General features: G+C 64.5%; 56 protein-coding genes, 1 tRNA gene and 1 pseudogene (2 of these 58 only partly in view). 17 read left to right on the top strand and 41 right to left on the bottom strand.

The annotated features are described in order from the left end of the window. The 15 genes from B7G52_RS07880 to B7G52_RS07810 form a co-directional block, all read right to left on the bottom strand. Positions 1-541, bottom strand: partial view of a hypothetical protein gene (locus tag B7G52_RS07880; protein WP_096697063.1) — the 5' portion only. 554 nt of this gene lie to the left of the window's left edge; 541 of the gene's 1,095 nt are visible here — the first part of the coding sequence; its start codon is at positions 539-541; its stop codon lies beyond the left edge, outside the window. Positions 542-581: 40 nt separating this feature from the next. Further along, positions 582-1,190, bottom strand: a complete 609-nt coding sequence (locus B7G52_RS07875; RefSeq protein ID WP_096697062.1) for a hypothetical protein — start codon at positions 1,188-1,190, stop codon at positions 582-584. Then, positions 1,187-4,036, bottom strand: coding sequence for a VIT domain-containing protein (locus B7G52_RS07870; RefSeq protein ID WP_170954712.1), 2,850 nt, complete (start codon positions 4,034-4,036; stop codon positions 1,187-1,189). The genes B7G52_RS07875 and B7G52_RS07870 overlap by 4 nt, the downstream gene beginning before the upstream one ends. A 162-nt stretch (positions 4,037-4,198) precedes the next feature. Continuing rightward, on the bottom strand, positions 4,199-5,431 hold the full coding sequence (locus B7G52_RS07865; protein WP_096697060.1) for a tetratricopeptide repeat protein: 1,233 nt from the start codon (positions 5,429-5,431) through the stop codon (positions 4,199-4,201). Further along, on the bottom strand, positions 5,421-6,068 hold the full coding sequence (locus B7G52_RS07860; protein WP_096697059.1) for a hypothetical protein: 648 nt from the start codon (positions 6,066-6,068) through the stop codon (positions 5,421-5,423). Before B7G52_RS07860 ends, B7G52_RS07865 begins: the two co-directional genes overlap by 11 nt. Then, positions 6,069-6,674 (bottom strand): RNA polymerase sigma factor, encoded by a 606-nt coding sequence (locus tag B7G52_RS07855; protein ID WP_096697058.1) that lies wholly within the window; start codon positions 6,672-6,674, stop codon positions 6,069-6,071. It abuts the gene before it with no gap. Positions 6,675-6,731: 57 nt separating this feature from the next. Next, a complete protein-coding gene (locus tag B7G52_RS07850; protein ID WP_170954711.1) occupies positions 6,732-8,915 on the bottom strand; it encodes a caspase family protein in 2,184 nt (727 codons plus the stop codon). Between the two features lie 92 nt (positions 8,916-9,007). After that, positions 9,008-9,709: a hypothetical protein gene (locus tag B7G52_RS07845; protein WP_141397403.1), complete on the bottom strand. Its 702-nt coding sequence runs from the start codon at positions 9,707-9,709 to the stop codon at positions 9,008-9,010. Between the two features lie 678 nt (positions 9,710-10,387). Continuing rightward, positions 10,388-10,463: transfer RNA gene (locus B7G52_RS07840), tRNA-Lys, on the bottom strand. Between the two features lie 79 nt (positions 10,464-10,542). Continuing rightward, a complete protein-coding gene (locus tag B7G52_RS07835) occupies positions 10,543-11,367 on the bottom strand; it encodes a ThiF family adenylyltransferase (RefSeq protein ID WP_096697055.1) in 825 nt (274 codons plus the stop codon). Positions 11,368-11,451: 84 nt separating this feature from the next. Continuing rightward, positions 11,452-12,567 (bottom strand): YeeE/YedE family protein, encoded by a 1,116-nt coding sequence (locus tag B7G52_RS07830; protein ID WP_096697054.1) that lies wholly within the window; start codon positions 12,565-12,567, stop codon positions 11,452-11,454. Between the two features lie 55 nt (positions 12,568-12,622). Continuing rightward, the gene (gene ybgF, locus B7G52_RS07825; RefSeq protein WP_096697053.1) at positions 12,623-13,390 is read right to left on the bottom strand and encodes a tol-pal system protein YbgF; all 768 of its coding nucleotides are present in this window, start codon (positions 13,388-13,390) and stop codon (positions 12,623-12,625) included. Between the two features lie 9 nt (positions 13,391-13,399). Continuing rightward, entirely contained in the window at positions 13,400-13,942 is a 543-nt protein-coding gene (gene pal / locus B7G52_RS07820) for a peptidoglycan-associated lipoprotein Pal (protein ID WP_096697052.1), read from the bottom strand. Positions 13,943-13,993: 51 nt separating this feature from the next. Beyond that, positions 13,994-15,316, bottom strand: a complete 1,323-nt coding sequence (gene tolB / locus B7G52_RS07815; protein ID WP_096697051.1) for a Tol-Pal system beta propeller repeat protein TolB — start codon at positions 15,314-15,316, stop codon at positions 13,994-13,996. Then, a complete protein-coding gene (locus tag B7G52_RS07810; RefSeq protein ID WP_096697050.1) occupies positions 15,297-16,061 on the bottom strand; it encodes a glycosyltransferase family 2 protein in 765 nt (254 codons plus the stop codon). Before B7G52_RS07810 ends, tolB begins: the two co-directional genes overlap by 20 nt. Positions 16,062-16,361: 300 nt before the next feature. Here B7G52_RS07810 and msbA point away from each other — a divergent pair, with 300 nt between their 5' ends. Further along, entirely contained in the window at positions 16,362-18,179 is a 1,818-nt protein-coding gene (msbA, locus tag B7G52_RS07805; RefSeq protein WP_096697049.1) for a lipid A export permease/ATP-binding protein MsbA, read from the top strand. Continuing rightward, entirely contained in the window at positions 18,176-19,048 is an 873-nt protein-coding gene (locus tag B7G52_RS07800) for a glycosyltransferase (protein WP_096697048.1), read from the top strand. Before msbA ends, B7G52_RS07800 begins: the two co-directional genes overlap by 4 nt. Before the next feature lie 18 nt (positions 19,049-19,066). On the opposite strand, the gene B7G52_RS07795 is transcribed toward B7G52_RS07800, so the two are convergent. The 11 genes from B7G52_RS07795 to B7G52_RS07745 form a co-directional block, all read right to left on the bottom strand. Next, positions 19,067-20,251: a glycosyltransferase family 4 protein gene (locus B7G52_RS07795; protein WP_096697047.1), complete on the bottom strand. Its 1,185-nt coding sequence runs from the start codon at positions 20,249-20,251 to the stop codon at positions 19,067-19,069. Beyond that, entirely contained in the window at positions 20,248-21,006 is a 759-nt protein-coding gene (locus B7G52_RS07790; RefSeq protein WP_096697046.1) for a polysaccharide deacetylase family protein, read from the bottom strand. Before B7G52_RS07790 ends, B7G52_RS07795 begins: the two co-directional genes overlap by 4 nt. A 20-nt stretch (positions 21,007-21,026) precedes the next feature. Beyond that, complete coding sequence (rng, locus tag B7G52_RS07785) at positions 21,027-22,508, bottom strand: ribonuclease G (protein ID WP_096697045.1); 1,482 nt, start codon at positions 22,506-22,508, stop codon at positions 21,027-21,029. Positions 22,509-22,532: 24 nt separating this feature from the next. After that, on the bottom strand, positions 22,533-23,135 hold the full coding sequence (locus B7G52_RS07780) for a nucleoside triphosphate pyrophosphatase (protein WP_096697044.1): 603 nt from the start codon (positions 23,133-23,135) through the stop codon (positions 22,533-22,535). 133 nt (positions 23,136-23,268) lie between these two features. Continuing rightward, positions 23,269-23,736: a 23S rRNA (pseudouridine(1915)-N(3))-methyltransferase RlmH gene (gene rlmH / locus B7G52_RS07775; RefSeq protein WP_096697043.1), complete on the bottom strand. Its 468-nt coding sequence runs from the start codon at positions 23,734-23,736 to the stop codon at positions 23,269-23,271. Further along, on the bottom strand, positions 23,733-24,524 hold the full coding sequence (rsfS, locus tag B7G52_RS07770) for a ribosome silencing factor (protein ID WP_096697042.1): 792 nt from the start codon (positions 24,522-24,524) through the stop codon (positions 23,733-23,735). Before rsfS ends, rlmH begins: the two co-directional genes overlap by 4 nt. 36 nt (positions 24,525-24,560) lie before the next feature. Then, complete coding sequence (gene nadD, locus B7G52_RS07765; protein ID WP_240523362.1) at positions 24,561-25,160, bottom strand: nicotinate (nicotinamide) nucleotide adenylyltransferase; 600 nt, start codon at positions 25,158-25,160, stop codon at positions 24,561-24,563. Positions 25,161-25,213: 53 nt separating this feature from the next. Then, on the bottom strand, positions 25,214-26,125 hold the full coding sequence (gene hemF / locus B7G52_RS07760) for an oxygen-dependent coproporphyrinogen oxidase (RefSeq protein ID WP_096697073.1): 912 nt from the start codon (positions 26,123-26,125) through the stop codon (positions 25,214-25,216). Between the two features lie 5 nt (positions 26,126-26,130). Further along, positions 26,131-26,775: a 1-acyl-sn-glycerol-3-phosphate acyltransferase gene (locus B7G52_RS07755; protein ID WP_096697041.1), complete on the bottom strand. Its 645-nt coding sequence runs from the start codon at positions 26,773-26,775 to the stop codon at positions 26,131-26,133. After that, positions 26,775-28,094: a phosphoribosylamine--glycine ligase gene (gene purD, locus B7G52_RS07750; protein WP_096697040.1), complete on the bottom strand. Its 1,320-nt coding sequence runs from the start codon at positions 28,092-28,094 to the stop codon at positions 26,775-26,777. Before purD ends, B7G52_RS07755 begins: the two co-directional genes overlap by 1 nt. A gap of 24 nt (positions 28,095-28,118) precedes the next feature. Further along, positions 28,119-28,844, bottom strand: coding sequence for a YebC/PmpR family DNA-binding transcriptional regulator (locus tag B7G52_RS07745; protein ID WP_096697039.1), 726 nt, complete (start codon positions 28,842-28,844; stop codon positions 28,119-28,121). Positions 28,845-28,909: 65 nt separating this feature from the next. On the opposite strand from B7G52_RS07745, the gene B7G52_RS07740 reads away from it, so the two are divergent. The 4 genes from B7G52_RS07740 to B7G52_RS07725 are packed head-to-tail and all read left to right on the top strand — an operon-like array spanning position 28,910 to position 33,436. Continuing rightward, entirely contained in the window at positions 28,910-30,424 is a 1,515-nt protein-coding gene (locus B7G52_RS07740) for a helicase HerA-like C-terminal domain-containing protein (RefSeq protein WP_096697038.1), read from the top strand. 48 nt (positions 30,425-30,472) lie between these two features. Further along, positions 30,473-31,102 (top strand): uracil phosphoribosyltransferase, encoded by a 630-nt coding sequence (upp, locus tag B7G52_RS07735; protein ID WP_096697037.1) that lies wholly within the window; start codon positions 30,473-30,475, stop codon positions 31,100-31,102. Positions 31,103-31,106: 4 nt separating this feature from the next. After that, on the top strand, positions 31,107-32,303 hold the full coding sequence (locus tag B7G52_RS07730; protein WP_240523361.1) for a hypothetical protein: 1,197 nt from the start codon (positions 31,107-31,109) through the stop codon (positions 32,301-32,303). Then, positions 32,300-33,436, top strand: a complete 1,137-nt coding sequence (locus B7G52_RS07725) for a HupE/UreJ family protein (RefSeq protein WP_096697036.1) — start codon at positions 32,300-32,302, stop codon at positions 33,434-33,436. Before B7G52_RS07730 ends, B7G52_RS07725 begins: the two co-directional genes overlap by 4 nt. A gap of 97 nt (positions 33,437-33,533) precedes the next feature. On the opposite strand, the gene B7G52_RS07720 is transcribed toward B7G52_RS07725, so the two are convergent. Then, positions 33,534-34,109 carry a hypothetical protein gene (locus tag B7G52_RS07720; protein WP_141397401.1) on the bottom strand — a complete coding sequence of 192 codons (576 nt, stop codon included), beginning with the start codon at positions 34,107-34,109 and terminating at the stop codon, positions 33,534-33,536. A 333-nt stretch (positions 34,110-34,442) separates the two neighbouring features. Here B7G52_RS07720 and phbB point away from each other — a divergent pair, with 333 nt between their 5' ends. Further along, positions 34,443-35,162, top strand: a complete 720-nt coding sequence (phbB, locus tag B7G52_RS07715; protein ID WP_096697034.1) for an acetoacetyl-CoA reductase — start codon at positions 34,443-34,445, stop codon at positions 35,160-35,162. A 303-nt stretch (positions 35,163-35,465) separates the two neighbouring features. Here phbB and B7G52_RS07710 read toward each other — a convergent pair whose 3' ends face one another. The 4 genes from B7G52_RS07710 to B7G52_RS07695 are packed head-to-tail and all read right to left on the bottom strand — an operon-like array spanning position 35,466 to position 38,336. Further along, complete coding sequence (locus B7G52_RS07710) at positions 35,466-36,797, bottom strand: ATP-binding protein (RefSeq protein ID WP_096697033.1); 1,332 nt, start codon at positions 36,795-36,797, stop codon at positions 35,466-35,468. Beyond that, on the bottom strand, positions 36,794-37,465 hold the full coding sequence (locus B7G52_RS07705; protein WP_096697032.1) for a response regulator transcription factor: 672 nt from the start codon (positions 37,463-37,465) through the stop codon (positions 36,794-36,796). The genes B7G52_RS07710 and B7G52_RS07705 overlap by 4 nt, the downstream gene beginning before the upstream one ends. 20 nt (positions 37,466-37,485) lie before the next feature. Then, a complete protein-coding gene (locus B7G52_RS07700; RefSeq protein ID WP_096697031.1) occupies positions 37,486-37,722 on the bottom strand; it encodes a PepSY domain-containing protein in 237 nt (78 codons plus the stop codon). Beyond that, the gene (locus tag B7G52_RS07695) at positions 37,719-38,336 is read right to left on the bottom strand and encodes a glycine zipper 2TM domain-containing protein (protein WP_096697030.1); all 618 of its coding nucleotides are present in this window, start codon (positions 38,334-38,336) and stop codon (positions 37,719-37,721) included. Before B7G52_RS07695 ends, B7G52_RS07700 begins: the two co-directional genes overlap by 4 nt. Positions 38,337-38,419: 83 nt before the next feature. Between B7G52_RS07695 and B7G52_RS07690 the strand changes: the two are divergent. Both B7G52_RS07690 and B7G52_RS07685 read left to right on the top strand, forming a co-directional pair. Then, positions 38,420-38,647: pseudogene (locus B7G52_RS07690) on the top strand (amidohydrolase family protein); the annotation flags it as partial. Positions 38,648-38,872: 225 nt separating this feature from the next. Next, positions 38,873-39,781, top strand: coding sequence for a hypothetical protein (locus B7G52_RS07685; RefSeq protein WP_096697029.1), 909 nt, complete (start codon positions 38,873-38,875; stop codon positions 39,779-39,781). Between the two features lie 144 nt (positions 39,782-39,925). Here B7G52_RS07685 and B7G52_RS07680 read toward each other — a convergent pair whose 3' ends face one another. The 3 genes from B7G52_RS07680 to B7G52_RS07670 all read right to left on the bottom strand — a co-directional run bounded on the left by B7G52_RS07680 (position 39,926) and on the right by B7G52_RS07670 (position 41,138). After that, positions 39,926-40,219: a hypothetical protein gene (locus B7G52_RS07680; RefSeq protein ID WP_096697028.1), complete on the bottom strand. Its 294-nt coding sequence runs from the start codon at positions 40,217-40,219 to the stop codon at positions 39,926-39,928. Positions 40,220-40,276: 57 nt separating this feature from the next. Further along, entirely contained in the window at positions 40,277-40,483 is a 207-nt protein-coding gene (locus B7G52_RS07675; protein ID WP_096697027.1) for a hypothetical protein, read from the bottom strand. A 199-nt stretch (positions 40,484-40,682) separates the two neighbouring features. Further along, positions 40,683-41,138, bottom strand: coding sequence for a CHRD domain-containing protein (locus tag B7G52_RS07670; RefSeq protein ID WP_170954713.1), 456 nt, complete (start codon positions 41,136-41,138; stop codon positions 40,683-40,685). 372 nt (positions 41,139-41,510) lie between these two features. On the opposite strand from B7G52_RS07670, the gene B7G52_RS24320 reads away from it, so the two are divergent. From B7G52_RS24320 to B7G52_RS07660, 4 genes are all read left to right on the top strand, one after another. Continuing rightward, positions 41,511-41,636 (top strand): hypothetical protein, encoded by a 126-nt coding sequence (locus tag B7G52_RS24320; RefSeq protein ID WP_256387720.1) that lies wholly within the window; start codon positions 41,511-41,513, stop codon positions 41,634-41,636. A 169-nt stretch (positions 41,637-41,805) separates the two neighbouring features. Beyond that, positions 41,806-41,964, top strand: a complete 159-nt coding sequence (locus tag B7G52_RS23560) for a hypothetical protein (protein WP_170954709.1) — start codon at positions 41,806-41,808, stop codon at positions 41,962-41,964. Continuing rightward, positions 41,954-42,298 (top strand): hypothetical protein, encoded by a 345-nt coding sequence (locus tag B7G52_RS07665; RefSeq protein WP_096697026.1) that lies wholly within the window; start codon positions 41,954-41,956, stop codon positions 42,296-42,298. Before B7G52_RS23560 ends, B7G52_RS07665 begins: the two co-directional genes overlap by 11 nt. A 178-nt stretch (positions 42,299-42,476) precedes the next feature. Then, the gene (locus B7G52_RS07660) at positions 42,477-42,902 is read left to right on the top strand and encodes a YXWGXW repeat-containing protein (RefSeq protein WP_096697025.1); all 426 of its coding nucleotides are present in this window, start codon (positions 42,477-42,479) and stop codon (positions 42,900-42,902) included. A 76-nt stretch (positions 42,903-42,978) separates the two neighbouring features. Here the strand turns inward: B7G52_RS07660 and B7G52_RS07655 are convergent, their stop codons facing one another. The 4 genes from B7G52_RS07655 to B7G52_RS07640 form a co-directional block, all read right to left on the bottom strand. Then, positions 42,979-43,932, bottom strand: coding sequence for a PA2169 family four-helix-bundle protein (locus tag B7G52_RS07655; RefSeq protein ID WP_096697024.1), 954 nt, complete (start codon positions 43,930-43,932; stop codon positions 42,979-42,981). Positions 43,933-44,166: 234 nt separating this feature from the next. Further along, complete coding sequence (locus B7G52_RS07650; RefSeq protein ID WP_096697070.1) at positions 44,167-44,895, bottom strand: glutathione S-transferase; 729 nt, start codon at positions 44,893-44,895, stop codon at positions 44,167-44,169. Positions 44,896-44,968: 73 nt separating this feature from the next. After that, a complete protein-coding gene (locus tag B7G52_RS07645; RefSeq protein ID WP_096697023.1) occupies positions 44,969-46,168 on the bottom strand; it encodes a class I SAM-dependent methyltransferase in 1,200 nt (399 codons plus the stop codon). Between the two features lie 299 nt (positions 46,169-46,467). Next, the gene (locus B7G52_RS07640; protein WP_240523360.1) at positions 46,468-46,983 is read right to left on the bottom strand and encodes a hypothetical protein; all 516 of its coding nucleotides are present in this window, start codon (positions 46,981-46,983) and stop codon (positions 46,468-46,470) included. 428 nt (positions 46,984-47,411) lie between these two features. Between B7G52_RS07640 and B7G52_RS23555 the strand changes: the two genes are divergently transcribed. Together B7G52_RS23555 and B7G52_RS07630 are read left to right on the top strand one after the other, a co-directional pair. Further along, the gene (locus B7G52_RS23555; RefSeq protein ID WP_170954708.1) at positions 47,412-47,582 is read left to right on the top strand and encodes a hypothetical protein; all 171 of its coding nucleotides are present in this window, start codon (positions 47,412-47,414) and stop codon (positions 47,580-47,582) included. A gap of 307 nt (positions 47,583-47,889) precedes the next feature. Continuing rightward, positions 47,890-48,918 (top strand): OmpA family protein, encoded by a 1,029-nt coding sequence (locus tag B7G52_RS07630; protein WP_096697020.1) that lies wholly within the window; start codon positions 47,890-47,892, stop codon positions 48,916-48,918. 69 nt (positions 48,919-48,987) lie between these two features. Here the strand turns inward: B7G52_RS07630 and B7G52_RS07625 are convergent, their stop codons facing one another. Continuing rightward, complete coding sequence (locus B7G52_RS07625; protein WP_096662492.1) at positions 48,988-50,157, bottom strand: acyl-CoA dehydrogenase family protein; 1,170 nt, start codon at positions 50,155-50,157, stop codon at positions 48,988-48,990. A gap of 149 nt (positions 50,158-50,306) precedes the next feature. Between B7G52_RS07625 and B7G52_RS07620 the strand changes: the two genes are divergently transcribed. Beyond that, positions 50,307-51,512: an acetyl-CoA C-acetyltransferase gene (locus B7G52_RS07620; protein ID WP_096697019.1), complete on the top strand. Its 1,206-nt coding sequence runs from the start codon at positions 50,307-50,309 to the stop codon at positions 51,510-51,512. An 82-nt stretch (positions 51,513-51,594) separates the two neighbouring features. Then, on the top strand, positions 51,595-53,796 hold the full coding sequence (locus tag B7G52_RS07615; protein WP_096697018.1) for a 3-hydroxyacyl-CoA dehydrogenase NAD-binding domain-containing protein: 2,202 nt from the start codon (positions 51,595-51,597) through the stop codon (positions 53,794-53,796). Here the strand turns inward: B7G52_RS07615 and B7G52_RS07610 are convergent. Beyond that, positions 53,790-55,262: a class I adenylate-forming enzyme family protein gene (locus tag B7G52_RS07610; RefSeq protein ID WP_096697017.1), complete on the bottom strand. Its 1,473-nt coding sequence runs from the start codon at positions 55,260-55,262 to the stop codon at positions 53,790-53,792. The genes B7G52_RS07615 and B7G52_RS07610 overlap by 7 nt on opposite strands. Positions 55,263-55,274: 12 nt before the next feature. Further along, positions 55,275-55,900: the 3' end of an acyl-CoA dehydrogenase family protein gene (locus B7G52_RS07605; RefSeq protein WP_096697016.1), read on the bottom strand. The gene runs 661 nt beyond the window's last position; the window shows 626 of its 1,287 coding nt (coding positions 662-1,287); its start codon lies beyond the right edge, outside the window; its stop codon occupies positions 55,275-55,277.

Genomic DNA, 55,900 nt, shown 5'->3' with positions numbered 1-55,900 from the left:
CGCGCACCAATGCCGGCTGACTGGCCAGTAATTCACCCGCCTGCACGTCGCGATCATCAAACCAGAAAAGCAGTCTGCCCGTGTTGAAGAGGGCACAGTCGACCCCGGGTGGAAGTGCTGGCGCTTCAGCAGGCGCAGGCGCATTGCCACCGGGCATCACCAGCAGCAAGGTGGCCGCGCGCGCGTCCCAAAGCCAGACCGCCCCGGGCAAGAGGCGCGCGGAATGCGACTCCAGCAGAACACCTTGCGGCACCATGCCGATAAAACCGCGCACGTTCGCGCGGGCACCCAGCATGGCAGACCACCGTGGAGTCCCTGCCTTCAGGTCTTCACGCCAGCGCTGTGCCGCGGCTTCATTGAGCTTGAGCAGGACCTGCCCCCGTGCGCCGGGGCTCTGGACCTCCACCTGAACCTCGCAGCGGCCAAGCGTCAGCGGCTCTTTACCTTCCACGCCGCTTGCCTCCAGCAGCGCAGGACAGGCCGCCTCAGCAACGCTGCAGGCGAGCAGAGCGAAAGACAGACCGATCGATTTAAATGTCATGGAGATCCTCTCAATTCATGGTTTTCGAGATGGCAGAGGACTACCCCACGCGCCGCAGGCAAAGGCTGTCCTGCGAGAATTCAACGACGCCCTGATGCAGGCCCCACCAGGCCACCCATTCAGCCGCCGGCGACGTCACCAGCACGGCCTGAAGGTTCCTCTCGGGCTTGAGCTTGCCGGTGAGCTCACCGGCCGACACCGCTGCGGCAAAAGCCGCGGAAGCCGGCACTTGCAAGCACACGCGGGTGGCATTGTCGAAGCGGTATTGCAACAGCAGGAAACCGTTCATCTCGCCGCGCTCGCTCTTGCCGTAATCCCAGGCGGCCACGTCCAGAACCAGCCAGTCGTTTCCGGCAAGGCGCGCCGTGCGACCACTGAGCGGCGGCAACGGCGGCTCGGCGGCCTCTCCAGCCCTGATGTTGAATATCTCGAGCCGCAGGGTATTGTTCCCAGTCTGGACAATCCGCACACGGCTGCCCTCGTCCTTGCCTTCCTTGGCCCAAAGACCGGCGGCTGAGGCTGGCACGGTAATGCCGTAGCTCACGGCAGGCGCCTCACCGAACATCGGTGGCGGTGCACAAGCCGAGAGCACCAGAGCTACCCCAAGCAGCACCAGCACACGCCAGGTGGGTTGCGGGAGGCCGGTCATGGCTTGACCTTCACGCCAACGACAAAGGTTCCCACGGTCACTTCCTCTTTTTTACCGGCCAGCCGCAGGATAATGTTTTCATCTTTCTGGGCCGGTGTGCCGAAACCGGTGGACAGACGCAGCATCAGCGTGGTGGCGGGCGCCACGATCTGCTGGTTGTGACCGTAGAACTCCGCTTTGACCGTGTAGGTGCCGGGCTTGGCATCGCGCAATATGAATTCCTCGGGTCCGTAGCCACCTGTGAAATCGTTCGACATGCGGCCGCCTTGGTAGGTCACCTGGCGGCCGTAGTAGGCGCGTTCACCGTTGGGGTCGATCACCCACAGGTCGATGTCGGTATTGTCCGCATCCCAGGACAGCACCGCGCGCACATCAAGCGGCAGGTTGCGCAGAAGACGCGTGTCCATGGCGCTGGTGTCCAGCGCGGGCTGGCCGGCGGCGGCAACACCCGCGTTGATCGCGTTGAGTTCGCCCAGGGCAATGAGCTCGATGTCGGGAAAACGGTTGTTCCACGGCCTGGCCACCACTTCCCAAAGCTGGTTGACGGCAGCCTGGGACTGGCCGTCTTCAGCCAGCGCCAGCCCCAAGTCGCGCAAGGACTGCGGCTCGTCCGGGCTCAGGACCAGCACTTTCTGCAGCACCGGCAGTGCCAGCTTCACCTGTCCGGCCTGCGTCAGGCGGTAGGCCAGGATGCGCAGGATCTGGCGGTTCTCCAGGTTCATCTCCGCCAGATTGGATAACACCCGCAGACCCAGTGCGGTCTGGCCACGCTCCAGGAGAATGTCCGCAGCATCGAGGAAAAATGCCGTACTCGATAGGTAGGAGGGCCGTTCATCCAGGTACACCGCGTACATGTCCTCGACTCGGGCTTCACGCAGGCGCCTGGCGTAAGGCGCGTCGGGCAGCCATTTCTTGAGTTGAATACTGGCCGAGGCAGGCCCTGCTGCCGCAACCGCTGTCGGTGTAGGCGGCGCTGCCATGCGTGCGCTGACGGACGGCACCGGCATCGGGGCAGGTGCGGGCACAGGCCGCGGTGCCATGGCCATGGGTGCGGGCGCCGAAGGCATGGCCATGCCCGCACCAGGACCCCATGCCGGCGTGCCCGGCCTGGGCTTGGGCTGAGGCGGCTCGTCCTTGGGGAACTCTCTGTCCCACCAGGCCTGCTTGGACACAAAACGTGCAGCAATACGGTCCAGATGCGTGGCACGTTCATTCAGGTTGCGGTCCCGCTTCTGGGCAATCAGCCGTTCGTAGGCGGGACGCAGCGACTCAGGGGGCTCGATCTCGTAACGCGCATAGTCGGCAACGGCGTCGAGCACGATCAAGGAGGTTTCGGCAGTCAGCAGACCAAACCTTGTCCCGAGGCGGCGAATGGCGCTGCGGTTGCGCTCGCGGTCGGCTTCAAGCGCGGCCAGCTTCAGGGTGGCCCAGCGATATGCCGCCAACGGTATTTTTGCAGCCTCCGGGACAGAGGCCCCGGCCACGATGAAGCGGTGGTTTGCTCGTGTGCCGTCCGGGGCCTCCACCTCAAGCTCGACGTGGGCTGCCGGTCCCGTCAGACGGCCGGCAACGACCAGGCGCCCGTTTTCCGGGTAAGCCCCGGCACTGACGAGATCCGTCGCGCCATTTGCACGCAGGCCGGCAAGACGGGTACGCGTTGTACGCAGCTCACGCACCGCATCCGGCGCGCTCACGCGCAGCAAGTCCACCAAGGTGCCGCCGGAAGCCTCTGCCGCGTGCCGCAGCAGCACGGCGTCAGCACTGATCGACGAGGACAGCGCATGCAGGGGCACGCCGCTGGCCGGCATGGCCAGGCCACCGAAATTTCCCAGCCCATCGGTAAACAGCAGGGCCTGCGTCGCCCCATCGGGCACAGCCATGGCGCCCATGTTGGTCGCGCCGTCATAAACGACTTTTTCGAGTTGCTCGCGCAAGGTACGCCAGTCGCCGCGTGTCACCTGAAACCGCTGCACGGGCTCAGCCACATCGCGTACCAGCAGCAATTGAACCGCCACGCTCTCCAGGGCGCTGAAGTAACCGTCGAGCACGGCCAGTTCGCGCGCATGGTCGCGCGCCGCACCGGAACCCGATGCGTCCCAGACGATGGCCAGATTGGCTGGTGCCGGGCGTGGTTGCGACTTCAGCGCAACCGGCAGCTCCGCATAAAAATAGGTCGCGTCCCGGTAGGTCTGGGTGCTGACGAAGCTCTGGCTGGCCGCCGCTGGAACGGTGACCTGCAAAATCCGGCCACTCGTATACCCGATGCGTGTCAGCGTAACCACAGGAACGCCGTCAGCGCCACGTTGCACGGCAACGCGCTCACTGCCAAGGATTGCCTTGACAGCCGCGGGGTCGGCACCGGGAAAGCGCACGGCGGCGTCCAGCCGCTGGACGCTCTGGCCAAATTGCAGCGGCAGCTGATAGTCCAGCACCCTTCGGCCAGCCCGGTCGCTGCGCATCAGCGTCTCGGAGATTTCCAGCACGACGCGGCGTGTTCCCCCGGCTGGCAAAGGATACACGCGCAGTTTGTAGTTGTTTCCGCCAGCGGCCTCCAGCAGGGCCGGGTCGACCCGCGTGCGGGTGACCTCTTCAAAGACCTGGCGGCCCTTGGCTTTTTCAACTGGTACGGCGGGACGCAGCGCGCCGTCAATGTCCAGTGCAAAGCCGGTGACGGCTTGCCCCGGACGCAGGGGAAACTGCAGTTCGCCTTCGAGCGCCCTGTCATTGGGATTGCGAAACTCCATCTCGATGCGCGTGCGCGCCGCCAATCCCACCACTTCTGCATCCACCTGCACGCGGGCGAGCTGGATGGCCAGGCGAGCCTCGGGTACCACCAGCAGCGGCACGGCGACAACGGGCCGGGATCGTGGATGCAGTGGCGGGGCATGAACTCCCTGGGACTGCGCACTCGCGGCGCCGCAAGAAAGTAATCCGGCGGCGACAAGCCTCAGGAAAATCCGCCAGCCGGATCCTGGACAACGAGGGATGGGAACATATGCGTACATGGTTCAGCCTGTCGTAAAAATGGAAGGGTGCCGCGCGATAGCAGTCATCCTGCTGTCTGACGTCGTCCGTGGCGAGATGTCAGGCTTGCCCCGGGTGCGCGGCATGCTGTCGGACTGGTTACGCAAGGCTGCCAGGTTGTCACGGATAGCCTGCACAAGCGAGTCACTCTCGGCCGGACCCAGCTCTGCCAGCGCCAGCGCTTGTTCAAACATCCGGGCAGCAGCATCGAGCTGGTTCGCGCGCTGAAGAGCCTGGGCCAGATTGTTGAGGGACATGGCCTGCTCATCATTGGGAGCCTGCCGCGCAAGATCAATACGCACCGCGCGCTGGAAAACCTCGAGCGCGCCCTGTGTCTGCCCATCCTTGAGCCGCCAGGCACCCAGCAGGTTGAGCAGATTCGATGCTGTTACTCCGTTCCCGCGATGGGCAGCGGCCAGTAAGGCGAGAGCCTCGTCCATCAGGTCCAGAGCTGCCGGCAAACCACCCTGGCGGCGAAGGAGATGAGCCTCGCGCGACAAGGCCAGCGCTGCGTCGTCGGGATGGCCGGGCGCGAGGCGGCGGTAGATGCCGCTGGATAGGTGCAGCATCCGCATCGCCTGCGCGGGCCGTCGCATCGCCATGGCGTGCTCACCTGCTTCCAGAAAGGCTTGTGCGACGCCCTTGTCGGCCAGGGCAGGCTCGGGAATCTCGCTGGCCAGGGCCGAAAACTGCTCAAGCAATGGGAGGCTTGATGCCTTGTCGACTGTCCGCAACTGCTGAAGCAGGGTTTGGGTCCGATGAAGATAACGCGCGTGAACCATCAATGACAGCTCTGCCTCGGGAGAGGCCACGGGTTGCAGCGAGAGCGTGGCCTGGGTCCAGTTGCAGCCGGGCGACTGCGCTGTGGCGCTTTCGCGCCAATTGACACGCAGCGTGCCACCTGAAAATCCCAGTTGCGCTTCACCAACTGGCTGTGTGGCGTCGAAAAAACGCACGGTATACGCGTCCCCGCCCTGCGCCGCGGACTGCAACATGGCAGGCTGCATGGCGCCCCAGGCAAACAGTGTTTCACCCCGCGCCGATCCGGTCCAGCGCACCATGTGCACAGGCAGCTGATAGGGGGGCATGCGCTGCATCGCGCAGGCCCTCCCCTGCTGCTCCCGTACCTCCAAGGTGCCCTGCCAGACAGCTCCATTGGGCTCGGCCGCCACCACGCCCGCGGCAAACCAAAGGCCCAGCAACGCTTTAGCGCGCACTGAAAACCAGTCGATTCAGGCCGACGTGCCTTGCGTCTGCCGGCAGAATAAGGGTGGGCAGGTCCTTCTGCAGCGCGTCCCACGTTGCGGGTGTAGCCTCAAAATCGACAATGGCCTCGCCCTGCCAGACGTACAGCCTTGGCAGCGCGCCCAGTTTCTCCAGAGCGGCAGCAAGCTGACGTGCAGAGGCCACTGGCTTGTCGACGCGAACCGGCACCTGCGACACCGCACCCCGATAACGCGGCGGCTCTTCGTAAGCGAAGGCATAGGCCACATGCGGCAACTCCGGCTCCGGCTCCGGCAAGTGGAGCCTGACACCCGCGACGGCGAGCAGCAGGGCCGCGGCCACGGCCGGCAACCAGCGCAGGCGGCGCCATACAGGCCGGCTGCTGAGCAACCCCTCCCGCTTCAACCGGAAACGCAGGCGTTGCAGTGCATGATCTTCGCTGGCCTGCAGGCCGTGCGTGCTGTCCAGCACTTCGCGCTCATGCGCAGAACGGTGCGCCAGCACCTCGCGCAGCACCCGCACCTCAGCGGGCCCCTCGGGCGCTCCCTGGGCCGAGGGGTTGATGCCCCAGCGACCTGCAAGCTGCTCGACCCACTGGTCGATATCATCGTTTTCCCCGGGTAAAGCCATTTACATCTCGCGCAGGAAGTCTCGACATGGCGCGAGGTGCTCGCGCAGCTTCTTGCGGCACTGCGACAGGAACTCGCGCGTGGCGCCCTCGGTACGGTTCAAGAAGGTGGCAATGTCGCGTACCGACCATTTGTGCAGGACCGCATGCTGCAACGCCTGGGCCCGCTGGGGATGCGCCTGGGCAAACTCGGAGAATCCTCGATCAAAGCATTCCTGGAGGGCTTCAGCGCCAGCCGCATCCTGGCCCCCCGTTCCGCATTGTGTGGCAACCGTGCCCTCAATAACCTGCCATTGGGCGTCATCCATGGTGTCCTCCAGGCTGATCCTTCGCGTCTGGTCTATGTGCAGATTGGCTGCAATCTGGAACAGCCAGGACGACACACGCGCCTGATGCCGGAATCCACTCGCGCCGCGTACCATGCGGATGAAAACCTCCTGCACCAGCTCTTCTGCGACGTCAGCCCCAACGCCACGGCGGATCAGAAAACCCATCAGCGGCCGCCGGTATTGCCGAAACAACGACTCCACGGCCTTGTCGGCCTGCGGCCCGCCATCGGCCACCAGGTCAAGCCAGAGCCTGTCCTGCCCGCTGGTGTCGGCGGTCATGACCAATGTCCCCGTGCGGAAATAAACAGGCGATGCCCAGATTGACGAAACATCACGCTAGCGGACCACTTGCCAGGAGAAAACCTGCATGCCGGTGCGGGCAGACACGGCGGCAGGACGTCCGCCCCGGGTGGCGTACTCAGCGAAACCCGCATCACGGAACAGGGCGTTGCCGTCAGCCTCGTTTCCGCCACGCGTCACGGTTTCGCTCGGCAAAGAAGGCTGAGCGAGGTAGGAAAAATCAGCCCGCTCGCTTTGCTTTTCAGCCTCGACAGCAATCACGGCCAAGCGTTCCAGACCCAGTGTGTCATCATGGATTTCAAGTTCAAAACTGTCGGATGCCGCTGATTCCAGCCGGTTACTTGCTCCCAGGCCCCGCGGAAACATGGCCGTTATGCCGTAGCGGCTGTCCAGGTACAAGGCCGTCACGTCTACGGAAACACGGCCCGTGTTCTCCAGTGTGACAAGGAGTTTGTCACCGTCTTCCAGACGCGGAACCTGACCGGCGACATAAGCCGTTCGACGGCCCCCCTTGCTGGTGATCGCAACCGAGGTCTTGACCTGACCATTGGTGGGCGAGCTAGCCAGTGCCGATGCGATGCGCATCAAGTTGGCGGCACGTGAGGCAGCATGGAGCGAGCGGCCTATGGTTTGGGCGGCGTTGCCCGGCGAGGCTAGGGGGCCAAGCGTGATACTCACCAGGCTGCGTTCCATCTGATCGTCGCAAGCCGCCTTCAGCGCCATGGGCCGCAATGTGCAGGCCTGCTGACCGCTGAGCGTGGGTGGCATCAGCCAGAGCCGATCGCCGATCGCCGTGAGTCGCACATCGGCAGCCTGGCCCGGCCCCACCCATTGCACCTGCGCACCTGCAACGCCCTCACCCGGCTTGGCATTCCTCAGCCGCGTCAAGGGCGCGTCAAAGGCGCAAGGCCTGGTGCATTGCTGCAGGTCCACACCCACAGACAGGGAAAATTTCATGGCCTGCTGCACCAGCCGCCCCACGGTGCCGGCCTTCAGCTCGGTGTCGGTTTTTTTCGGTATGCCGGCGTAGTCCACTGGTTCGATGCGTGCGGTGGCGAGCTCGGCTCTGGACACCTGCACGTAGCCGATCGCTTCGGATAGTCCGGAAATTGGCGTTGGCAGGATGGCGAGCACGGCGCCCTCCTCCAGATCCGCCAATGCGCCTGCCCCGACCGTCAGCTCTTTCGCATCAGTCAGTTTCCACTGGCGTACCGTCGCTGCATCCTGTCCCATCACGGCGCTGTCGAGGGCCGTGCCTGAGAACAGCGGTGTGACGCGTGCTTCGTTCATGCCGCCGTAACGCGTCAGGACATACTGCGACAACTGCCGGTAGCTCATGCCGGCGCCCCCTTCGAGCGCTTGCATCATCACGAAACTGAAGAGTCCATGCGAGGTCCGCTTCGGATGGCCTGCAGGCAGCCGCATTTCGGGGGTGGGCTCGGAGGTTTGTGCCGCATAAAAAAATGCCGATCCGCCACGGTTGGCCGCGACGCCGCCGGCACCACGGTTGGCCGCAACGGGGGTGGCGGCGGTTCCCGCCGGAGCGCGAGGTGTGGCGCGGTCCATGGCGGTGGCCGGCACGCCCAGGTCCTGGGGCGACACTTGGCGCATTCGTACTTCCTCGCTACCTCCCGCAGAGCGCACCAACGTAGCCGAATGGCAGGAGTCGAAGATGCCCCACACAAAGGCACCGGTAGCCGTCATGCGATCCACCGCAGCACGGATTTCGTGGTCGAATATGGCATTCTGGACGGCACCGCCCTTGCCCCCGGGCAGGTTCTGCCAGGCGCCAACGTCGCGTGGCAGGAAGATCTCAAAAAGGCCATCTGGCTCATCCCTGGCGAACGGACTGCCAGGACTGACCGGCTGCTGGCTTCCGTGCCCAGCCATGTGCAGGACGATGTAATCGTTGGGTTTTGCCGTGCTCGCGAGCCGGTCCAACTGGCCGAGGATGTTGGCCCGGGTGGGCAACTCTGCGCCTGGCACGCCATCTGCCAGTACCGCGATGTTCTGGGCGGGCACGCCGCGCTGCAACAGCACACCGCGCATGCGGGTCACGTCATTGCGCGGCCCCTCCAACTGCAGTTTGGCGTCCAGCCCAGGGTATCCCGACACGCCAACCAGCAGGGCACGGTAGTTCAGATTGGCTGCGAGCGAGCAAGCGCTCATCAACAGGCAGCCTCCGGCAACCAACCATGGTTTCACGCGACGGTACTTCATACAACACCCCTCACCCACAGTCAAAGCGGACGAATCCATCCCACGCGTGAAGCGCACAGACCAACGGGTCCGCGCGTCCCTGCTCATTTCTCTCAGTTATGAACGATACGGTACACATTCGCCTCGCCGAGGTTGCGTACGCGGATAGTGAACGGGCCGGTGTAGCGCGGCGTCCAGCTGCAGATCATGGTGTCCGTTGCATCCGTGTCCTGGCAGATCCGGTTGCCATTTTCGTCATAGACATACAGGTCGAGGTCCGAGTCACCGTCACCCGAGACCACCACACGTGCAGGTTCACCGCCACGGAAAGTGACGCGATAGCTGTCAACCGCGCGCGTATTGACCACCGTTCGCTTGGCGCCTGGGCCGTTTTCTGCGCCGCGGGTACCCGATTTCCCGATATCGTCCGCCAGCGCCACCAGATCTGCACGACCTGCAGCAAGCTCCCTACCGCGTGCCAGGACAGCATCTGCCGCCAGTTCATCAGGTTTGCTTTTTGCCTCACCAGACTTGCCACCCACATGCACGGCCTTCGACTCTGACGCGCCTGCCTGCTTCTTGATCTTGGCCGCTGTAATCAAGGCCAGCGGGTCCTTGTTCGCATAACCGTAACGCGCAAGCAAATCTGCAACCCTGATGGATTCGACGGCGGCGGCACTTTCCGACTTTTCGGAAGACACGGCCTTGCCACGATTGGCAGCTTTCTTTTCCTGCGCGTGCGCAAGGCTGACGGCGGAAGCGCCCATAAGCCCGGCGATCACAAGCACGTGCAGACGATTTAATGGGAATGTCATGAAAACTCCTTGGGTTGGAAAATGGGTGTCGCCTGTTCTGACCTGTCGACGTCCATAGGACGCAGGGCCTGTCATATGTCAGGACACGACGACCGTGGCGTAGCAGGAAATGGCGTTTGTAGTCCGTTGGCGTGGTGCGAAGCCGGGGCAAAATGGCAGGAACGACTGGATGGCGCGTTTATTCATTCGAGTGATCGAGGGCAATCCAATTCGATCTGTCCATGTTCTACGTCCTCTTCAGTTTGCTTTGGCGTGAATGATTTTTTCGATATCTTGAGCAGCCACGTAACAACGCAGCTCCAGCCGTCCAGTCCCGGAATCTACAAGGCGAACCGCGCACCCATCGTGTCTGCAACGCATGGTATTGAATTAAGAGCCGCGCTCCTATCACTCGTTTATGGGATGGTCGCCTTGACCTAAAGAGACTATCGCTGTGGGGCTGCACCACTGCGGCAGCCAGCGGTGGCCCGTCAGTCAGTGAGTCGCGCAGCTTTTGCAACGTCGATTGCCGTATACGCGTGCAAGGCTGGCAGGCTACCGCCTGCCGGGGATGCATTTGAAGGGGCAGCTGTGGTCACAGGAAGGTCACGCCAGACACGGGCGTTGAACTGCGCGCCAGACAGCGCGGAGCCGGAAAGAAAAAAGGGTCTGACCATGATGGTCAGACCCTTTGAATACTGGTGGGGCCTGCGGGGGTCGAACCCACGACAAACGGATTAAAAGTCCGCTGCTCTACCAACTGAGCTAAGGCCCCAAGGATTTCTCCCTGGTCTGTACTGCACGTGATGCAGAACAGCCTCAAATTATAGCGTCATTTTTTGGCTCTTTAAAAACTACTCAGCAATTTTGTTGAGCACCCAACCCGCAGCGCACAAACCGAAGGCCGATGTCACGCTGACCACCGATCCGTACCCATGGCAATTGAGGCTGCCATCGCTCGTCGCATCGTCCGCGATGTCACAGGCGTCCAGCACGGCGTCAGCCCCCGTGGGCAGGGCTGCGGGCTGCGTCACCGCCTCGCGGCTGAACACGCAGGCCACACCGATCTTTCCCTTGCGCGCTGCGCCCTGCTCCTTGCGCAGACGGTAACGCAGCTGCGCGAGCAACGGGTCGTGCGTGACCAGCGACAGGTCCTCGATGTCAACCTTGTGCGCGTGGCGCTTGCCGCCGGCTGCGCCGACGCTGATGAAGTTGACCTTGTGGCGCATCGCCCAGGCAGCCATGGCGGTTTTGGCGCGGACCTGGTCGCAGGCATCGATGACCGACACATGGCTGTGACCGTGCGCCTCCAGCCCGGCAATCGCCGGCCAGTTGGCGGCATCGACAAACTCTTCGATGCAATGCACCGCACATCCGGGATGGATGTGCGCAATGCGTTCGCGCATCGCCTGGACCTTGGCCTGCCCCAGTGTGGTGTCGAGCGCGTGGACCTGGCGGTTGATGTTGGACTCGGCGATGTGGTCCAGGTCAATCAGCGTCAAGCTCGCCACGCCGCTGCGCGCCAGGGCTTCGGCGGCCCAGGAGCCCACGCCACCGAGGCCCACCACCACCACATGCGCCGCACGGATTTTTTTTGCGCCTGCCACGCCATACAGACGCGCCAGCCCGCCGAAGCGCCGCTCCAGGTCGGCAGGGAGTTCGGAAAAAATTTCAGCCACCAGCAATTTCCCGGCGGGCCGTCCCAAGGGAAATCAGCCCCTCGGGGGGCAGTGCAGTACGCGCAGCGACAAACGTGGGGGCCATTAAACGCTGTGCTCCAGCCGCCAGACCTGGTATTTCAGACCCGCCACGGCGCCGGCGATGATGGCCGTGACAGCGACGAAACTGGTGGCGCTCAGCGTCGAGATGCCGGACAAGCCCTGCCCGATGGTGCAACCCATGGCGGTCACCCCGCCCACGCCCATCAGCACGGCCCCGACCAGGTGGTTGGCGGTGTCTTCGGTATTGCGAAAGCCTTCCCAGCGGAAGCTGCGTGACAACAGGGAGTACAGCGCCGAGCCAGCGACCACGCCAAACACAGACACAACGCCCAGCGTCAGCAGTTTGGTCTTGTCACTGAAAAATATCAGCCAATCGATGGTGTAGGCCATCGGAGCCACAAAACTCAGCGCCTCCATGCGGCCGGAATTGGTCGCCAAAAATGTCTCCTCCAGCGTTTCCGGATGCTCCGCGACATAGGCCATGTGACCGCTGAGCCACCACATGGCGGCAATCAGCAGGCCAATGCCAAGCCCGCCGAGCAGGTTGTCAAAACGGCGAAATCCCGAACCGGCTAGCGCCCAGACGATCAGCCCGCCACCCAGCACGAGCGCAAGAACCAGCCCGGCGAGAGCGGGTGAGACACCCGCAATACCCGCAGCCCATGTGGGCAAGGCGGCGTTGCCGGAGAAATCGATAGCGACGCGGTCCACCGTGCCCACGCGCAGCACCGCGGTAATGCCCTTGAGTGTGGCAAATGCGGCCACCGCCATGACCACAAATACCACCAGTGATTTGAGGTTGCCGCCGCCAATGCGTACCAGTGTCTTGCTGCCGCAGCCCGAAGCCAGCACCATGCCAAAGCCGAACAGCAGGCCGCCGACCAGCGCGGAAAGCCAGACGAAACGGTTGGAGGCATACACGGCCTTGGCCGGGTCGATCAGTCCGGCCGCGGCAAGGCCGTAAAAGCCGATCATGGCCACGCCGATGGCCATGCCCCACACGCGCATGCGTGTCCAGTCACCCATGTTGACGATGTCGCTGACGGCGCCCATGGTGCAGAAGTGGGTGCGCTGGACAACCGCGCCGAACAGCGCCGCCAGAATGAAGGCCGCCCAGAGAACCTGGGCGGTGAGTGTGTTGAGCTGGGAAATATCCATGCCCCGATTTTAGGGGCTGGGCACGAAGTGCGCTGCCCGGCCGCCTGCGAAGTCTCTACTTGAGCCTGGCCAGGCGTTCCTTGGCGACCGAAGCGGCTTCAGACTGCGGGTAGGCCTTGATCAGGTCTGCCAGCGTCTTTTGCGCCCCTTTGACGTCCTTGAGCTCGACCTGGCAGTTGGCCACGGCCAGCACGGCTTCCGGGGCACGCACATGCTCGGGGTCGGCGGCGACCAGCGCGCGGAAATTGACCAGGGCATCGCGGTAATTGCGCAGTGCGTACTGGGCATTGCCAAGCCAGAACAGCGCAGGCGCCTTGTAGCCGCTTTGGGGATAACGCTTGAGAAAATTGGTGAAGGCCGCCTGGGCCGGCGCGAACTCGCCCTTGCGCAGCACCGCGAGCGCAGCCTCGAACTCCTGCTTTTCTGCAGGGTCCGCCACGAACTCACGGCCATCGACGCTGACCTTGGACGGTTCGAACCGGCTGAGCCGGTCGTTCACACCCTGCGACAAGTCCTTTTGCGTGCGCTGGACTTCGGCGAGTTCGCGGGCAAACTGCTCGTCCTGCCCGCGCATTCTGGCCAGTTCACCGCGCAACTGGTCGATCTGACCGGACAACTCGAGCAGGCTGCGACGCAGCTGCGCGGTTTCATCACCGGACTTGCGCAGCTCGGTCGTGGTTGCATCGAGCCGTTGGCGCAATTCAAGAATCGCCTTGCGGGCGTCATCATCCTCGAACAGCGCCGCGTGGGCGTTAAACGCCATGGCGCAGGCAAGTGCGCACGCCACGGCCCCCAGCGAAGTCCGGAAGTTCTTCAAGGTCATGGCGCCGGCTTAGCGGTAGTTGAATTCAGCGCGACGATTTTTGGAGTACGCCTCTTCATCCGAGCCCGTCACGGCAGGTTTTTCCTCGCCGAAGCTCACGGCCTCAATCTGCGCATCGGTGGCGCCCAGCAGACCCAGCGCGCGGCGCACGGCCTCGGCACGTTTCTGACCCAGCGCCAGGTTGTACTCGCGGCCGCCGCGCTCGTCGGTGTTGCCTTCAATCACCAGTTTGCGTGCCTTGTTGGCGCTAAGGAAACGCGCATGGGCTTCCACCGTCGCCTGAAATTCCGGCTTGATGACAAAGCTGTCGTAGTCGAAGTAGATCACGCGGGCTGCACCGGGCGGTCCGGCGAGCGAAGGATCGGTGGCGCCGATCTGGACCGGCGCAACAACGCGGCCGCTGACGCCCGCTGCATCGCCGGTTCCCGGTGCCGTGGTGACAGGAGTCCGGCTTTCGACAGGCACTTCATTGAGTTTGACGCCTGAGCTGCAGCCGACCAGTGCGGCGGTCAGGGTGATGATGGAGGCGAGTGAGATCAGGATGCGCTTCATGTGTGGATACTTTCCGTAAAAAAACAAAGGGGTTGGTGGAAGACGGGCGAGTTACCTCTGGAAAGGTCCCCAGTCCGGCTCACGGATGTCTCCGGCGGCGCCGGTCAGGCGGGCTTTGATCTTGCCGTCCAGGGTGGTGGTCAGCAGGGCTTCCCTGCCCTGTTGCTGGGTGGCATACACGATCAGCCGGCTGTTAGGCGCAAAACTCGGGCTTTCGTCGGCGCTGGTGTCGGTGATCGAGATGGCGGTTCCCTTGCCGAGGTCCATCAGGTGCAGCTTGAAGGCACCGCCTATGCGTGAAATATAGGCCAGCCAGCGACCATCCGGGCTCAACGCCGGCGATATGTTGTAACTCCCGGTAAAGGTGACACGTTCGACGTTGCCGCCACCGGCGCCCATGCGATAGATCTGCGGCGAGCCGCCGCGGTCGCTCACGAAATAGACGTATTTCCCGTCCGGCGAAAACGCCGGCTCGGTGTCGATGCTGGCCGATTGCGTCAGCCGGCGCGCCTCGCCGCCTGTTGCCGGAATGGCATACAGCTGCGAGCCGCCATCGCGGCTCAGCGTCGCGACCAGCTGGTTGCCGTTCGGCGCCCATGCCGGCGCGCTGTTGGAGCCGCGGAAGTTCGCCAGCAGGCGGCGTTTGCCCGAAGCCACGTCATGCGCATAAATCACCGGCTTGCGCGACTCGAACGACACGTATGCCAGTTGCGTGCCGGTGGGCGACCACGCCGGGGAAATGATCGGTTCGGGACTGGTCAGCGCCGACTGGGCGCCTTCGCCGTCGGAGTCGGCCACCCACAGGTTGTAGCGCGGGCCGACCTTGGTCACATAGGCGATGCGGGTGGAGAAAATCCCTTTCTCGCCGGTCAGTTTTTCATAGACAAAGTCGGCGATGCGGTGGGCCGACAGGCGCAGGTCGCCCTGCGGTATCACGTAGCTTTGCCCACCGAGGTCCTGTCCACGCACCACGTCCCACAGGCGGCAGCGTACGTCGAAGCGGCCATCGGCCAGACGTGTCACGCTGCCGGTCAGCAGCGAATCGGCGGCGCGCTGGCGCCACACCGACAGGTCGGGACGGGAATTTTCGTCCAGGTTCTGGCCGGCGGTATCGACCGCGCGAAACTGGCCGCTTCGCTCCAGGTCGGCCTGCACAATGGCGGCGATTTTCTGCGGCGACTGCGCATCGCCGCGAAAACCGGCAATGGCGATCGGCAGCTGGGTCAATCCAACGCCCGACACCTCGACCCGGAACTGGGCCCAGGCGGGCTGTACCGCCAGGACGCCCAGGCTGCCGGTCAGGCCGGCGATGAAGCTGCGACGGCCTGCAGACAGGGATTGAATCGAGGATGGGTCAGGTTTTTTGGGGTGCATTTTTCTGGTTCAAACAATACAGGGTGAAGTACTTGCCGAAGGCTGCCTGGGCCTGCATGGCACACACGGCAAAACCCATGCTGCCGTCGAGGATGCCGAGGCGAAAGAAATAGCTTTTGATGAAAGCGGCCACGCCCGATATTACCGCCCTCGGCATGGAGCTGGACCGGCCGCGCGCATGCGCCTGCGTGGCCCAAGCCAGGCTGTATTGCTCCAGCTTGCGCCAGTAGTGGGCGGGCGTCGGGTAGCTGTAGTGCAACAGCTTGCCGTTCAGCCGTGACACAGCGCCGGAGCTCAGGATCACGCGCTCATGCACCAGATCGTCGCTGAACCGGCCCTGGCCGCGCCGAAAAAGACGCAGCACCGGGTCCGGCGTCCAGCCGCAGTGGTGAATCCACTGGCCGCAGAACTGGGTGAGGCGGGGAATTTCAAAGGCGTCTGCCGCGCCATGGAGGACCGCCTGCTGGATCTCGGCGGCCAGCTCGGGCGTCACACGTTCGTCCGCATCGAGGGATAGCACCCATTCCTGGGTAGCCAGGCCGAGGGCGAGGTTTTTTTGCGGACCAAAGCCGGGCCAGGCGGCGGTTTCCGTGACTTCCGCCCCGAAGGCTCTGGCAATGGCGCACGTGTTGTCGGTGCTGGCGTTGTCAACCACGACCCACTGGTCGGCGAACCGAACGGACTCCAGGCATGCCTGCAAATTGGCCTCTTCGTTTTTCGTGATGATGATGACGGACAGGGTCATGGGCGCTCGGGTGTTGGTGAATGTCGCAAGCCAGCCGCCCTGATTTAACGCTCCGCAAACAAGCGTTTGATTGTGGGCGCTGCCAGCGGCGGTCTTTGTAGGAATTGGCCGCCAATTGTTCCACGATAATGCAGGCTTGCTCACTTCACGGCCTGATGCGGCGCCCATGCCAACTATCGCAGCCCTTCCCCGCACCGTCACTGCTGACCCGTTCCCGGCGCCCGGTGGGATGGCTGCGACTGGCGGCACCACCCGCCTGATCATGGTTGTCCCGGCCAGGGCCGGCAACGAGGCCCCGGTTTGACGACCGGCCCCGAGCAGGCCGCCGCTGCCGGCGCCAAGGGGACAGCGTCACCGGCGCCCATCGGCCAGCGCCTGCGCCGCATCTGGCCTTATTTCAGCCAGTCCCCCAGCGCCTGGGCCATCGCCGTGGGCGCCACCGTGGTAGCTTCCGCCACCGAGCCGCTGGTGCCCGCCCTGCTGCAGCCCCTGCTCGACAAGGGCTTTCGCAAGGGGGGTATCGATATCTGGATGGTTCCCGTGTCGCTGCTGCTGCTGTTCGGCGTGCGCGGCTTCGCAGGTTTTCTCGCGCAGATTGCGCTGGCCAAGGTCACCAACATCGGCTTGCTGGAATTGCGCAAAGCCATGTTCCGCAAGCTGATGACCGCCCGCCTGGATCTTTTTTCGAACCAGTCAGCCAGCACCCTGGCCAACACCGTGGTCTACGAGGTGCAAAACGGCTCGTCCATGCTGGTCAACTCGGTGATGGGCCTGACCCGGGACACCCTGACCCTGCTGGCGCTGTCCAGTTACCTGCTTTACCTGAACTGGCGACTGACCCTGATTGTCACGCTGCTGATTCCGGCCATTGCCTGGGTCATGCGTGTGCTCTCCAGCCGGCTGTACCGGCTGACCAAGGCCAGCCAGGCGGCCACCGACTCGCTGGCCTATGTGGTGGAAGAAAACGTGCTGGCTCACCGCGATGTCCGCCTGCATGCGGCGCAGCAGAGCCAGGCGACCCGTTTTGCGCAGCTCAGCGAGGCCTTGCGGCGCCTCTCCATGAAATCCGTGGTGGCCTCCGCGGCCATGACCCCGGCCACGCAGATGCTGGCGGCGGCCGCCCTGTCGGCCGTCATTTCGGTTGCCCTGCTGCAAAGTTCCACCGACACCACGTCTGTCGGTTCGTTTGTGGCTTTTGTGACCGCCATGCTGATGCTGGTTGCACCGATCAAGCACCTGTCGGAGGTCGCCAGCCCGATCACGCGCGGCCTGGCGGCGCTGGAGCGCGGGCTGGACCTGATGGAGAAAACGCCCGATGAACCGGGCGGCAATTTTTCGAAGCCGAGGGCCGAGGGGAAAATCAGTTTCATCAATGCGCGTGTGGCCTACAGCGACGATGGCGCACCCGCGGTCGACGCGCTGAACCTGACCATCACCCCCGGTGAAACTGTGGCGCTGGTCGGTGCTTCGGGGGCCGGCAAGACCACACTGGTCAATTTGCTGCCGCGTTTTGTCGAGCCCACCTCCGGACGCATCGAGCTCGACGGCCATGAACTGCGTGAATGGCAGATCGACGCGCTGCGCGGCCAGTTCGCGCTGGTCAGCCAGCACGTGGTGATGCTCAACGACACCGTGGCCGCCAATGTGGCGCTCGGCATGACGGTGGACAGGGACAAGGTGCTGGCCTGCCTGAAGGCTGCCAACCTGGAGCGTTTTGTGGACGAGCTGCCCCGGGGCATGGACACGCTGGTGGGCCACAACGCCACGCAGCTCTCGGGCGGCCAGCGCCAGCGCCTGGCGATTGCCCGCGCCCTGTACAAGGACGCGCCCGTGCTCATTCTTGACGAAGCCACCTCCGCGCTGGACACGGAATCCGAACGGGCGGTGCAGGAGGCGCTGCAGCGGCTGATGCGCAACCGCACCACGCTGGTCATTGCACACCGCCTCTCCACGGTCCAGCACGCCAGCCGCATCGTCGTGATGGATGCCGGCCGCATCATCGAAAGCGGCACACACGCCGAACTGATTGAACGCGACGGCCCCTATTCCCGCCTCTACAAACTCGGGCTGTACGACGCCGATCTCTCGCAAAGTCCACCCGTGGCGCAACTTTCATGACAATTTCCATCAGTGGTTTTACCTTCATCCGCAACGGTGTCGAGCTGGGCTTTCCGTTTGAAGCCTCGATCCGCTCCCTGCTGCCGCTGGTCGACGAATTCGTCGTGGCCGTGGGCCGCGGCAGCGACGAAACGCTGGCACGCGTGCTGGCGATTGGCGACCCGAAAATCCGCGTGATTGAAACCCTCTGGAACGAACGCATGGCCGACCGCGGCTTTGTCTACGCGCAGCAGAAAATGATTGCCCAGTATTCCTGCACCGGCGACTGGGCCTTCTACCTCGAGGGTGACGAGGTGGTGCATGAAGAGGACCTGGCCGCGATCCGCGCCAGTGTCGAGCAGCACCATGGCAACCCGGCGGTGGAAGCACTGGTCTTCGACTACCACCACTTTTACGGCTCGGCGCAGTGGGTCTCGGTGAGCCCCGGTTGGTACCGCCGCGAGTGCCGGCTGATCAGGAATACCATCCGCTCCTACGCGCCCGACGGGCAGTACTGGCTGGTGACCACCGAACACAAGCGCCCGCGCAATCCGCAGGCGGCGCTGGCCAACGCCCACATCTACCACTATGGCTGGATTCGCCGCAACGAGGACATGCAGAAAAAGCTCGACCAGGTCAGCAAGTACTGGGCCGATTCAACGACCATGCAAATCAAGTACAGCCAGTTCGATGCGCGCGCGCTGGAGGCTTTCAAGGGAACCCACCCGAAAGCCGTGCAGGCATGGCTGCTCACAGGAGCCGAGCAGGACCTGCAGATCGACCCGGCCTACCAGCCCACCCGCAAGGAAAACAAATACCACCTGATGCGCCGAATCGAGCTGCTCACCGGCCTGGACTTCAGCCGCAAACACTTCAAGCTGGTGGCCTGAAGGCCTGAACGCAGCTTGTCAGCGCTGCTCAGCGGCCAGCGTCGCGAAGTACAGCGCCTCCTGCTGGCGCGCAATGGCCGGCCACTGGTAGCGGCTTGCAAACGCCCTCGCCTGGCCACCCAGCTGCTGCCGCAGCGCCTCGTCGCCGAGCACCTGTTGGAGGGTGTTGGCCAGTTTCGCGGCATCCTGCGGATCGTCCAGAAGCAGCGCATCGGCGCCATGGCTGAGCAGGCTGGAAATACCGCAGTACGTCGCACTGCTGACCACCACCGGCAAACCGTGCGCCATGGCCTCCAGGACCACCATGGCAAACGTATCCTCCAGCGTCGGGTGCACCAGGCAGTCCGCCGCGCGGTAGGCAGGCGCCACGTCCTGCAGCGATCCGAGGAAAAACACGCGCCCGGCCACACCCTCGGCTTGCGCCTGCCGTTCAAACACCGGGATTTGCCCCGGGTTGCCCACCACCGCCAGCACCACGTCCGCCGGCAGGTCGTGCAGCACCCGCAGCAGCGTCCCCAAGCCCTTCTTGCGGTAGTCATTTCCCACCAGCAGCAGGCAGCGTCCCCCGGGCGGCAGGCCCAGCTGCCTACGGGCAGCCCCTTGTTCGGCCGCGCCGGTGGGGACTGCGGGCAACACCACCCCCGGCGTGATGACGGTGGTGACCGCCACCGTGCCCGGGTAGGTCGCGGCCAGGGTGTCACCCAGGCTGGCCGACGTCACCACCACACAGCGCCCGCCCCGGGCCGCGACCCGCAGGCGCTCCAGCCCCAGGTAGGTCAACAGGCGCGGGCTGGTCCAGACCTTGGCCCAGGCCAGCACGCGCCGCCAGCCGGTCCGGCCATGAAACAGGTTGTATTTCACCGGCAGCACATGCACGGTCTGCACCTGGCCCTGCCAGGTGTTTTCATGGGAGTGGACAAGGTCAAAACCCCGGCGCGTGGCCCACCAGGTGGCGGTGGCGTACCAGAGCTGATTCAGCCAGCGCGGCTTGCGCAGAGGCGTGGAAACGAGGTGGTAAGTCACGCCCGGTGCGCTGTGCCTGATCTGCTGCGCAAACACATGGATCTCGTGGCGCTGCGCAAGTTGCTCAACCAACGCAATCGAATAACGCTCTGCCCCACCCCCGGCCGGGTCAAAAATGCGGTTCAGCACCGCAATGCGCAGCCTGCGCGAGGCCTCGGGCTGGACGGGCGAGCCACTCATGTGCGGTCCCGGTCTTCGTAGGCCGTCGCAATCTTCAGCCAGAACACCGGCAGGCTGGTGGAACGCACGACAGGCACCCGCGGCAACTCCATCAGGTCGTTCTTGGCGGAACTGCGGCCGCGCCGCGTGGTGGTCACGGTCTGGAAGCCGGCCTGGCGAGCCATGGCCAGGTGCTGCGACGCGTACTCACCGAAGGGATAACAGAAATGCCGCACGGGGGTGGCCAACAGCCCTTCGAGCGCCGCCCGGTCCCCGGTCATTTCAGCGAGCGCGGTGTGGTCATCGCTTTGCAGCAGGCGCACGTGGCTCTGCGTGTGGGATCCGACCTCCTGGCCGCCGGCCACCCACAGGCGCAACTCGTCAGCGGTCATCAGCGGCACCTGCGCGATGCCAATGCCCTGGTCCCATTCGTTGGTCTTGCCCAGCAGCCCGCTGACGGCATAACAGGTGGATGAAAACCCGTGGCGCTGCAGCACCGGCAGCGCATGGGTCAGGTTGTTGCGGTAACCATCGTCAAAGGTGATGCCGACCACCTTGCCGTTTTTTTCACCGCGCAGATAGGGCAACAGCGCGCTCATCGACAGCCCCTGGTAGCCCAGCAATTTCAGCAGGGCCATCTGGCGCGAAAAGGCGGAAGGCGAGACGTAGAGGCTGCGAAAAGGCGCACCTTTGGGTGGCGCTTCGCTGATCTGGTGATAGACCAGAATCGGTATCGGGCGCTGAGTGCTGGCGGGGGTGACGGGGGTGGCAGGCATGCAGGACAGAGGTCGGTGCTTCAGAGCAGGACGATATCGTACTGTTCCTGCGCCATGGCGGCTTCGGACTGCAGCGAGATCGGTTTGCCGATGAAGTCGCTCAGGCCCGCCAGGTGCTGGCTTTCCTCGTCGAGAAACAGCTCGATCACCTTGGGCGAGGCAATCACCCTGAACTCCCGGGGATTGAACTGGCGGGCCTCGCGCAGGATCTCGCGCAGGATGTCGTAGCCGACGCTACGCGCCGTCTTCACAATGCCCTTGCCCTGGCAGGCGCTGCACGGTTCACACAGCTGGTGCGCCAGCGACTCGCGTGTGCGCTTGCGCGTCATCTCGAGCAGGCCCAGCGCAGAAAAACCGTTGACGCTGGTCTTGATGCGGTCGCGTGCGAGCTGCTTCTGGAACTCCGCCAGCACGGCGTCGCGATGGCTGTCACGCAGCATGTCGATGAAATCGACGATCACGATGCCGCCCAGGTTGCGCAGGCGCAACTGCCGCGCAATCGCCTGCGAGGCTTCCAGGTTGGTCTTGAAAATCGTGTCGTCAAAATTGCGCGCACCGACAAAACCGCCGGTGTTGACGTCCACCGTGGTCAGCGCCTCGGTCTGGTCGATGATCAGGTAGCCGCCCGATTTCAGGTCCACCCGCCGGCCCAGCGCCTTGGCTATTTCCTCGTCGATGTTGAAGAGATCGAAAATCGGGCGCTCGCCGCTGTGCAACTGCAGCCGCTGCAGGGTTGCCGGCATGAACTCCGTGGCGAACAGCCTGAGTTGGTTGAACTGCTCGCGTGAGTCGATGCGTATGCTCTGCGTGGTTTCCACCACCATGTCGCGCAGCACGCGCTGCAGCAGGTTCAGGTCCTGGTGCAGCACCGAGGTCGGCGGCAAGCGCAGCGCGGCGTCCTTGATGCGGGCCCAGGTCTTGCGCAGGTAGGCGATGTCCTCGTCGAGCTCCGCATCGGTGGCATCTTCGCCATTGGTGCGCAGGATGAAGCCGCCGCCCATGTCGCCGGTCAGGGCCTGCAGGCGCTGGCGCAAGTCCTCGCGCTGTGCGGCAGGGATTTTTTGCGACACGCCGATGTGGTTGTCCTGCGGCAGAAACACCAGCAGCCGGCCGGCGATGCTGACCTGCGCGGTCAGCCTCGCGCCCTTGGTGCCAATCGGGTCCTTGAGCACCTGCACCATCAGCGACTGGCCGACAAACAGCTGTTTTTCAATCGGCTGCAGCGCTGCCGCGGGGGCCGCCGCGTTGTCGGCATCGGCATGCCGGCTGTTGATGCTGCTCATCAGGTCCGCCACATGCAAAAACGCGGCGCGTTCCAGGCCGATGTCGATGAAAGCCGACTGCATGCCCGGCAGCACCCGGACCACCTTGCCGAGGTAGACATTGCCGACCAGGCCGCGCTCCAGCGTGCGTTCGACATGCAGCTCCTGCACCGCCCCGTACTCGACCACGGCCACACGGGTTTCCTGGGGCGACCAGTTGATCAGGATGTCTTGTTGCATGGTGTCTTCTAGTGGAGCGCTGCTTTATATTTTCAGGCCGGCCGCTTGCAGCAACAGCGCGGTTTCATGCAGCGGCAGGCCCATGATGCCGGAATAACTGCCGCTCATGTGCGAGATGAACATCGCCACCCGACCCTGGATGGCGTAGGCGCCGGCCTTGCCCAGCGGCTCGCCCGTGGCGACGTAGGCGCGAATCTGGGCCCGGCTCATGGGCGCAAAAGTCACGCGCGACACGCTCAGCGCCTGCAGCCGCTTGCGGCCACGCTGCATCGCCACGGCCGTCAGCACCCGGTGGGTATGCCCGGCCAGTTCGGCCAGCATGCTTTCGGCATGGCCGGCATCGTCGGGTTTGCCATAGATGCGGCGCCCCATCGCCACCGTGGTGTCCGAACACAAAATCGGTGCCGGCGGCAAACCGCGTTGTTTCAGACGCGCCACCGCAGCGTCGAGCTTGAGCTGGGTGACGCGCTGCACGTAGGCAGTGGGCGCCTCGCCAGGCAGCACCACCTCGAGCGCTTCGCTGTCTTCGCCGGCGTCGGGCAGCAGCAATTGGCAATCCACACCCAACTGTTCAAGCAGTTGGCGGCGCCGCGGGCTTTGGGACGCAAGGTAAATGAAGTCGGTCATACAGTAAGCAAAGTAGTCACGTGGCGGCCCTTCCCTTTCAAGCAGGGGCCGCGGAACTGGCTATGCCAGGCCGCAGGCGCAGCGGCCCCCTCGGGGGGCAGGGAGCTACACGCAGTGAGCGACCGTGGGGGCATCATTCCCTGTGATAGGGATGATTGACCGTAATGCTCCAGGCGCGGTAGAGCTGCTCGATCAGCAGCACACGCACCATGGCATGCGGCAAGGTCAGGTCCGACAGGCGCAGGCGCTCGTGGGCGGCCTGTTTGAAGGCGGGGTCCAGCCCGTCCGGGCCGCCGATGACGATGGCCACGTCGTCGCCTTCGCGCTGCCAGCTCCTGAGCTTGTCGGCCAGGGCCACCGTGGTCATGGCGGTGCCGCGTTCATCCAGCGCGACGATGCGGGTCCCCTTGGGAATCACGCCTTCGATGCGCTGGCGCTCAGCCGCCAGCAGGGTGTCCAGCGTCTTGGAGGCGCGCGGCTCGGTCTTGACGGCCTTGAGTTCGACCCGCAGCTCCGGCGGAAAACGCTTGGCGTAGTCGTCGTAGGCGGTTTGCGCCCAGTCGGGCACCTTTTGCCCGACGGCGACAATCGTCAGCCTCATTTGCTCCGGGTCGTGGTTTTCTTCGCAGCGGGTTTCCTGGCAGCCGTCTTGGCTGCTGCTTTTGCAACCGTTTTCTTCGCCGCGACTTTTTTGGCGACAGGAATCTTGACGATCGGTGTCTTCGCAGGCGCTTTTTTCACCGCCGTTTTAGCAGCCGCCTTGACGGGTTTGGCAGCAGGCTCCGCAGCCGGTGCGGCGGCATTGCGCTTGGCGGTCCAGTCGGTCATCTTGCCGACCCGACCCACGTAAGTGCCGTCATCGGTTCGGGCGACAACTTTTCTGGCGGCAGGTTTGGCCGCAGCCTTGCCTGGCTTGGCGGTCGATTTGGCACCAGCACGCGACCTGGCCGGCTTGGGCGCTTCCTCGACTTCGGGCTTGGACGCCTTGACCAGCGGTGCAGGCGCGCCCAGCTTGAGCTTGACGGGTTTGTCGCCCCACAACTCTTCGAGGTGGTAGTACTGGCGGATCGTCGGCTGCATGATGTGCGCCACGGCGGCCCCGCAATCCACAATGATCCACTCGCCGTTTTCCTCGCCCTCGATGCGCGGCTTGGCAAAACCGGCGTCACGTACGGCATCACGGACACTGGCGGCCAGTGCCTTGGTCTGCCGGTTGGAACTGCCCGAGGCGATGATCACACGCTCGAACAGCGAGGTGATGTGCTCCGTGTCGAACACCTGGATGTCTGCCGCCTTCACATCTTCCAGCCCATCAATGATGGCTCGCTGCAGTTTCTGGACGTCTTTTTTCGCAGCGGTGCTGGCGGTGTTGGCAGGGGTGGAAGTCATGCAGTGGTGTGCTTCAATGAGTGAGTTGACGGGGAATTACGGGGAAATGTAGAGATGATGGCGCTCAATATAACGCGCAACCGGCTCTGGAACCAAGTGGGTCCAGCCCTGCGGGCTGGCGTTGCCTGAACTGATTTGCCGCCGAATGTCGGTGGCACTGACGGGCATCAGGGGCATTTTCAGGGTCAAAACCGCGTGCCTGGCCTGATTTTCAGGGTCAAAACCGGCACCAGTGCTTGTCGAACCGGCGCGGTTTGCTATACAAATTATAGCTATTTCCAGAACCGCCTGCCAGCGGTGCCATGTCTCCAGGGCGGCGAACTGGTCGTTACCAATAACCAGGTAGAGCTGGGCACCGGGGTTTTCGGCCTGCAGGGCCTCCAGCGTGTCGACGGTGAAGCTGGGGCCGGCACGCCGGATTTCCCGGTCGTCCACCACCACACGGTCCAGCCCGGCAAACGCGAGCCGGGCCATGGCCAGCCGATGTTCGGGGGCGCTGAGCGTACGGGTCTTGTGCCAGGCCTGGCCGGTCGGAATGATGTGCAGGGCATCCAGCGCCAGCTGCGCCAGCGCAGCCTCTGCCAGCGCCACGTGGGCCCGATGCGGCGGGTCAAACGCGCCGCCAAAAACGCCCACGCGCTTTTTCAGAGTCTCGCCAATGCGTTTTGCGCCCGGTGACGGCACAGCACTCAAAGCCAGTCCCGCCTGACCAGAAACTCCGTGGACAGCCGCGCCTCCGCCGAACCGGCCTCGACGGGACGCTGGTAGGACCAGGCGGCCAGCGGCGGCATCGACATCAGGATGGACTCGGTGCGCCCGCCCGACTGCAGGCCAAAGTGGGTGCCGCGGTCCCAGACCAGGTTGAACTCCACATAACGGCCGCGGCGATAGAGCTGGAAATCGCGCTCACGCTCGCCGTAAACCATGTCCTTGCGGCGCTCGACAATGGGCAGGTAGGCGGCCAGGAAGGCGTCGCCGACCGAACGCATCATCGCCAGGCTGCCCTCGAAGCCCAGTTCCTGGAAATCATCGAAAAACACGCCGCCTATGCCCCGCTGCTCGCCCCTGTGCTTGAGGTAGAAATACTCGTCGCACCAGGTCTTGAAGCGCGGGTACTTGTCCTCGCCAAACGGGCCCAGGGCGTCCTTGCAGGTCTGGTGGAAATGCACCGCATCCTCGTCAAACCCGTAATACGGCGTCAAATCCATGCCGCCGCCGAACCAGTAGGCCGTCGGGCCGGACGCCGGCGTCGCCGCGATCATGCGCACATTCATGTGCACGGTGGGCACATAGGGGTTGCGCGGGTGAAACACCAGCGACACACCCATGGCCTCGAAAGGCGCGCCGGACAGCTCGGGCCGGTGCTGCGTGGCCGAGGGCGGCAGCTTGGGGCCGCGCACATGCGAGAAGCCGCAGCCGGCGCGTTCAAACACCCCGCCCTGCTCCAGGATGCGGGTGATGCCGTTGCCCTGGAGCGTCTCGCCGGGCTCCTTGTGCCAGTGGTCGGCCACAAAGGGCTGACCGTCGAGTGCGGCGACGGTGCTGGTGATGCACTCCTGCAACGCCAGCAAGTAGCTGCGGACATGGGAAGAATCGGTCATGGTGGTCATTTCACGATGGTATCGGCCTGGGGCAGGCCTGAATTGATCAAACGCACGGGGGCGGCGGCGCCGGCCCGAAAGCCGTGGAAGTCCTGCAGGGACTTGTCCATGTATTCCAGGTCGCGGTCTTCATCGCCGGTCAGCCGCACAAAATCGCGAAAAACCAGGCGTTTGCGAGAGTAGTCGAGCCCGGCCAGGCCCACCGGAACATCGGCTTCCAGCGCCAACCGGTAAAAACCGCTGCGCCAGCCCGCGGTGAGCCGGCGTGTTCCTTCCGGAGACAGGGCCAGCCAGAAGTACTGCCCGTCGGCCTTTTTCTGTTTCATCATGGCCGTCATCTGCCCGACCACGCCCTGGGGCGCCGAACGCCTGACGGGCACGCCGCCCAGCCAGCGCAACCACGAGCCGAACAGCGGAATGCGAAACAGCGTGTCCTTGCCCCAGAACTGCACCGGAATGCCGACCGCCCACTTCAGCAGCACGGCGATGGGGAAATCCCAGTTCGAGGTGTGCGGGTACACCACAATCACGCCCTGCAGCGTCGGCAGGCCTGCAAAATCAATACGCCAGCCGAGGGTCCGAACCACTGCCCGGGCCAACCCGCTCCCCTGGAACTGCACGGGATGCGGCGGCTGGAAATCCATGCCCATCAGGACTTGATGGCCCGAAATCCGATGTCCCTGCGGTACTGTGCGCCGTCGAAATGAATCGCTTGCGCCACATCGTAGGCCCGGTGCTGGGCCTCACGCACGGAGCTGGCCATCGCCGTGACGCACAACACGCGGCCGCCGGAGGTCACTACGCCGGCCTTGATGCCACCCTCGGCCGTGGCGGTTCCGGCGTGGAACACCACCACGTCTTCAGGCGCCTCGGACGGATGCACCACCGGCAGGCCGCTGATCAGATCGCCCTTGCGCGGACTCAGCGGGTAGCCATGCGCAGCCATGACCACGCCCAGCGCCACGCGGCGGTCCCATTCCAGTTCCACCTCGTCGAGCTTGCCCGAGGTGGCCGCCATCATGACATCGAACAAGTCGGACTTGAGCCGCATCATGATGGGCTGGGTCTCTGGGTCGCCCATGCGGCAGTTGAATTCCAGCGTCTTGACCTTGCCGTCGGCGGAGATCATCAGGCCAGCGTACAGAAAGCCGGTGAAGGGAATGCCGTCTTTTTCCATGCCCTTGATGGTCGGCAGGATGATCTCGCGCATGGCCCGGGCATGAACCGTGGGCGTGACCACCGGCGCCGGCGAATAGGCCCCCATGCCGCCGGTGTTCGGCCCCTGGTCGGCGTCCAGCAGGCGTTTGTGGTCCTGGCTGGTGGCCATGGCAGCCACGTTTTTGCCGTCGCACATCACGATGAAACTGGCTTCCTCGCCCTGCAAAAATTCCTCGATCACAACACGCGCGCCGCCAGCGTTGTGCGTCACGCCCAGCGGGTTGAAGCTGGGGTCGGGGGCCAGCATGAACTCGATGGCTTCGTGCGCCTCGTGCAGGCTCATGGCCACCACCACGCCCTTGCCGGCGGCCAGGCCATCGGCCTTGACCACAATCGGCGCGCCCTTTTCGTCCACATAGGCGTGGGCCGCGGTGGCGTCGGTGAAGGTTTCGTACTCGGCCGTCGGGATGCCGTGGCGCTTCATGAAGGCCTTGGAAAAGGCCTTGGAGCTTTCCAGCTGCGCGGCGGCTTTGGTCGGGCCGAACACCCGCAGGCCGTGCGCGCGAAACTCGTCGACGATGCCGGCCGCCAGCGGCTGCTCCGGGCCGACCACCGTCAGTGCTATCTTTTCTGTAGCTGCCCAGACCCGCAGCGCCTGCACATCCGTGATATTGATGTTCTCAAGGCGAGGGTCCAGCGCGGTGCCCCCGTTACCCGGCGCGACGTACACAGCCTGCACCTTGGGGGACTGCGCCAGCTTCCAGGCCAGCGCATGTTCACGGCCACCGCCGCCGACCACTAGAACTTTCATGCGGAAACTTTCATGGTTGGGTGTTTATTCTGAAATGGCGGCGTTGTGGAAAACGTCCTGCGTGTCGTCCAGGTCTTCCAGCACGTCCAGCAGTTTCTGCATCTTCTGGCCCTCGGCGCCCGTGAGCTCGATGGTGTTGTCGGCGCGCATGGTCACTTCGGCCACTTCCGGCACCAGGCCGGCCGCTTCGAGCGCGTTCTTGACGGCTTCAAACGCCGTGTAGGGCGTCAGCACCTCGATGGCGCCGTCCTCGTCGGTGATCACGTCGTCGGCGCCGGCTTCCAGCGCCACTTCCATGATTTTGTCTTCGTCGCTGCCCGGGGCAAAAACCAGTTGGCCGCAGTGCTTGAACTGGAAAGCCACCGAACCCTCGGTGCCCATGTTGCCGCCGTATTTGGAAAAGGCGTGGCGCACCTCGGCCACGGTGCGCACCTTGTTGTCGGTCATGCAGTCCACGATGATGGCCGCGCCGCCTATGCCGTAGCCCTCATACCGGACTTCCTCGTAATGCACGCCTTCCAGGCTGCCGGTCGCCTTGGCAATGCCGTACTTGACGTTTTCGTTGGGCATGTTGGCCGCTTTGGCTTTTTCCACGGCCAGGCGCAGGCGCGGGTTGGTGCTCAGATCGCCGCCGCCCATGCGGGCCGCGACCATGATTTCGCGCATGACACGGGTCCAGACACGCTGGCGCTTCTCGTCCTGGCGACCCTTGCGGTGCTGAATATTCGCCCATTTACTGTGACCAGCCACGGAAATCCTTTGGAATTGATTTAATCTACAAACCGCATTTTACTTTTTCACCTAGAGGACACCCCATGGCCGAGCCCTTTTTGATTGCCAGGAATGCTTCCACCCACTGTGAGCTGCTTCCCGGGCTGGCCAACCGCCACGGCCTGATCACCGGCGCCACCGGCACCGGCAAGACGGTGACGCTGCAGGCGCTGGCCGAAAACTTCTCGAAAATCGGCGTGCCGGTCTTCATGGCCGACGTCAAGGGCGACCTGGCCGGCATCAGCCAGGCCGGCAATATCGGCGAAAAAATGGCGGCCGTGCTCAAGGAGCGCGGCATCGACAAGCCTGTGCCCCTGGCCTGCCCCACCACCTTGTGGGATGTGTTCGGCGAACAGGGCCACCCGGTGCGCGCCACGGTGTCCGACATGGGGCCGCTGCTGCTGGGCCGCATGCTGGGCCTGAACGAGACCCAGGCCGGTGTGATCAACCTGGTTTTCAAGATCGCCGACGACAACGGCATGCTGCTGCTGGACCTGAAAGACCTGCGCGCCATGCTGCAGTACGTGGGCGACAACGGCAGCCAGTTCACCACCCAGTACGGCAACATCAGCGCCGCCAGCGTGGGCGCCATCCAGCGCGGCCTGATGCAGATCGAGACCCAGGGCGGCGACCAGTTCTTCGGCGAGCCCATGCTCGACATCAGCGACTTCATGCAGACGGTTGACGGCCAGGGCGTGGTCAACATCCTGGCGGCCGACAAACTCATGAACTCGCCGCGCCTGTACGCGACCTTTCTGCTGTGGATGTTGTCCGAGCTGTTCGAGCAGTTGCCCGAGATCGGCGACCCCGACAAGCCCAAGCTGGTGTTTTTCTTCGACGAGGCGCATCTGCTGTTCGACGAAGCACCCAAGGCACTGATCGAGCGCATCGAGCTGGTCGTGCGCCTGGTGCGCTCCAAAGGCGTCGGCGTTTATTTCGTCACGCAGAACCCGCTGGACATCCCTGACTCGGTGCTGGCGCAACTCGGCAACCGGGTGCAGCACGCGCTGCGCGCCTACACGCCGCGTGACCAGAAAGCCGTCAAGGCCACGGCGCAGACCATGCGCCAAAAGCCCGGCCTGGACATTGAAACCGCCATCACCGAGCTCGCCGTCGGCGAGGCCCTGGTGAGTTTTCTCGACAGCAAGGGCCGCCCCAGCGTCACCGAGCGCGCCTTTGTGCTGCCGCCGGGCAGCCAGATCGGCCCGATCACGCCGCAGCAGCGCCAGTCCCTGATGCAAAGCTCGCTGGTGGCCGGGGTGTATGAAAAACACGTGGACCGCGAATCGGCCCACGAGATGCTCAAGGAACGTGCTGAAGTCGCGACCGCCGAGGCCGCCAAAGCCGCCGGCGGCGGCGCGGCCGGGCAAGCGGCTTCCGGCGGCATTCTGGGCGGCATCAACGACGTGTTGTTCGGCAGCACCGGCCCGCGCGGCGGCCGGCGCGAGGGGTTGGCCGAAAGCATGGCCAAGTCGGCGGTGCGCACCATGGGCTCCACCGTCGGCCGTGAAATCATCCGCGGTGTGCTGGGCGGCCTGTTCGGCAGCAAGAAGCGCTGAACCTTTTATTTCCAACCAACCCGACAACAGAAAAGCAAACGGATATCTATGAGCAAGGTTCACCTGATCGACCACCCGCTGGTGCAGCACAAGCTGACCCTGATGCGCCGCAAGGACGCTTCCACCAACACCTTTCGCACCCTGCTCAACGAGCTCAGCAGCCTGATGGCTTATGAAGTCACCCGCGACATGCCGGTGCAGGACGTCGAAATCGAGACCCCGCTGGAAACCACCACCGGCAGCATGATCGACGGCAAGAAGCTGGTGTTTGTGTCCATCCTGCGTGCCGGCAACGGCATCCTGGAGGGCATGCTCAATGTGGTGCCGGGCGCCCGCGTCGGCCACGTCGGGCTGTACCGCGACCCGAAAACCCTGGAGCCGGTGGAGTACTACTTCAAGATGCCGCAGGAAATGGAAGAGCGCGACATCGTGATCGTCGACCCCATGCTGGCCACCGGCAACTCGGCGATTGCCGCCGTGACCCGGCTCAAGAAACTCAAACCCAAGTCCATCAAGTTCGTCTGCCTGCTGACCTGCCCCGAAGGTATTGCCGCCATGCAGAAGGCCCACCCGGACGTGGACATCTACACCGCGGCCATTGACCGCCAGCTCGACGAACACGGCTACATCCTGCCCGGCCTGGGTGATGCGGGCGACCGCATTTTCGGCACCAAGTAAACGTTTGGCCCGCCACCTGTTTGTCCGCGGCATCTTCGCGGCGTTGTGTGCCGGTGTGGCCGTTGGCGCCGTCGCCGCGCCGTTCACCCCCGCGCAGGACAGCGCCGTCGTCGAGCGCCTGCCGGCGCGCGCCAGCGACCCCGAACTGCGCCGCGTCGAGTCCCTGCGCAGGCAACTGGCCGCCCATCCCGATGACGCCCGGCTCAGGGTAGAAATCGCCCGCCGCTATTTCGAAATGGCCATGGCGCAGGGCGACCCGCGCTACATCGGCTACGCGTCGGCCACCCTCGCGCCGCTGGCGGCCAGCGCACAGAACAACGCCGGCTACTGGCTAGTGCGCGGCCAGCTCGAGCAGTACAGCCACAGCTTCGGGCCGGCCCTGGCCAGCCTGGAGCGCGCGGCCAGGGCGGACGCCACGGCGGTGGAGCCGCTGGCCTGGCGCGCCGCAATTTTCATGGTGCAGGCGCGTTATACCGAGGCGCTGGCCGAGTGTGCCAGGCTGACGCCCCTGAGCCTGCCGCTCTTCGGCACAGGCTGCACAGCCTACGTGCGGGCAGCCACCGGGCAATTGCCTGCGGCCCACGATCAATTGACATCGGCCGCAGCCGCTAGCGCCGGTGCGCCACCGGAACTTCTGTTATGGACCTATACCCGGCTCGCCGAGATGGCCGTGCGGCTGCAGCGGTTTGACAAGGCCGAGGACTATTTCAAACGGGCGCTGGCCCTGGGCATCACCGACCAGTTCCTGCTGGCGGCTTGGGGTGACTTTCTGCTCGACCGCGGGCGGCCGGCCGAGGTGCTGACGCTGCTGGCAGGCTGGGAACGCTCCGATGTGTTGCTGCTGCGGCTGGCACTGGCCGGTCGGGCGCTGAAAGATGCGCGCGCCGTTGGCTGGGCCGCGCAATTGCGCGACCGCTTTGATGCCGCCGCGCAGCGCGGCGACCGCCTGCATGAACAGGAAGCCGCGCGCTTCGAGCTGGACATCGAAGGCCAGCCGCGCAAGGCGCTGCACTTTGCCAGCCTGAACTACCAGGTGCAAAAAGAGCCGCGCGACGCCGAAATCCTGATGCGCGCGGCACTGGCGGCCAAGGACGCGAAGGCCGCCCAGCCCGCGCTCGACTGGCTGCGGACCAGCCGCTACGAAGACGCCCGCCTGTCCGCGCTGGCCAGCCAGCTCGCCGCGCGGGGAGCGACCCGATGATGCGCGTGCTGCGCACCGGGCTGGCCGGACTGGCCCTGCTGCTGGCCGCCACCGGCGCCCTCGCCCACAAACCCAGCGACAGTTACCTGACCCTGCGCGGCACGGGGGGCAGCAGCGACATCGCGGTGCGCTGGGATGTGGCCCTGCGCGACCTGGACTACGTGCTGCAGCTGGACCGCGACAACAACGGCGAGTTGACCTGGGGCGAGGTGCGCCAGCGGGAAGCCGAGATCACGCGCCTGGCCACCAGCCACCTGGCACTCTCGGTCGCGGGCAAGGCCTGCGCCTGGAACACCACGGCGCCGCTGCAACTGGACCAGCACAGCGACGGCACCTATGCGGTGTTGAGCCTCGCCGCACGTTGTCCCGGTCTGGACGCCGGGCTGAGGGCCCGCTATTCCCTGCTCTTTGACGTCGATCCCTCGCACCGCGGCCTGGTGCAGTGGATTGCGCCGGGCGGCACCGCTGCACAGGCGCTGATCTTTGGTACCGAGTCAGCCGAACAGCCGCTGGCCCTGCAGCCCGCGGGCGCCTGGGACACGCTGCGCCAGTACCTGGTCGATGGCGTCTGGCACATCTGGATCGGCTACGACCACATCCTGTTCCTGCTGTCGCTGCTGCTGCCGGCGGTGCTGGTGCGCCAGGATGGCCGGTGGGTCGGCGCGCCCCGCTTCGGTGGTGCAACCAGGGAAGTCCTCAAGGTGGTCACCGCCTTCACGCTGGCCCATTCGATCACCTTGAGCCTGGCCGCGCTGGAAATCATCAGCCTGCCCTCGCGCCTGGTCGAGTCGGCCATTGCCGCATCGGTCGTGTTTGCCGCCCTGAACAACCTGCGCGGCACCATCGAGTCGAAACGCTGGGTCATGGCTTTTGCCTTCGGGCTGATCCACGGCTTCGGCTTCGCCTCCGTGCTGGCCGACCTGGGTTTGCCGCAGGGCGCGCTGGTGCTGGCGCTGGTGGGCTTCAATGCCGGTGTGGAGCTCGGGCAGCTGGCCATCGTCGCCGTGTTCCTGCCGGTGGCGTTTGCGCTGCGCGGCACGACGTTCTACCGCGTGGGTGTGCTCAAGGCTGGCTCGGTGCTGGTGGCCATGCTGGCCGCCTGGTGGCTGGTGCAAAGGCTGTTCGACCTGTAGCCGCATTGCATTGCGGGCAAGGCCTGTCCCGGACCTCCACCACTCCGCGCTACTCGGGGGGCAGCAGCCGAAGACGCCATGCCGCTTGGCGCGCTGATTATTTGGACGGCGCAGCGTCCTTGTCTGCTTTCTTGCGGGCGGCTTCCACGGCTTTGTCTGCGGCCTCTTTGGTGGCGCGGGATGCTTCGCGGCTGGCTTCTTCAGCTTTGTGCAGGGCGTCCCGGGCCGCCTGGGCGGCCTTGAGGGCATCTTCCTTGCTGGCGCGGCCCACTTGCCGGGCGCCTTCTTCCGCTTTTTGCACGGCTTCGCGGGTGGCCTCAGTCGCCGTTTTGGCCTTGCTTTCGGCGTTGCGGGCCAACTCTTTGCCCTCGGCTCTGGCTTTTTCCACCGCGACGGTGGCCAGCTGTTCCGCCTTTCGGGCGGCGACTTCGGCTTGTTGAGCCGCGCGGCGCGTGGCTTCTGCGGCGCGCTTGGTTGCGTTGCTTACCGCTGTCTCGGCCTTTTCCAGCGCGGCCTTGGCGCTGGAGGCGGCCTTGCGGCCGGCCTCGGCGGCCTCCTGGGCGGCCTTTCTGGCCGTGGCATTGGCGCGTTCCAGCGCGCTGTCGCTGGCGGCAAAACCTGCAGACCCTGCCACGGCCAGTGTGATGAGGATCAGGATGCGTTTGAAGTTCATGATGGTCACTCCAGGAAGGGCTGAGGGAAAGCAGCATCGCACCCCGCAGCCACGCCCGCCTTGATGCAGCGCAAGGGTACCGGCGGGCTGGCGAGCTGGCCCGCACTGCCCTGCTTCGACGGCGAAAAATTTGGCCACGCCGGCCTCTTGACTTGATCCATCTCAACGCTGGCCAACCCGGCCTTTCCTACAGTGGCATGGAAGGGTGCGAGCCCTATGTGAAGCCTGTCAACAACGCAGAGAAAACCATGGCCACCAGCGAACCCACAATGACCAACCTTCCCGCCGCGGGAAACGTGGCGGTCTTGAAACACCTTGCCGGAAAGGCCTGACATGCGGGTTGCACTGGTCACCGGCGGCACCGCCGGCATTGGGGCCGCCACGGCGGAAGCCCTGCTCGCTGCGGACTACCGCGTGGCAGTCAATTACGGAGGCAACCAGCCTGCCGCCGAGGCCTTCACGGCCCGCACCGGCATCGCGGCTTTTGCCTGGAACGTGGCCGACGCCGCGGCCTGCACGGCGGGTGTCGCGGAGGTCGAGGCAGCCCTCGGGCCGATCGAGGTTCTCGTCAACAACGCCGGCATCACGCGCGACGTGATGCTGCACAAGATGAGCGCCCAGCAATGGCGCGAGGTGATCGACGTCAACCTGGGCGGCTGCTTCAACATGTGCCGCGCGGTGATCGAGGGCATGCGCGAACGCCGTTTTGGCCGGGTGATCAACATGAGTTCGGTCAACGGACTTTCAGGCCAGGCAGGCCAGACCAACTATGCGGCGAGCAAGGCCGGCCTGATCGGCTTCACCAAGTCGCTGGCGCTCGAAGGCGCTTCCCGCAACATCACGGCCAATGTCATCGCACCGGGTTACACCGACACCGCCATGGTCAGCGCGGTGCGGCCCGAGGTGATGGAGCAGATCCTGAAAACCGTGCCGGTCGGCCGTCTGGCCTCTCCGGCGGAGATCGCCCGCGCCGTCGTTTTCCTCGCTGCGGATGACGCCGGCTTCATCACCGGTATCACGCTGTCGATCAATGGCGGCAAATACCTGGACTGAGCGCTGCCGTTTTCAATAGACTGCACTGGCGGGCCCGGCATAGGCATCGGGCTGCGTGTCCGCCCCCTGAACTCCGCCGACAGGCGACGCGCGGCGTTGGCGAACATCAGGATGTCGACACCTACCGCAACGAACGTACACCCCAGATCCGGGCGAACCGGTTGAAGGTCTGGAGGAAGGGCAAACTGCTGGCAGAGACGGCGGAGGTGGTAGCCAGCTTAACTATCGCCAACCGACCCGCCAGGACCGCCTTCTTCAAGGCAAGTTAAGAACTTCCGGCTTTCACCTTGAAGCGCATGTCTCTCAAGGCACCGGCAACACGATGTCCACCCGCCCGCCGCCCAGCGCGCCGCGTGTGAGGTTCAGTTCCCCCTGGTGGCTGGCCACCAGGTCGCTCACCACTGCCAGCCCGACGCCGTGCCCGGGCACGCGCTCGTCCCCCCGCACGTGGAGCCGCAGGACGGACTCGGTGTCGCTGAACCCGGGGCCATCGTCCTCGATGCGGATGCACAAGCGCCCGGCTTCGCGCCACACCCGCACCCTGACCCGGCTGCGCGCCCACTTGGCCGCGTTGTCCAGCAGGTTGCCCAGCATCTCGAACAAGTCGCCCTCGTCGATGCGCCAGGTCAGCTCGGGCGGACACTCGACGTTGAAGTCCAACGCTTTCTCGGCATACACCTTGGCCAGCGCGTCGCGAATGCGTTCCAGGATCGGCGCCACCAAAAGCGGCGGCGCAAAACGCGCGGCGCCCACGACGATGACGCGCCCCAGCTGGTGCTGCACGATGTCGTCCATGCGGCTCACCTGCTGGGCCACGGTGGCCGGCAGTTGCGCCGGCTCGGCCAGGGCGCTGCGCAGCACGGCCAGCGGGGTCTTCAGGCTGTGGGCCAGAAAGCTCAGTGCGTCGCGATGCCGGTCCTGGCGCACCCGCTCCTGCTGGATCAGGGTGTTCAGGTTGTCAGTGAGGCCGGAGATTTCGGTGGGGTAGCGGCCCTCGATGCGCGATTGCTCGCCCTCTTCGATACGCCGGATCTCGTTGGCCACGTGCCGCAGCGGCGCCAAGCCCCAGCGCAACAGCCACAGCTGGGCCAGCAACAGCAGCACGGCGGCGCCGCCCAGCCAGAGCCACAGGGTGCGGGTGAAGGCGCCGACCTCGCGGACGAAGGCCGCGCGGTCTTCCAGCACCGTGAGCACCAGCGGCGCCTCACGCGCGGAGGCCTTCCAGGTGACGGCATAACTGACTGACAGGAAGGACCCGCCGGTCCCATCCACCCTCTCGTTGCGCCATTGACCGGGTTGCAGGCTGCGCAGAAAGGGTGGCTGAAGGCCCAGGGTCGAGGCCGACTGCCACTGCTCCCCCCGCAACACGTTGTGGATACCCGCGTACAGGCCGGAGCCCGGCAGCGACAGGCGCGGCTCGGCAAACTCCGGCGGCATCACCAACGCACCGCCGGCATCGAGTTCGGCCGCCGCCAGCAGCAGGTAGATGGTGCTCTGCAGCCGGCCGAAATAGACGGTGCGCACACTGTCCTCATGGGCGCGCTGCACCGCCAGCCCCGCGCCGGCCATGAAAGCCAGCAGCACCAGCGCAGCCCCGAGAAGCAGACGGGCACGGATGGAGTAGCCGGCACTCATTCCAGGGTGAACCGGTAGCCGCGCCCCCGCACGGTCTCGATCGGGCCAAGGCTGCCGTCCGGGTCGAGCTTGCGCCGCAGGCGGCCGACCAGCACCTCCAGCACGTTGCTGTCGCGGTCTTCCCCGTGCGGGTACAGGTAATCCGACAGCGCCTGTCTGGTGACGATGGCCGGGCGCTGGCGCACCAGGTACTCGAGCAGGCGGTACTCGAACGCCGTGAGCTCCAGTGCCGCGCCATTGAGCCGCGCCGCCTGCGCCGACAGGTCGATGCTGAGGGGGCCCAGCGTCAGCACGTCAGAGGCAGTCTTGAGCGAACGCCGCAGCAAGGCCTTGAGCCGCGCCGCCAGCTCCGGGTATTCGAAAGGCTTGACCAGGTAGTCGTCGGCCCCAGCTTCCAGGCCCACCACCTTGTCTTGCCAGCTGCCGCGCGCGGTGAGAATCAGGATGGGTAGGGCGCGCCCCTCCTGCCGCAGGCGCTGCACGATGGTCAGCCCGTTCAGCTTGGGCAGCCCCAGGTCGACGACGACCAGGTCAACCGGGTACTCGCGCGCCAGGAACAGGCCCTCTTCGCCGTCCCTGGCCTGATCGACCCGGTAGCCATCAGCCTCCAGCTGGCGGGCCAGGGTGAGCCGCAGCGCGGCATTGTCCTCGATCAGCAACAAGCGCATGGGCTAAAGCTGCCGCGGCCCTAGCGGACCTGGCCGGTGGCGACGTCCACCTGGATCACGCGAACCTCACCCGCCGGCGTGACCACCTTGACGCGCCATACCGGCTGGCCCGAAGACTCGGACTTCTCGACGGACAGCACGCGGCCGCCACTGGCCCGCTGGGCCACCGCGGCCGCGTCGTCGCGGCTCAGGTCGGCCCAGGCCAGGCTGGATACCACCAGCAAGGCCGCGCAGAGCAGTTTGGCAAATAGGTTCATCGGTTGTAAGCACCATGGTACTCGCGACCGCCACGGTCATCGCGCCTGCCCTGGTATTCGCGTGCGCCCTGGTACTCGCGCCCCACCGACTCCACCGACTCCAGCGGGGCCACCGAGACGCGCACGGGCAAGGTGCGGCCCGGGTTCTCGCGGGTCACCGTGCTGTAGACCTGGCCGCGGTACTCGTACTCGACCTGGTAGCCCGTGAGGCGGGACTGCACGTCGTTGACGGTGCGGCAATTCTGCACCTGGCGCTGCTGCGGCGCTGCCTGCTGGTAGCCACCACCCCAGCTGTTCTGGTTGGCAAAGTGCTCGCCGGCCAGCGCGCCGACCACGGCACCCACCGCGGTGGCGGCTTCGCGGCCGTGGCCCTTGCCAACCTGGTTGCCGAGCAAGGCGCCGGCCACGCCGCCAAGCGCCAGCCCGCCGTAATTGCGCGAAGCTGCCACGGGTTGCTGCTCGGTCACCCACTGGCTGGTGCACTCGTTGCGCGGCACAGAGATGTTCTCGTACCGCGGGTTGACATTGCGCACGCGGGCCGTGTCGTTGAAGGTCTGGGCCTGGGCGCCCGCTGCCAGCAGCGTGGTCAGGCAAAGAATGGCAGAACGTTTCATGAAGAGGCTCCTTGGTTGATGTGGAGCAGAGCTTACAAAGAGGCAGGTGAACGCAAGCTGAACGAAATCGATAAAAGATTCTTCACGACACCTGTCCCAAGCGCCGCGGCATGAGCCGCGTGCCCGAGCTGATGGCCGCCGGCGTCAACGTCGCCTTCGGCCACGACTGCGGGATGGAACTTTGGTATGGCGTGTGCTGCGACTACATGCTGGAGGTGGCGCACATGGGCCTGCATGTGGCGCAGATAGCGAGCCAGAAAGGCATACGCACCTGCTTCGACGCGGTGACGACCAACGCGGCGAAGGTGATGCCCGTCAGCCAGCAGTTGATGGAGTGCCTGCGCAGCGCCGCGCCAGGCGCCTGATACGCCAGACTGCCCTGACATGTCCTGGAAATTACCCCCGGTTGCATTTTTCTAGGCCTTGACATGTTTTTCCCCTGACTTGCCACTTTAACTTTCGCCTTCGCGCCCAAACCATGTAGGACAGAAGAGCAAGCCACCAAACACCGGCTTTCCGGAAGGCAAACTGTCACAATGACCCAAGCAAGCAGAAAATCCATTTACCAACAAGCCGCCGTCGGCCTGATGGCCGCCACGGTCTGTGTCGGAAGCGCCCTGGCTGTGCCGAACGACGCGGGCGCGGCGGCGCTACAGGCCAAATACACCGCCCTCGCCCCCCAGCTGGGGCGCAGCGAGTTTCAAAGGCCGCTGGTCATTGAATCCACCGAAGCCGCCAATGCCGTGAGCGGCAACGCCTATGCGGTCATCAACTACCCGTTTTCAGGGGTGATCACGGCTTTCAAAAGCCCCGACAACTGGTGCGACGTGCTGATGCTGCACCTCAACACCAAGTTCTGCCGCACCACCGGCGGCAACGGCAGCCCCACGGGACTGGAAGTCAGCATTGGCAAAAAGGGGCCGCAGGAAGTCAAGGACGCCTACACCCTGGCCTTTGACTTCAAGCTGGCCAGCGCCACGCCGGACTACATGGCGGTGCAGCTCAATGCGGACAAAGGCCCGCTGGGAACCAACAACTACCGCATCAACCTCCGGGTGGTGCCGCTTGCCGCCGGCAAGACCTTCATGCACCTGCAGTATTCCTACGGCTATGGCATGGCCGGACGCATGGCCATGCAGGGCTACCTGGCGACGGTCGGCAGCGGCAAAACTGGGTTCACGCTGGTGGACAACCCGGCCGGTGGCGAAAAAACCTATGTGGACGGCATGCGCGGTGCGGTCGAGCGCAACACCATGCGCTACTACCTGGCGATTGACGCCTACATGGCCTCGCTGTCGGCGCCGCCTGCCGAGCAGCTGGAAAAACGCCTGCAGCAATGGTTTGACGCAACCGAACGGTATCCGCGCCAGCTGCATGAAATCGAGCGTACGGCTTACCTCTCCATGAAGCGCAGCGAACACCGGCGCCAGCAGGCGGCAGAATAAGTCCGGTCCCACCGGCCGCCTTTCAAGGCGGAGGCTTTGGGCCGGGCCGTTGCAGCGGGCGTGACTGGCCGATGCAGATGCGCCAGCCCGTGGGTTGGCACACCGTTACGGCACCCTACCCTTCCCTTGCTTCTTCCTTGCTTCTTACTTGCGCAGCAGCTGACGCGCAGCAGCCATGTCGCGGTCGTAAACCGCCTTGGCCTCGCGGCGGCAGGCGGTGCGTTCGGCGGCAGCCATCTTCGCGCATTCCTCGAGGTACAGCTTGTAGCCACCGCCGGCTTCATTGATGGCGGTGCGGTATTTCTGCTGCGGCGTGCTGTCGGCGACGGCGCCGCGTTCAAGCAGCCGTTCCTCCATCGCCGCAGGCTGGGCCAGAACGGCGGAGCCGCTGGCAAGCAGCAGGGCTGAAACAACGAAGGTGGAGAGTTTTCTGGTCATGGTGCGTCCTTGAATCAAGTGGTAACAGGGGTCATGAGGGATGGCAGGGCTGGCGTTTTATTTCCGGCCCGAACTGTTGGGCGTGTGCTGGTGATCCAGCGGCGGCTTGTCCGGCATGTTGGTCGAATCAATACGGGCCTTCACGCTGGCGGGGCTGTTGGCCGCTTTTTCGGCCAGGGCCTGCTGACTGCCACTGGCGGGCTGGGGCCCCTTGGGCGTGTTTTGCGCCGGTTTGTGACCGGACAGGACGGGATGATGGTTCATGGCTGCTCTCCTGGGTTGCCCGCTGGCTGGCAGCGGCGTTGACGTTTCCTGACCAGCCTACCGCCGGGCGACACGCGCGCCCGTCAGCGTGATGATTCCCTACCTGTAGGACAGATGGAACCCTCTGCCGGGCTGGACGGCATCCAGAAAATACTGGCCACCCTGCCCGCCGGGGTCAAGGTGAGGTGCCGCGCAAAAATCAGGGGCGGGCGGTCATTTGCCCGCGAATTTCACCACCCGGAAATTTGGCGGTGTGGATGTTGGCATACCACTTGCCAGCCATCAGGTCGGCCGCCTGAGCCGGTGTCAGCGTGGCCTGGCCGCTCATCGGACTGGTGATGGGGCCGGTGAAAGGCAGGGCCACACCCGCGTTGGCGCCCACCAGGGCCGGGCCGTGAAAGTGGCCGGCGGTCACCGGGCCGCTCAAGCCTTCGTAGCTCAGTTGCCAGCGCAACAGGTTGGTGTCCTTGTTCAACACGGCATCCACCTTGCCGCTGGCGCTGGAGGCCACCGCCGGCACCTCGTTGGCGCCGCGCAGTTGCGTCGTGAATGCCAGCAGGTTGGACTGCGACGGCATCATGCCGCAACCCGAAACCAGAAACACCGCGGCTGCGGCTGTCAGGGTGGAACGAAACGCGTGGCGGCGGGAAATCATCATGCTTGTCTCCAGTGGAAGGACGAAATTTCGATCTTAGGACTGCGCTGCATGGGGCGCTGTAGGACGGTGGCTTGATCCCGCCGGCGGGCCGACAGTCGACCGTGCCCATTCTTTTGCCGGAAAGATGAACAAAAAATGAATCAAGCAAGCCTGCAGACCAATAACTATGCACAGAGACAGCTATTTATTTCATAGCAATCCAGGTGCCCGCAGCACTCGCAGCGGGCCTGCGCCGCCGTCCTGCGGCAGCAACGGACAGCTGCCGACACCATCCAGCGGACCCTCCGAATTGAGGTCACACGCAAGGTCACCCGCGAGTCGGCGCGGCCCATCGAGGACCTCGTGCACGCGAATAAGAAACCTGCGGCAGTGCCTGGTCCGTGCGGGCCCGGGCTGGGCGTGTCGGTGCCGGTCGGCTGGGACGAGCTGGACCGCCTGAGCGCTCCGGCGCACCGGACGGCGGCCAAGGCCGGCAAAACTGGGGCCGCGGTGTAGGACCGCCTTGACAGGCTCACGCGCGCCTTCCTGACAGGCGCCCGGGCTGCAGCCGGCTTCGCGCGAGGCCAGTACCGGCGTATCTTCGTGCCAGGTACCAACGGCTCGCAGCCGTGCGCCCTGCACGGCCGGCGGTTGGGGCACTTGATGATTCTTTCGGGAACACACCATGAAGCATTTTTTGACGGCACTGCCGGTACTTTTTGCACTGACCCTGCTCACCGGTTGCCCGCAGTCGAAGGTGCCCGACAAACCTTCGTTGGTACCCGAGCCGAAAGCGGCCATCAACATCCTGAACAACCACCAGAGTTACTCCTTTGAAATCTGAATCTTCCTTTGATCCCTGGCGCCGGCCTGCAGCCGGTCTGGCCCTGGCCTGCCTGGCCGCCCTGTTGTCCGCATGCGTGGCGCCGGCGTCCCAACTGGAGTCATCGCCGCAAACCGTGCTGCTCGACGGCGACGCCTACCGGGTCGAGCAGATCACGGCCAGCACCTGGTCGGCGCAGGCGCCGCGCCACCTGCCGGACGGTCCACAGAAAACGGCCAGCCTTGTCCGGGCCATTGAAAAGGCATCGAAGTGCAAGGTGACCGACAGCAGCTACGGTGCCCAGGGCGCCGCATTCAACGCCCAGGTGGACTGCGCCAGCAGGCTGAAGAACTAGACAAATCACGCTCCGATCCTGATGCCGCCTGCACAAACAGCTATTGAATCAATAGCAGTCCAGGCCGCACACATAGCTTTACACCTTCGCATCCGCAGCAAACGTAACTTTACGCGTCGTGCGGTATGACGTTGCAGGCTCCCCGCCACACTCGCATCAACAACCCAAGGAGATCTTCATGATCATCATCCCCCCGCTCAAAAAAATCATGCTTGCCCTGTTGCTGGCCGGCGCTGCTGCAGCACCTGCCGTCGCGCAGGTCAGCATCAACATCAACCTGGCACCACCCCAGCCGCAGTACGAGGCCGTCCCCGTGCTCGCACCCGCACAGGTCTGGGCGCCGGGCTACTGGGCCTGGACCGGCGAGCGCCATGTCTGGGTGCGCGGCCACGCCATCCAGAAGCGCGAAGGCTACCGCTGGGCGCCGGACCGCTGGGAGCAACGCGGCGACGCTTATTACCGCCAGCCGGGCGCCTGGGTGCGTGATGCCAACTATGTGTACGTCAAGGATAAAAAAGATAAAAAGGACAAGTACGACAAACATGACAAGCACGACAAACACAATGACAAACGGCACGGCAAAGGCCACGGCGATCGTGACTGATCTGACCCGGCTGTCACGGGCTTAAAAAAAGCTGGCACATGTGCCAGCTTTTTTATGGGTGAAACAAAACGCCCGTTCAGGGGGCCGTTTTCAGCGCATCGCGCAGGGCCTTGACCTGGTCATGGTTGCGCTGCACCCCCTGGGCCTGGCGCTCCACCAGGCGCCTGATCGCCGGCGGTAGATTCTCCTTGAGGGCGTTGCGATAACGGGCTTTCGCGGCGTCCTCGCCACGCTCACACTCGTCCAGCATGGCCAGGTCGGTATAGCCGCTGAGCGTGCCGCGCACCGACACCCAGCCACGATGCATGGCACCGCTGGCCGTGCCGCCTTCTTCGGGCTCGCCACCCAGCTGGTGGATCTGCGCAGACAGCTCGGCAGCCGCACCGCGGCATTCGTCGGCATGACGCAGCAGCAGGGTTTTAAGATCTTGCGCCTTCACGTGTTCAGCGCATTCGGTGAAACCGTATTCACCGTCGCGGCAGGACTCCAGCAACTCGTTGAGCGTGTCGATCACATCGTCGTTGTCGGCAATTTCGCCGGACAGGGTGCGTGGCGAGAGTTGATCGTCCACCCGCGTCCACGCGGCGCGGCTCGCTGCTTCCGCTTCGGGCCAGCTCAAGGTCGAACGCTCTTTGCGGCTGTCCCAATGGACGGCCAGGTCGCTTTGCGCATCGTCAAACGTGCCGGTGTAGGTGCTGCGTCCGTACAGGCCGAGGCGGTAGGCCGGTGCGTAGTCGTCGTAGCTGCGGTTCGCATCGTAGTAAGGCTCCCGGGTGTACTGTTCGCGCCAGTAGGCTTCTTCAGCGGTGGGGTTGATGGCTTCGGCCACCGCCTTGCCGCCCAACCCGCCGGCAACCGCGCCAACCACCGCGCCGGCCGCGGCGCCGAGCGGTCCACCCAATGCGCCGGCGGCCGCACCTGCAGCAGCGCCGCCCAGGGCCGCACCGACGCCGGTACCGACCGGGTGAGCGCCCGGGGCGTCCGTGATGGGGTCCAGATTCAGGTTCTTGTCGTGTTCGTCAAGTGACATGGTGAAGCTCCTTCAAGGGTAATGGGATGGTCAGGTTGAGGACTGGAAAACTGCGCCGGTGATGCCGGGTGTCTTGCGATTGCAGTTTTTCAGTTCAGGAGGCCATCGTGGTACGCGCTCCGGGTGTTCGCGGTCAGGCGAGGACAACCCGGCCTGTAGGAGAGGACGCCGTGCAGGGCGGCCCTGCACAACAGGCCAGACCGCATGCGCCGGCGCCAGGCTCAGGCACCAGGCTCAGTCATCGAGCTCGGGGTAGCGCCGGAAAATGCCTTCTTCGTTGAAGGGGATGCGTCGCTCACTGGCGAGGTAGGCGGCCACGCGCCGGTGCTGTGCCACCCGGTCGTGCAGGCCGGCCACCCGCGGGGCCTGCTGCAATGCGCGCCCGGTGGCTCGCGGAAAAGCGTACAGCAGCCCTGCCACGAGCTGGAACAGCGACAGATCGGCGTAACTCAGGCGCGCGCCCACCAGGCAGGTGCTGCCTCGGGGGTTGCGCGCCAGCACGCTGTCGAACCAGGCGAAAAATTTCGGGATGCGCTCTTCACGAAAGGCCCTGGCCCGCCGCACGGCCTCTTTTTTCTGGTCTTCGTAATACAGGCCGATGGCAATCGGGTGATGGGTGTCGTGGGCTTCCATCACCACGTCGGCAATGGTCAGCTGCAGCTGGTGCGTCCACAGGCGCTGCCATTCGTTTTTGGCGACCAAGCCCAGGCGCGGGCCGAGGTAGAGCAGGATCGCCGCCGTCTGGCCGATGACGGCCTTGCCGTCCACCAGGAAGGGCGGCGCAAACGGCGGGTGCAGCACCTTCGGGCTGTCGAGGTAATGCATCATGGCGGCGACGCCCTGCCCCCGGCTGGCGGGACCGCGCGCCACGTCCACATAGTCAGCGCCGGCCGCCTCCAGCGCCAGCCGGACAAACTCGCCGCGGCCCTGGATGGTGGGCCAGTAGTGCAACTCATAAGGCATGGACCTCTCCTTGCGCAACCCGAACATCATGAAAAATGACTATAGCCCTTTATTCACGGTCGCAAGCAGCTATTTAATTCATAGCAACTGAAGCTCCCTCCGCCCTGGCAGCCAGTCGCCAGAGCGAGGTGACCTCCGCCGCCCTGGCCGCATGCAGGGCATCGCTGGCATCGGCTGCCTTCGGATGCTGCGGCTTCACGTCCACACGGGACAGGAGCTGCAGCCCCGCCGCGGCGATCCAGTCCAGCAGCTCGCTGCGCGAGCGCAGACCCAGGTGTTCGGCCAGATCCGACAGGATCAGCCAGCCCTCCCCGCCCGGCGCCAAGTGCCTGACCAGCCCCTGCAGGAAACCGCGCAGCATGCGGCTTTCGAGGTCGTACACCGCATGCTCGACCGGCGAGCTGGGACGCGCCGGCACCCAGGGCGGGTTGCAGACGATCAGCGGCGCGCGGCCGTCGGGAAACAGGTTGGCTTCCTGCAGCGTGACATGCCCGGCCAGGGCGAGCCGCGCGAGGTTCTCCCGGGCGCATGCCAGCGCGCGCGGGTCCTGATCGGTCGCGATCACCTGCTGCACACCGCGGCGCGCCAGGATCGCCGCCAGCACGCCGGTGCCGGTCCCGATGTCAAAGGCCAGGCTGTTGACAAGTGCGGCCGCCGGCAAGGGCGTCTCGGCCACCAACCCCAGGTACTCGCCACGTACCGGCGCAAACACGCCGTAGTGCGGGTGAATGCGCGCGCCGCCCAGCGCGGCGATCTCCACACCTTTCTTGCGCCATTCGTGCGCGCCGATCAGGCCCAGCAGTTCACGCAGCGAGCTCACGTAGCTGCCCTGCGCCGCGTCGCCCGGGCCATACGCCTCGCTGCAGGCCTGCGCCACATCCGGCGCGCGCCGCAGGCTGATGTGATGCGCCCCATCGAACTCGAGCACCAGCATGGCCAGCGTGCGTGCACGCTGCGACTGGGCCTGGCGGTGCTGGTTGAAGGCATCGATCGGCGAAACCGCGGCCGCGTCCGCCCTGGCCTTGGCTTTCTTGATCTTTTTGGGCTTGTCGATGCGTCTGGCCAGGGCCTGCAGCAATTGCCGCGCATTCTGGAAGTCCCCGCGCCACAGAATGGCCGTGCCTTCGCTGGCCAGCCGAAATGCCGCGTCGGCCGTCAGGGTGTCGTCGGCCACCTGCACCCGTTTGGGCGGCGGCGCCCCGCTTTCGGAACGCCAGCGGGCCGAGCGGGGCTGACCATCTTCGACCCAATGGATGCGGGCCGGCTCGCTCATGCCAGGGCTTTCGATGCAGGGACGAAGGTCAGGGCATTTGCCCGGGCAGGCAAACGCAGAAAGAAAAAAGGCATCGGACAAACCCGGTCGGTGAACAGAGCGCCATTATCCCGCGCTGTGCAGCGACCACGTCCCTAGGAGCCTGTCGGACTTGGGAATCGTCGGCTGCAAATCGACCGCAGCGGTCCATTTTTCACCGTCTTTTTGTTCCATAGCTGGGCTATGGGCCTGCAAATCCGGCAAAAACTGTCCTCGCTGGGGCCGATTTTCGCTTTCGACGCCCCAAGCCCGACAGGCTCCTAGCGGCTGTCCTTGCCGTCGCCGGCGGTCAGCGGCGCGAGGTCGGACGAGTAGGTGCGGTCACCGATGGTCATCTCGCTGCTGTTTTGCCAGGCAGACTCAAAAGCAGCGAGCTCCTGTGCCGTTGCCCGTTCGTAGCGACGCAGATTCGAGGCCCGCATCGCCTCGGCGCTGATGTTGTCCGACGTGGCAGTGGCTTCGGCGCGCTGGGGATCGAGGCCCTTGAGTTCCTCGTTGACCCGCCAGTACACCGCCGGCACGCCCAACCCATAACGGGCCAGCGCATTTTTCCTGATGATGGCGCCCAGAGCGGCCAGGGACTTTTGCTGCCCCTGCTCGCTCTCCATGAAATCGGTGGACAAGTCCACCATCACGACGAAGCTGTGACCGCGCTTGTCAGCGCGTACGACCTTGAACCGGTAGCTTGCACTCAGGATACCCCGGCTTTCCATGGTGGCCTTGACCGAATCAAAAAGCATCTCGCGGCGAAACGCCATGCGTTCGTCAAGATTCATTTTGACGGGGCCGGTCTCCGGGCCAGAACCGCTGTCCTTCTGGCCTTGCGAGGAAAAGAATAAGTTTTGGAAGACCGACATGACGTGCTGAATGTTGAATGACGTGTACCAACCCTGTGGCCAACTTCCTTCTTGTTATGGTGTTGAGAAAGACGGTGTTCCGGGGAAGCCCGCCTTCGACAATGTAGCCATCGTATGCTTTTAGTTACAGTATGTCATCTTCTGATACATGGCAATCTGATCCAGGGGTTGTGACAAATGTCAGAAAAAAGGTCAAAAGGCATCAAAACCACCTCTGCACAGAAATTGTCGATGGCGGACGGATTTGTTACATCCGTCGGTGTTATCCGACAAGGCAAAAAGCCTGCGCCCGATAGGTGCGGCGAACTTCGTTGCAGATACTTGCCCATCAACTTCTGGAGGAAGCCATGTCTTTTGCACTTTATATGGTCGGTTTCGCAATTTTTCTGGGTGGCCTGGTCTGGGGGGCGTTCGAAGCCGGCATTCCCCACGTCTACATCGGCATCGGCGCGCTCGTGATTCTGGGCATAGGCATTTTCAGTGCCGTGGGCCGCACCCGCAGCAAGGATCCCTCATAAAGAAAAGAGCATGTGGTGGACCGAGCTGGCATGCTGGCAATCCTTTCGCCACACCACCCTCACAGGCGCCCATCGTGCCTGCACCAGCCCCGCTTCGAGCGGGGCTTTTTTTTTGCTCCAGCAATGCAAGGGCCTGACACGTCCATGGCGCAACGGTAGGCGCTGTCCCACAGCTTCACGCGGGCAGCAACGATACGGCACGCCCATCCGCGGCCCAATGCTCGACCATCGCGACGCCAACGTGCCGCGATGCCACATCACCCTTATCCGTTTATCAATGCATCGGCTCTCGTTTGAAGGACACGCCATGAAACTCACCCACATCAGAACCTTTTCTGCCGCCGCAGCTGCGCTTGCCTGCATGAGCCCGGCATTGCTGATGGCCCAGATGGTTGACAACCCGTCAACCTACATCATGCCCAGCATCAGCGTGGTGGATCCTGATGACCGATTCAATGGCGGCAAAAATTTCAATGCGCTGGGCCTGCGCCTCGGTAAAGCGGTGTCGCCGTCATGGGACATCCAGGGGGGCGGCACGCTGGGCCGGTCCACCCAGAACGGGATCCGTTACGAACAGGCCACGCTGGGCGTCGATGCGCTGTACATGTTCAACCGCAGCAACTTCCGCCCTTTCCTGCTCGCAGGGATTGGCGCGCAACGTGACAAACTGCCTACCGCCAGTGCCACCTCGCCTTACCTGAGCCTGGGCGCCGGCTTCCAGGTGGCCCTGTCCGAGCAGTGGTTCATGCAGGCCGACCTGCGCCGCAGCCGCGCTTATGTTCGCCACAACACCTTCGGCGCCGACCACCTCACGACCAATTCGCTCAACTTCGGCCTGAGCTACTACTTCGACAAGCCCGTGCGCACCCAGGTGGCCCAGTACACGCCACCGCCGGCACCGGCGCCTGTCGTGGCACCCCCGCCTCCTCCTCCTCCGGCCGCCGCGCCGGCACGGTTCGAGCGTGTGACCCTGTCCGCCACCGAGCTGTTTGCCTTCGACAGCGCCCAGTTGCGCATGCCGCAGACCAAGCTCGACGAGATTGCGCAGGTGCTGGGGGCCGGCCAGTACAGCGGCAATGTCACCGTCACCGGCTACACCGACCGTCTGGGTTCGGACGCCTACAACCAGAAGCTGTCGCAGCAACGCGCCGAAGCCGTGCGCAACTACCTGACCAGCAAGGGTGTGGCAGCCAACCGCCTGACAGCCGTCGGCAAGGGTGAAACCAACCCGGTCGTCACCTGCAATGACCGCAAACGCGCGGACCTGATCAATTGCCTGGCGCCCAACCGCCGTGTTGAAGTCGAGGAAATCGTCATCGAGCGCCGCGTCAACTAAGCGGGGTTGACCCCAAAAAAAGGGTTCCGGGATTGTCCCGGAACCCTTTTTTTTGCCCGGGCGGTGCCGTCAGGACGGCTTGGCACCCAGGCCCATGGCCCGCGTGATCACTTCCTTCATGATCTCGTTGGTGCCGCCATAGATGCGCTGCACACGTGCGTCGGCATAGGCCCGGGTGATCGGGTACTCCCACATGTAGCCGTAGCCGCCGAAAAGCTGCACACACTCGTCCATCACCTTGCACTGCAGGTCCGAGCACCAGTACTTGGCCATGCTGGCCGTTGCGGTGTCGAGCTTGTCATCGGCGAGCAATTCGGTGCATTTGTCGACAAACACGCGTGCCACCTGCACTTCGGTCTGCAGTTCGGCCAGGGTGTAACGTGTGTTCTGGTAGCTGGCCACCGGCTGGCCGAAAACCTTGCGCTCCTTCACGTAGTCGACCGTCCAGCCGATCGCCGCCTGGGCCGCAGCGACCGCACCGATCGCGATCTGCAGCCGTTCCCAGGGCAGTTGTTCCATCAGGCAGACAAAGCCACGGTTTTCCTGGACCGCGCCACCCAGCAGGTTCTCCGCGGGAACACGCACATTGTCAAAAAACAGCTCCGAGGTGTCCTGCGCCTTCAAGCCCAGCTTTTTCAGGCGTTTGCCCACCGCAAAACCGGGCATGCCGCGTTCGACCAGCAGCAGGCTGGTGCCCTTGGCGCCGGCCGCGGGATTGGTCTTGGCCACCACGATCACCAGGTCGGCATGCCAGCCGTTGGTGATGAAGGTCTTGCTGCCATTGAGCAGGTAGCTGCCGTCGGCCTGCTGGATCGCCGTGGACTTGACGCCCTGCAAATCGGAGCCGGCCGCCGGCTCGCTCATGGCAATCGCCCCCACCATCTCGCCGCTGGCGAGTTTGGGCAGGTATTTTTTCTTCTGCGCCTCGGTGCCGTAATGCAGCAGGTAAGGCGCCACGATCTCGCTGTGCAGGCCGTAGCCAATGCCCGAGAAGCCCGCAGTGCTGAGCTCTTCCATCTGCACCACGGAATACAGCTTGTCGGCGCCGGCACCGCCGTATTCCTCGGGCATGGTCATGCACAGGAAGCCGTTTTCCCCGGCCTTGTTCCAGACCGCGCGGTCCACATAACCCTGGTCCTCCCACTGCGCGTGGAAAGGGGCAATTTCCTTGTCCATGAAGCGGCGAAAGCTGTCGCGAAAGGCCTCGTGGTCACTGCTGAAGAGTGTGCGTTCGATCATCGGGTCACCTGTTGGATGAAATAAAAGGCAGCGGGATGCTGATTTATGCAAAGCGTTTGCTTGGTGAAATGAATATACTCCACACGAAGCCTCTTTCGCTGTCGTCCCGGACCTGATCCGGGATCCATGAACCACCCCGGGAGCACCCCATGACCGAAGCATTCATTTACGACGCCATCCGTACACCGCGCGGCAAAGGCAAAAAGGACGGCAGCCTGTACGAGGTCAAGCCGGTCAACCTGCTGGCCGGCGTGCTGACCGAGCTGCAGCGCCGCAATGGCTTTGACACGGCGCACGTCGATGATGTGGTGATGGGTGTGGTCTCGCCGATTGGCGAGCAGGGCTCCGTCATCGCCAAGGTCGCCGCACTGAAAGCCGGCTGGGACTTCCGCGCCTCGGGCGTGCAGATCAACCGTTTTTGCGCCTCCGGCCTGGAAGCCGTGAACCTGGCCGCGCAGAAGGTGCGTTCGGGCTGGGAAGACCTGGTGGTGGCCGGTGGCGTCGAAAGCATGAGCCGCGTGCCCATCGGTTCGGACGGCGGCGCCTGGGCACAGGACCCGGAGACCAACAGCGCCACCGCCTTTGTGCCGCAAGGCATAGGTGCCGACCTGATAGCCACGATCGAAGGTTTCAGCCGCGCCGATGTCGACGCTTTTGCACTGGAGAGCCAGAAACGCGCGACCCAGGCCCGCGCAGCCGGCTATTTCGACCGCTCGGTTGTGCCGGTGAAAGACTTTCTTGACCAGACCATCCTGGCGCAGGACGAATTCATCAAGCCGCACACCACCCTGGAAGGCCTGGCCTCGCTCCGGCCGGCGTTTGAACAGATGGGCGGCATGGGTTTTGACCAGGTGGCCCTGACGCGTTACCCGCAGGTCGAGCGCATCCACCATGTGCACCACGCCGGCAATTCCTCGGGCATCGTGGATGGTGCTGCAGCGGTGCTAGTCGGCTCCGAAGCCGCCGGAAAAATCCATGGCCTCACGCCGCGGGCCCGCATTGTCGCGGCCGCACTCAGCGGTGCCGACCCGACCATCATGCTGACCGGCCCCATGCCGGCAGCGCGCAAGGCGCTGGCCAAGGCCGGCTTGAGCATAGACCAGATCGACCTGTTTGAAGTCAACGAAGCCTTTGCAGCGGTGGTGATGCGTTTCATGAAAGAGATGAAGGTGCCGCACGACAAGGTCAACGTCAACGGCGGCGCGATCGCCATGGGCCACCCGCTGGGCGCCACCGGCGCCATGATCCTCGGCACCCTGATCGACGAGCTGCACCGGCGCAAGCTGCGCTACGGCCTGGCCACGCTGTGTGTGGGCGGCGGCATGGGCATTGCAACGATTGTCGAGAGAATTTAATGCCGTTCGGGCTGAGCTTGTCGAAGCCCTTTCATAGACATCGCAAATGCCCTTCGACAAGCTCGGGGCGAACGGAGAAGAAATGAAAACCATCCAATACGAACTGGCCGACGGCATTGCCACCCTCACCTTCGATGAGGAAGGCTCACCGGTCAACACCATGTGCGCGCAGTGGCAGAAAGACCTGACCGAAGCCACCGCACAGGTCGTGAAAGACAAGGAAGTGATTCGCGGCATCGTGCTGGCGTCCAACAAAAGCACCTTCTTTGCCGGCGCCGACCTCAAGGCCACGATGCGGCTTCAGGCCGCGGACGCGCCCCAGGTCTTCCACGAAATCGAGCAGACCAAGAAGAACTTCCGCACGCTGGAAACCCTGGGCAAACCGGTGGTCAGCTGCCTCAACGGCACGGCGCTCGGCGGTGGCTGGGAAGTGGCACTGGTCGGTCATTACCGCATCGCGGTTGATGACAAAAAGATCCAGTTCGGCCTGCCCGAAATCACGCTTGGCCTGATTCCCGGCGCCAGCGGCATCACCAAGATGACGCGGCTGCTCGGCCTGATGGGCGCGCAGCCTTATATTCTGGAAAGCAAGCTGTTCAACCCGCATGAAGCGCTGGAACTCGGCCTGGTGCATGAGCTGGTGCCGGATGCCGCCGCGCTGCGCCCTGCGGCGCTGGCCTGGATCGCGACGCATGATGGCGCCGCCGCCCCGGCGCACCATCCCTGGGACGACAAGAACTACAAGATGCCTGGCGGCACGCCGACCAACCCCAAGATCGCCGGCATGCTGGCCGTGGCGCCGGCCGTGCTCAAGCAGAAAACACGCGGCCTGTACCCGGCTCCCGAATACGCGCTGGCCGCCATGGTCGAGGGCGCGCAGGTCGATTTCGACACCGCGCTGCGCATCGAATCGCGTTACCTGGCCAGGCTGATCGTCAGCCCTGTGGCCAAGAACATGATCAACACCTTCTTCTTCAACATGAACGCGATCAAGTCGGGCCGCTCGCGTCCCACCCCTTCGACCCCTTCGACGGAGCTCAGGACAGGCGGCTCAGGACGATCGGAAAAGTGGAAGCCGCAAAAGGTCGGCCTGCTCGGCGCCGGCATGATGGGCGCGGGCATTGCCTACGCCCAGGCCAGCCGCGGCATCAGCACCGTGCTCAAGGACGTCAGCCACGACAAGGCTGTCGCCGGCAAAGCCTACAGCGCCAAACTCACGCAGTCACGCGTGGACAAGGGCCGCATGAGTGCGCTGGAGCAGGCCGCGCTGCTCGCGCGCATCCAGGCCACCGACAAGGTGGCCGACCTGGCCGGCTGCGAGCTGATCATCGAAGCGGTGTTCGAACGCCGTGACCTGAAAGCCAAGGTCACGCAGGAAGCCGAGCCGTTGCTGGCGCCCGGCGGCTTTTTTGCGTCCAACACCTCCACTCTGCCGATCAGCGGGCTGGCCACGGCCAGCGCGCATCCGGACAAGTTCATCGGCATCCACTTTTTCAGCCCGGTCGACAAGATGAAACTGGTCGAGATCATCCGCGGCAAGCAGACCGACGATGACACCGTGGCGCGTGCCTTCGACTACGTGCAGGCCCTCGGCAAGATTCCGATTGTGGTGAACGACTCGCGCGGCTTTTACACCAGCCGCACTTTCGGCACCTTTGTGATGGAAGGCGCGGCCATGTTGGGCGAAGGCATTCCTGCGGCGGCGATTGAAAACGCCGGCATCCAGTGCGGCATGCCGGTGGGCCCGCTCGCCGTGCTCGACGAAACCGCGCTGTCACTGAGCGTGCATGTGCTGGACCAGACCCGCGCCGACTATGTGGCCGAAGGCAAGACCTACATCGCCACGCCGGGCGAGTTGATCGTCGAGCGCATGGTCAAGGAGTTCGACCGCAATGGCCGGGCCGCGGGCGCCGGCTTCTACGACTACCCCGAGGAAAAAGGCGCGAAGAAAACCCTGTGGCCCGAACTCAAGCCCCTGTTCGAAAAGCCCGGCACGGCCTGGGCCATCACCGACCTCAAGGACCGGCTGCTGTACCGCCAGGCCGTGGAAACCGCGCGTTGCCTCAGCGAAAACGTGCTGACCAGCGTGCACGACGCCAACATCGGCTCCATCTTCGGCATCGGCTTTCCTGCCTGGACCGGCGGCGCGATGCAGTTCATCTACAGCATGGGCGTGGACGCGTTTGTGCAGCGCGCCGGCGAACTGGCTGCCCAGTATGGCCCGGGTTTTGTGCTCAGCGATGAGGTCAAGGCCGCGATCAAAAAGTACCAACCGGTTTACTGAACCTCGAGGTTGGTCAGCAGGCCGGCTTTCTGCACCTTGCCCAGCGCAGTTTTGGGCAAGGCTTCGCAGAACAACACACGTTTGGGGTGCTTGAAGCGGGCGAGCCGGCCCTCGAACAGCTGCAACACCTGCGCCGCATCGAGATCCGCGCCGGGCGTTTTCACAATGACGGCGACGACCACCTCGCCCCAGCGCGCGTCTAGCTGGCCCACCACCGCGGCTTCCAGGATTTGCGGGCAATCGGCCAGCAGGTTTTCAATCTCGGCCGGGTAGACGTTTTCGCCGCCCGAGATGATCATGTCTTTGGAGCGTCCTACCACTTCATAAAACCCGGCGGCATCACAGCGCGCCAGGTCGCCAGTATGAAACCAGCCATTGGCAAAGGCCGGGTTACCGGCGTCGGCCCAGTAGCCGCACATCACATTGGGCGCACGCACCCAGATTTCGCCGACCTCACCCGGGGCCACGGTTTCACCCCGCGTGTTGATGAGTTTCACTTCCACATGCAATCCGGCCTTGCCAGCCGCCCCGACGTGTTGCATCGCATCGGCACGGCGCAGGTAGATGGAGACCGGGCCGGTTTCGGTCGCGCCATAAACCTGGCCAAGCGGCACACCGCGCGCATGGATGGCCGCGATCATCGATGCGGGAATGGTGGAAGAGCCCGCTGCCAGAAAACGCAGGGAAGACAGATCGGTAGCTGCAAAATCGGCATGGTCCAGCACCGCGCGCAAGGTGGCCGGCACCATCAGCGACAGCGTGGGCCGCCGCCTGGCGACATCGGCCAGCCACGCACCGGCATCAAAACGCGCATGCAGGGTCACCGTTGCGCCAGCGTGCAGGGCGGGCAGGGTCTGGATACACAGGCCACCGACATGAAACATGGGTAGCACACTCAGCACATGGTCGTCCTGCCTGAGCTCATGCGCATGGGCGGAGATCACGCAGTTCCAGATCAGGCCGGACTGCGTGTGCAAGGCGCCCTTGGGCCGGCCGGTGGTGCCCGAGGTGTAGACCAGCAGCACCGGCGAGGCATACGCCCCCGCGAGGATGCCGTTGCCGGTGCCGCCATTCGCAGCCAGCCAGGCGGCAGGCAGCAAGCGGCAGCCCTGGGTCGCCGCCAGCGCGCCAGCCGCGCCGGCGTGTACGCTGTCGCTGACCAGCAGACTCACACCCGCGTGTCCAAGAATCGCCGCGTGTTCGGGCGCGGCCAGGCGGTGGTTGAGCGGCAGCAGAATCGCGCCCACACGCGCCAGCGCAAACAGCAGCACCAGCAGGGCCGGATCATTGAAGCCCAGCCAGGCCACCCGGTCGCCCGGCTGCACGCCGGCCGCCAGCAGCACGCGCGTCGCAGACTCGATGCGCTGCCACAAGGCGGGATAGGTGATGTCTTCCCCTGCCGCGTGGATTGCCACCTGCTGCGGCGAGAACTGCGCGTGCCGTTCGATGATCTGCGCGAGGTTCATTCCGATCCCGGCTTACAGCACAGCCTGTTCGTCCTGTTCACCGGCCTCGTACAGGCATTCGCGCCCGAGCCGGTCGATGCAGAGTTCAGCGGTCCACGGCAGCATCAGCGAGCCGCAACGCGAGTCGCGGTACATGCGCTCCAGCGGCAGGCTCTTGAGCATGGACTGGCCGCCGCAGGTGCGCACCGCCAGGCGGCAGATCTCGTTGGCGTTTTCCATGATGGTGTAGTGGGCCGCATACAGCCCGAGCCGGATTTCCTTGGAAGGATCGACGCGGGCGGCACGGGCATTCTGCAAAAAAATCGCGCGCGTCTGCTCCAGCCGGACTTTCATTTCCGCAACAGCGATCTGTTTGGTCGGGTACATGCGGCGCTTGACCGGTGGTGTGCCGGGCACCTCGCCGCGCAAATACTGCACCGTGAAGTCGTAGGCCGCCTGGCAAATGCCCATGTAGGTCGGCGACAAGGTCGCAAACATGTGCGGCCAGCGCAGCGCAGCCTGGGCATACAGGCCTTCGGGAATCAGGCGTTCCACCTCGGGCACAAACACGTCCTGGAACACCAGCGTGCGCGACACCGTGCCACGCATGCCCAGCGGGTCCCAGTCGCCGGTGACGCTGACACCGTCCGAATTTTTGT

Origin of the sequence: Polaromonas sp. AER18D-145, from assembly GCF_002379095.1 — a bacterium.
GTDB lineage: Bacteria > Pseudomonadota > Gammaproteobacteria > Burkholderiales > Burkholderiaceae_C > Polaromonas.
The sequence above is the reverse complement of the archived record's forward strand: the minus strand, read 5'-3'. Positions and strand labels throughout refer to the sequence as shown.

Coding starts and splice junctions, on each gene's coding strand:
- B7G52_RS07675 (WP_096697027.1), bottom strand. CDS start 40,483: ATGAACCATCATCCCGTCCTGTCCGGTCACAAACCGGCGCAAAACACG.
- B7G52_RS07860 (WP_096697059.1), bottom strand. CDS start 6,068: ATGGCTTTACCCGGGGAAAACGATGATATCGACCAGTGGGTCGAGCAG.
- B7G52_RS07705 (WP_096697032.1), bottom strand. CDS start 37,465: ATGCGCTTGTTGCTGATCGAGGACAATGCCGCGCTGCGGCTCACCCTG.
- B7G52_RS23555 (WP_170954708.1), top strand. CDS start 47,412: ATGTCTTTTGCACTTTATATGGTCGGTTTCGCAATTTTTCTGGGTGGC.
- purD (WP_096697040.1), bottom strand. CDS start 28,094: ATGAAAGTTCTAGTGGTCGGCGGCGGTGGCCGTGAACATGCGCTGGCC.
- B7G52_RS07795 (WP_096697047.1), bottom strand. CDS start 20,251: ATGAGTGGCTCGCCCGTCCAGCCCGAGGCCTCGCGCAGGCTGCGCATT.
- B7G52_RS07685 (WP_096697029.1), top strand. CDS start 38,873: ATGACCCAAGCAAGCAGAAAATCCATTTACCAACAAGCCGCCGTCGGC.
- rlmH (WP_096697043.1), bottom strand. CDS start 23,736: ATGAGGCTGACGATTGTCGCCGTCGGGCAAAAGGTGCCCGACTGGGCG.
- rsfS (WP_096697042.1), bottom strand. CDS start 24,524: ATGACTTCCACCCCTGCCAACACCGCCAGCACCGCTGCGAAAAAAGAC.
- B7G52_RS07655 (WP_096697024.1), bottom strand. CDS start 43,932: ATGTCACTTGACGAACACGACAAGAACCTGAATCTGGACCCCATCACG.
- B7G52_RS07630 (WP_096697020.1), top strand. CDS start 47,890: ATGAAACTCACCCACATCAGAACCTTTTCTGCCGCCGCAGCTGCGCTT.
- tolB (WP_096697051.1), bottom strand. CDS start 15,316: ATGCACCCCAAAAAACCTGACCCATCCTCGATTCAATCCCTGTCTGCA.
- B7G52_RS07875 (WP_096697062.1), bottom strand. CDS start 1,190: ATGACCGGCCTCCCGCAACCCACCTGGCGTGTGCTGGTGCTGCTTGGG.
- B7G52_RS07625 (WP_096662492.1), bottom strand. CDS start 50,157: ATGATCGAACGCACACTCTTCAGCAGTGACCACGAGGCCTTTCGCGAC.
- B7G52_RS07740 (WP_096697038.1), top strand. CDS start 28,910: ATGGCCGAGCCCTTTTTGATTGCCAGGAATGCTTCCACCCACTGTGAG.
- B7G52_RS07850 (WP_170954711.1), bottom strand. CDS start 8,915: ATGAAGTACCGTCGCGTGAAACCATGGTTGGTTGCCGGAGGCTGCCTG.
- B7G52_RS07700 (WP_096697031.1), bottom strand. CDS start 37,722: ATGAACCTATTTGCCAAACTGCTCTGCGCGGCCTTGCTGGTGGTATCC.
- B7G52_RS07645 (WP_096697023.1), bottom strand. CDS start 46,168: ATGAGCGAGCCGGCCCGCATCCATTGGGTCGAAGATGGTCAGCCCCGC.
- B7G52_RS07790 (WP_096697046.1), bottom strand. CDS start 21,006: ATGCCTGCCACCCCCGTCACCCCCGCCAGCACTCAGCGCCCGATACCG.
- B7G52_RS23560 (WP_170954709.1), top strand. CDS start 41,806: ATGAAGCATTTTTTGACGGCACTGCCGGTACTTTTTGCACTGACCCTG.
- phbB (WP_096697034.1), top strand. CDS start 34,443: ATGCGGGTTGCACTGGTCACCGGCGGCACCGCCGGCATTGGGGCCGCC.
- B7G52_RS07695 (WP_096697030.1), bottom strand. CDS start 38,336: ATGAAACGTTCTGCCATTCTTTGCCTGACCACGCTGCTGGCAGCGGGC.
- B7G52_RS07725 (WP_096697036.1), top strand. CDS start 32,300: ATGATGCGCGTGCTGCGCACCGGGCTGGCCGGACTGGCCCTGCTGCTG.
- B7G52_RS07650 (WP_096697070.1), bottom strand. CDS start 44,895: ATGCCTTATGAGTTGCACTACTGGCCCACCATCCAGGGCCGCGGCGAG.
- B7G52_RS07610 (WP_096697017.1), bottom strand. CDS start 55,262: ATGAACCTCGCGCAGATCATCGAACGGCACGCGCAGTTCTCGCCGCAG.
- B7G52_RS07615 (WP_096697018.1), top strand. CDS start 51,595: ATGAAAACCATCCAATACGAACTGGCCGACGGCATTGCCACCCTCACC.
- B7G52_RS07755 (WP_096697041.1), bottom strand. CDS start 26,775: ATGGGCATGGATTTCCAGCCGCCGCATCCCGTGCAGTTCCAGGGGAGC.
- B7G52_RS07780 (WP_096697044.1), bottom strand. CDS start 23,135: ATGACCGACTTCATTTACCTTGCGTCCCAAAGCCCGCGGCGCCGCCAA.
- B7G52_RS07620 (WP_096697019.1), top strand. CDS start 50,307: ATGACCGAAGCATTCATTTACGACGCCATCCGTACACCGCGCGGCAAA.
- hemF (WP_096697073.1), bottom strand. CDS start 26,125: ATGACCGATTCTTCCCATGTCCGCAGCTACTTGCTGGCGTTGCAGGAG.
- rng (WP_096697045.1), bottom strand. CDS start 22,508: ATGCAACAAGACATCCTGATCAACTGGTCGCCCCAGGAAACCCGTGTG.
- upp (WP_096697037.1), top strand. CDS start 30,473: ATGAGCAAGGTTCACCTGATCGACCACCCGCTGGTGCAGCACAAGCTG.
- pal (WP_096697052.1), bottom strand. CDS start 13,942: ATGAAGCGCATCCTGATCTCACTCGCCTCCATCATCACCCTGACCGCC.
- B7G52_RS07800 (WP_096697048.1), top strand. CDS start 18,176: ATGACAATTTCCATCAGTGGTTTTACCTTCATCCGCAACGGTGTCGAG.
- B7G52_RS07810 (WP_096697050.1), bottom strand. CDS start 16,061: ATGACCCTGTCCGTCATCATCATCACGAAAAACGAAGAGGCCAATTTG.
- B7G52_RS07710 (WP_096697033.1), bottom strand. CDS start 36,797: ATGAGTGCCGGCTACTCCATCCGTGCCCGTCTGCTTCTCGGGGCTGCG.
- B7G52_RS07855 (WP_096697058.1), bottom strand. CDS start 6,674: ATGACCGCCGACACCAGCGGGCAGGACAGGCTCTGGCTTGACCTGGTG.
- B7G52_RS07640 (WP_240523360.1), bottom strand. CDS start 46,983: ATGAATCTTGACGAACGCATGGCGTTTCGCCGCGAGATGCTTTTTGAT.
- ybgF (WP_096697053.1), bottom strand. CDS start 13,390: ATGACCTTGAAGAACTTCCGGACTTCGCTGGGGGCCGTGGCGTGCGCA.
- B7G52_RS07670 (WP_170954713.1), bottom strand. CDS start 41,138: ATGATTTCCCGCCGCCACGCGTTTCGTTCCACCCTGACAGCCGCAGCC.
- B7G52_RS07680 (WP_096697028.1), bottom strand. CDS start 40,219: ATGACCAGAAAACTCTCCACCTTCGTTGTTTCAGCCCTGCTGCTTGCC.
- B7G52_RS07660 (WP_096697025.1), top strand. CDS start 42,477: ATGATCATCATCCCCCCGCTCAAAAAAATCATGCTTGCCCTGTTGCTG.
- B7G52_RS07845 (WP_141397403.1), bottom strand. CDS start 9,709: ATGACATTCCCATTAAATCGTCTGCACGTGCTTGTGATCGCCGGGCTT.
- B7G52_RS07830 (WP_096697054.1), bottom strand. CDS start 12,567: ATGGATATTTCCCAGCTCAACACACTCACCGCCCAGGTTCTCTGGGCG.
- B7G52_RS07720 (WP_141397401.1), bottom strand. CDS start 34,109: ATGAACTTCAAACGCATCCTGATCCTCATCACACTGGCCGTGGCAGGG.